The sequence below is a fragment of the Pseudomonas sp. B40(2017) genome, from assembly GCF_002112855.1.
Taxonomy (GTDB): domain Bacteria; phylum Pseudomonadota; class Gammaproteobacteria; order Pseudomonadales; family Pseudomonadaceae; genus Aquipseudomonas; species Aquipseudomonas pharyngis.
Window position 1 is genome coordinate 112,452 of record NZ_NEIT01000010.1, and the last position, 57,671, is coordinate 170,122.

At 62.0% G+C, this 57,671-nt stretch carries 42 protein-coding genes (2 of these 42 cut by a window edge); 23 read left to right on the forward strand and 19 right to left on the reverse strand.

What is annotated here, in order from left to right; all coding sequences use genetic code 11:
• The 3 genes from xylG to CAF76_RS26175 form a co-directional block, all read left to right on the forward strand.
• Positions 1–110, forward strand: the 3' portion of a protein-coding gene (gene xylG / locus CAF76_RS26165; RefSeq protein WP_085649128.1) for a D-xylose ABC transporter ATP-binding protein. 1,447 nt of this gene lie to the left of the window's left edge; only the last 110 of its 1,557 coding nucleotides appear in the window; its start codon lies beyond the left edge, outside the window; the stop codon is at positions 108–110.
• The gene (locus tag CAF76_RS26170) at positions 111–1,247 is read left to right on the forward strand and encodes a sugar ABC transporter permease (RefSeq protein WP_085649129.1); all 1,137 of its coding nucleotides are present in this window, start codon (positions 111–113) and stop codon (positions 1,245–1,247) included.
• A gap of 109 nt (positions 1,248–1,356) precedes the next feature.
• Entirely contained in the window at positions 1,357–2,346 is a 990-nt protein-coding gene (locus CAF76_RS26175; RefSeq protein ID WP_085649130.1) for a zinc-dependent alcohol dehydrogenase family protein, read from the forward strand.
• Between the two features lie 88 nt (positions 2,347–2,434).
• Here CAF76_RS26175 and ycaC read toward each other — a convergent pair whose 3' ends face one another.
• Positions 2,435–3,067: an isochorismate family cysteine hydrolase YcaC gene (gene ycaC, locus CAF76_RS26180; protein ID WP_007958138.1), complete on the reverse strand. Its 633-nt coding sequence runs from the start codon at positions 3,065–3,067 to the stop codon at positions 2,435–2,437.
• A 219-nt stretch (positions 3,068–3,286) separates the two neighbouring features.
• Here ycaC and CAF76_RS26185 point away from each other — a divergent pair, with 219 nt between their 5' ends.
• From CAF76_RS26185 to CAF76_RS26200, 4 genes are all read left to right on the forward strand, one after another.
• Positions 3,287–4,888, forward strand: a complete 1,602-nt coding sequence (locus CAF76_RS26185) for a sensor domain-containing diguanylate cyclase (protein ID WP_085649131.1) — start codon at positions 3,287–3,289, stop codon at positions 4,886–4,888.
• Positions 4,889–5,365: 477 nt separating this feature from the next.
• Positions 5,366–5,872: a peptide-methionine (S)-S-oxide reductase MsrA gene (msrA, locus tag CAF76_RS26190; protein WP_011333723.1), complete on the forward strand. Its 507-nt coding sequence runs from the start codon at positions 5,366–5,368 to the stop codon at positions 5,870–5,872.
• 148 nt (positions 5,873–6,020) lie between these two features.
• Positions 6,021–6,455, forward strand: a complete 435-nt coding sequence (locus CAF76_RS26195) for a DUF6130 family protein (RefSeq protein ID WP_085649132.1) — start codon at positions 6,021–6,023, stop codon at positions 6,453–6,455.
• A gap of 25 nt (positions 6,456–6,480) precedes the next feature.
• Entirely contained in the window at positions 6,481–7,053 is a 573-nt protein-coding gene (locus tag CAF76_RS26200) for a DUF4157 domain-containing protein (RefSeq protein ID WP_371857941.1), read from the forward strand.
• A 59-nt stretch (positions 7,054–7,112) separates the two neighbouring features.
• Here CAF76_RS26200 and gabP read toward each other — a convergent pair whose 3' ends face one another.
• Together gabP and CAF76_RS26210 are read right to left on the reverse strand one after the other, a co-directional pair.
• A complete protein-coding gene (gene gabP, locus CAF76_RS26205) occupies positions 7,113–8,519 on the reverse strand; it encodes a GABA permease (RefSeq protein WP_085649133.1) in 1,407 nt (468 codons plus the stop codon).
• 297 nt (positions 8,520–8,816) lie between these two features.
• The gene (locus tag CAF76_RS26210) at positions 8,817–9,464 is read right to left on the reverse strand and encodes a hydrolase (protein WP_085649134.1); all 648 of its coding nucleotides are present in this window, start codon (positions 9,462–9,464) and stop codon (positions 8,817–8,819) included.
• A 178-nt stretch (positions 9,465–9,642) separates the two neighbouring features.
• Between CAF76_RS26210 and CAF76_RS26215 the strand changes: the two genes are divergently transcribed.
• Both CAF76_RS26215 and alaE read left to right on the forward strand, forming a co-directional pair.
• Positions 9,643–10,566 (forward strand): LysR family transcriptional regulator, encoded by a 924-nt coding sequence (locus CAF76_RS26215; protein ID WP_064595712.1) that lies wholly within the window; start codon positions 9,643–9,645, stop codon positions 10,564–10,566.
• Between the two features lie 20 nt (positions 10,567–10,586).
• Positions 10,587–11,048: an L-alanine exporter AlaE gene (alaE, locus tag CAF76_RS26220; protein ID WP_085649135.1), complete on the forward strand. Its 462-nt coding sequence runs from the start codon at positions 10,587–10,589 to the stop codon at positions 11,046–11,048.
• 13 nt (positions 11,049–11,061) lie between these two features.
• Here the strand turns inward: alaE and CAF76_RS26225 are convergent, their stop codons facing one another.
• Positions 11,062–12,276, reverse strand: coding sequence for an aldose 1-epimerase family protein (locus CAF76_RS26225; protein ID WP_085649136.1), 1,215 nt, complete (start codon positions 12,274–12,276; stop codon positions 11,062–11,064).
• A gap of 571 nt (positions 12,277–12,847) precedes the next feature.
• On the opposite strand from CAF76_RS26225, the gene CAF76_RS26235 reads away from it, so the two are divergent.
• Positions 12,848–13,231, forward strand: coding sequence for a DUF6124 family protein (locus CAF76_RS26235; RefSeq protein WP_085649138.1), 384 nt, complete (start codon positions 12,848–12,850; stop codon positions 13,229–13,231).
• A gap of 212 nt (positions 13,232–13,443) precedes the next feature.
• Positions 13,444–13,875 (forward strand): hypothetical protein, encoded by a 432-nt coding sequence (locus CAF76_RS28615; RefSeq protein WP_143491855.1) that lies wholly within the window; start codon positions 13,444–13,446, stop codon positions 13,873–13,875.
• A gap of 40 nt (positions 13,876–13,915) precedes the next feature.
• Here CAF76_RS28615 and CAF76_RS26245 read toward each other — a convergent pair whose 3' ends face one another.
• The 6 genes from CAF76_RS26245 to CAF76_RS26270 form a co-directional block, all read right to left on the reverse strand.
• The gene (locus tag CAF76_RS26245) at positions 13,916–14,452 is read right to left on the reverse strand and encodes a hypothetical protein (protein ID WP_256579667.1); all 537 of its coding nucleotides are present in this window, start codon (positions 14,450–14,452) and stop codon (positions 13,916–13,918) included.
• Positions 14,449–14,973, reverse strand: a complete 525-nt coding sequence (locus CAF76_RS26250) for a hypothetical protein (RefSeq protein ID WP_085649140.1) — start codon at positions 14,971–14,973, stop codon at positions 14,449–14,451. The genes CAF76_RS26245 and CAF76_RS26250 overlap by 4 nt, the downstream gene beginning before the upstream one ends.
• Positions 14,974–14,988: 15 nt before the next feature.
• A complete protein-coding gene (locus CAF76_RS26255; protein ID WP_085649141.1) occupies positions 14,989–15,396 on the reverse strand; it encodes a hypothetical protein in 408 nt (135 codons plus the stop codon).
• A 113-nt stretch (positions 15,397–15,509) separates the two neighbouring features.
• Positions 15,510–16,343 carry a suppressor of fused domain protein gene (locus CAF76_RS26260; RefSeq protein ID WP_085649142.1) on the reverse strand — a complete coding sequence of 278 codons (834 nt, stop codon included), beginning with the start codon at positions 16,341–16,343 and terminating at the stop codon, positions 15,510–15,512.
• Between the two features lie 86 nt (positions 16,344–16,429).
• Entirely contained in the window at positions 16,430–17,590 is a 1,161-nt protein-coding gene (gene solA, locus CAF76_RS26265; RefSeq protein ID WP_178076200.1) for an N-methyl-L-tryptophan oxidase, read from the reverse strand.
• Between the two features lie 280 nt (positions 17,591–17,870).
• Entirely contained in the window at positions 17,871–18,794 is a 924-nt protein-coding gene (locus CAF76_RS26270; protein WP_085649143.1) for a LysR family transcriptional regulator, read from the reverse strand.
• Positions 18,795–18,899: 105 nt separating this feature from the next.
• On the opposite strand from CAF76_RS26270, the gene CAF76_RS26275 reads away from it, so the two are divergent.
• From CAF76_RS26275 to CAF76_RS26290, 4 genes are all read left to right on the forward strand, one after another.
• Positions 18,900–20,867, forward strand: a complete 1,968-nt coding sequence (locus tag CAF76_RS26275) for an alkyl/aryl-sulfatase (protein ID WP_085649144.1) — start codon at positions 18,900–18,902, stop codon at positions 20,865–20,867.
• 152 nt (positions 20,868–21,019) lie between these two features.
• Positions 21,020–21,658: a response regulator transcription factor gene (locus CAF76_RS26280; RefSeq protein WP_085649187.1), complete on the forward strand. Its 639-nt coding sequence runs from the start codon at positions 21,020–21,022 to the stop codon at positions 21,656–21,658.
• A 225-nt stretch (positions 21,659–21,883) separates the two neighbouring features.
• Positions 21,884–22,138, forward strand: a complete 255-nt coding sequence (locus tag CAF76_RS26285) for a transmembrane sensor/regulator PpyR (RefSeq protein ID WP_085649145.1) — start codon at positions 21,884–21,886, stop codon at positions 22,136–22,138.
• A gap of 82 nt (positions 22,139–22,220) precedes the next feature.
• Entirely contained in the window at positions 22,221–22,697 is a 477-nt protein-coding gene (locus CAF76_RS26290) for a phage infection protein (RefSeq protein ID WP_256579668.1), read from the forward strand.
• Positions 22,698–22,713: 16 nt separating this feature from the next.
• Here CAF76_RS26290 and CAF76_RS26295 read toward each other — a convergent pair whose 3' ends face one another.
• Positions 22,714–24,282 (reverse strand): winged helix-turn-helix domain-containing protein, encoded by a 1,569-nt coding sequence (locus CAF76_RS26295; RefSeq protein ID WP_085649147.1) that lies wholly within the window; start codon positions 24,280–24,282, stop codon positions 22,714–22,716.
• A 251-nt stretch (positions 24,283–24,533) separates the two neighbouring features.
• Here CAF76_RS26295 and CAF76_RS26300 point away from each other — a divergent pair, with 251 nt between their 5' ends.
• From CAF76_RS26300 to CAF76_RS26320, 5 genes are all read left to right on the forward strand, one after another.
• Entirely contained in the window at positions 24,534–25,289 is a 756-nt protein-coding gene (locus tag CAF76_RS26300; protein ID WP_085649148.1) for an SDR family oxidoreductase, read from the forward strand.
• Positions 25,290–25,321: 32 nt separating this feature from the next.
• A complete protein-coding gene (locus tag CAF76_RS26305; protein ID WP_085649149.1) occupies positions 25,322–25,735 on the forward strand; it encodes a cupin domain-containing protein in 414 nt (137 codons plus the stop codon).
• A 166-nt stretch (positions 25,736–25,901) separates the two neighbouring features.
• Positions 25,902–26,417: a GNAT family N-acetyltransferase gene (locus tag CAF76_RS26310; RefSeq protein ID WP_085649150.1), complete on the forward strand. Its 516-nt coding sequence runs from the start codon at positions 25,902–25,904 to the stop codon at positions 26,415–26,417.
• Between the two features lie 37 nt (positions 26,418–26,454).
• Positions 26,455–27,495 (forward strand): GSCFA domain-containing protein, encoded by a 1,041-nt coding sequence (locus CAF76_RS26315; RefSeq protein WP_085649151.1) that lies wholly within the window; start codon positions 26,455–26,457, stop codon positions 27,493–27,495.
• Complete coding sequence (locus tag CAF76_RS26320) at positions 27,464–28,153, forward strand: hypothetical protein (RefSeq protein WP_178076201.1); 690 nt, start codon at positions 27,464–27,466, stop codon at positions 28,151–28,153. Before CAF76_RS26315 ends, CAF76_RS26320 begins: the two co-directional genes overlap by 32 nt.
• 40 nt (positions 28,154–28,193) lie before the next feature.
• Here CAF76_RS26320 and CAF76_RS26325 read toward each other — a convergent pair whose 3' ends face one another.
• Genes CAF76_RS26325 through CAF76_RS26350 form a run of 6 tightly spaced genes read right to left on the reverse strand, consistent with a single transcriptional unit; the run spans position 28,194 to position 52,174 of the window.
• Positions 28,194–29,063: a TauD/TfdA family dioxygenase gene (locus tag CAF76_RS26325; RefSeq protein ID WP_085649152.1), complete on the reverse strand. Its 870-nt coding sequence runs from the start codon at positions 29,061–29,063 to the stop codon at positions 28,194–28,196.
• Between the two features lie 16 nt (positions 29,064–29,079).
• A complete protein-coding gene (locus CAF76_RS26330; protein WP_085649153.1) occupies positions 29,080–29,286 on the reverse strand; it encodes an MbtH family NRPS accessory protein in 207 nt (68 codons plus the stop codon).
• Entirely contained in the window at positions 29,279–29,968 is a 690-nt protein-coding gene (locus CAF76_RS26335; protein WP_085649154.1) for a hypothetical protein, read from the reverse strand. The genes CAF76_RS26330 and CAF76_RS26335 overlap by 8 nt, the downstream gene beginning before the upstream one ends.
• On the reverse strand, positions 29,965–39,063 hold the full coding sequence (locus CAF76_RS26340; RefSeq protein ID WP_085649155.1) for a non-ribosomal peptide synthetase: 9,099 nt from the start codon (positions 39,061–39,063) through the stop codon (positions 29,965–29,967). The genes CAF76_RS26335 and CAF76_RS26340 overlap by 4 nt, the downstream gene beginning before the upstream one ends.
• Positions 39,060–43,172 carry a non-ribosomal peptide synthetase gene (locus tag CAF76_RS26345; protein ID WP_085649156.1) on the reverse strand — a complete coding sequence of 1,371 codons (4,113 nt, stop codon included), beginning with the start codon at positions 43,170–43,172 and terminating at the stop codon, positions 39,060–39,062. Before CAF76_RS26345 ends, CAF76_RS26340 begins: the two co-directional genes overlap by 4 nt.
• The gene (locus CAF76_RS26350; RefSeq protein ID WP_085649157.1) at positions 43,169–52,174 is read right to left on the reverse strand and encodes a non-ribosomal peptide synthetase; all 9,006 of its coding nucleotides are present in this window, start codon (positions 52,172–52,174) and stop codon (positions 43,169–43,171) included. The genes CAF76_RS26345 and CAF76_RS26350 overlap by 4 nt, the downstream gene beginning before the upstream one ends.
• Positions 52,175–52,986: 812 nt before the next feature.
• Here CAF76_RS26350 and CAF76_RS26355 point away from each other — a divergent pair.
• The 3 genes from CAF76_RS26355 (at position 52,987) to CAF76_RS26365 (ending at position 55,418) form a co-directional block, all read left to right on the forward strand.
• Complete coding sequence (locus CAF76_RS26355) at positions 52,987–53,391, forward strand: hypothetical protein (protein WP_064595653.1); 405 nt, start codon at positions 52,987–52,989, stop codon at positions 53,389–53,391.
• Positions 53,392–53,431: 40 nt separating this feature from the next.
• A complete protein-coding gene (locus CAF76_RS26360; protein ID WP_085610216.1) occupies positions 53,432–53,848 on the forward strand; it encodes an organic hydroperoxide resistance protein in 417 nt (138 codons plus the stop codon).
• 136 nt (positions 53,849–53,984) lie between these two features.
• Positions 53,985–55,418, forward strand: a complete 1,434-nt coding sequence (locus CAF76_RS26365) for a catalase (protein ID WP_085649158.1) — start codon at positions 53,985–53,987, stop codon at positions 55,416–55,418.
• A 57-nt stretch (positions 55,419–55,475) separates the two neighbouring features.
• Here the strand turns inward: CAF76_RS26365 and CAF76_RS26370 are convergent, their stop codons facing one another.
• Entirely contained in the window at positions 55,476–56,894 is a 1,419-nt protein-coding gene (locus CAF76_RS26370; protein ID WP_085649159.1) for an aldehyde dehydrogenase family protein, read from the reverse strand.
• Positions 56,895–56,959: 65 nt separating this feature from the next.
• Positions 56,960–57,671: the 3' portion of a creatininase family protein gene (locus tag CAF76_RS26375; RefSeq protein WP_064595644.1), read on the reverse strand. It continues 38 nt past the right edge of the window; the window shows 712 of its 750 coding nt (coding positions 39–750); its start codon lies beyond the right edge, outside the window; it ends in the stop codon at positions 56,960–56,962.

Genomic DNA, 57,671 nt, shown 5'->3' on the forward strand with positions numbered 1-57,671 from the left:
GCCGGTTGCAGGGCGATTTCATCAACCATGAACTCACCCAGGAACAGGTGCTCGCCGCCGCACTCAGCCAGCCTGACAGCCATAACAATAAAGATCGGAAATCCGCGTAAATGAATCAGGTCAAACAACTTTTCACCCGCTACAAGATGCTCGCACTGGTGTTTGCCGTGGCGTTGATCTGGCTGTTCTTCAGCTGGCAGACCGAGGGCGGATTCCTGACACCACGCAACCTCTCCAACTTGCTGCGCCAGATGTCGATTACCGGGATTCTCGCTTGCGGCATGGTGCTGGTGATCATCAGCGGCGAGATCGATCTGTCGGTCGGCTCATTGCTGGGCCTGCTCGGTGGCGTGGCAGCCATTCTCGATGTTGTCTATCACATACCGCTGCTGGCGAATCTCAGTCTTGTGGTGGTGTGCGGATTGCTGATCGGCCTCGCCAACGGCTACATGGCGGCCTACCTGCGTATTCCGTCGTTCATCGTGGGGCTGGGGGGCATGCTGGCTTTTCGGGGGATTTTGCTGGGAATAACCGGCGGCACGACCATTGCGCCGGTGTCGCCGGAACTCGTCTACATCGGCCAGGGTTATCTGCCACATGCGGTTGGCGCAGGTCTGGGCATCCTGCTGTTCGCACTGACGTTGTTCCTGACCTGGAAACAACGGCGCAATCGCGCCCTTCACGGTCTGGCAGCGCATTCATTGGTGCGCGACGTGGCACGCGTGTTGCTGATCGGCGCGGTGCTGGCCGGTTTCGTCCAGACCCTCAACAGCTATGACGGCATTCCCGTGCCGGTCCTGCTTTTGCTGATCCTGCTGGGCGGCTTCAGTTACGTGACCAGCCAGACCGTGTTTGGCCGACGCGTGTATTCGGTGGGCAGCAACATGGAAGCGACGCGCCTGTCCGGTATCAATGTGCAGGCCGTGAAGCTGTGGATCTTCGGGATCATGGGCGTGATGTGCGCCCTCGCCGGCGTGGTCAATACCGCACGTCTGGCCGCCGGCTCACCCTCGGCCGGCAGCATGGGCGAACTCGACGCCATCGCCGCCTGCTTCATCGGCGGCACCTCGATGCGCGGCGGTTCCGGCACAGTCTACGGCGCCCTCCTCGGCGCCCTGGTCATCACCAGCCTGGACAACGGCATGTCCATGCTCGACGTCGACAGCTACTGGCAGATGATCGTCAAGGGCAGCATTCTGGTGTTGGCTGTCTGGGTGGATGTGAGTACGCGGACTGGGCGGCGTTGACAGGCTGCTGCCGTCACAGGCCTTTATCCGGAGCGGGCCAAAGCCTAAATTGGCGTCCATGGCACCGGATCAAGTCGGTGCAATTTCATGGATAACCGAGGAAGTACAGATGGCACGCATTGTCAGGATTCATGAATACGGTGACGCGAGCGTCCTGAAACTGGAAAACGTCGACGTCCCGGCGCCCGCTGCGGACGAAGTGCAGATCGAGGTCAAAGCCTTTGGCCTGAATCGCGCCGAAGTGATGTTCCGCAACCACGCTTATCTGCAGGAAGCGGAGTTCCCCAGCCGTCTCGGCTACGAAGCCGCGGGTGTGGTGGTCGCGGTTGGCGCCAACGTCAGTGAATTCAACATCGGTGATGCCGTCAGCCTGATTCCGCCGCTGGACATCGCGCGCTGGGGTACTTACGGCGAACTGGCCAACGTGCCCGCCCACCTCACCGTCAAACACCCGCAGAACCTGTCGTTTGAACAAGCGGCGGCGTCCTGGATGCAATACGTCACCGCGTGGGGTGCGCTGGTCGAACAGGCCAAATTGCAAAAGGACGATTTCGTGATCGTCACCGCCGCCTCCAGCAGCGTCGGCCTGGCAGCCTTCCAGATCGCGAAAATGGTCGGCGCCACCTCGATTGCCGTCACCCGCACCCGCGCCAAGAAACAGGCTTTGCTCGACGCCGGCGCCGCGCACGTGATCGTCAGCGATGAAGAAGACATGGTTGCAGCCGTCATGGCGCTGACCGACGGCAAAGGCGCGCGGGTGGTGTTCGATCCGGTGGGCGGCCCGTCGTTCGAACCGCTGACCCAAAGCATGGCGCGCGGCGGCATCCTGCTGGAGTACGGCGCATTGAGCCCTGAGCCGACGCCGTTCCCGCTGTTCACCGTGTTGGGAAAATGCCTGACCCTCAAGGGTTACCTCTACTCGGAGGTCGTCTCCGATCCGGCCACCCTGGCACGCGCCAAGACTTTCATCGGCGACGGGCTGGCGTCAGGTGCGCTGCAACCGGTCATTGCCAGGACATTCGCCCTGGATGACATTCAGGAAGCGCATCGCTTTCTTGAGGCCAATCAACAGGTCGGGAAGATTGTCGTCACGGTTTGAGGTGACGAGTCCCCTGCTCTTCTGTTTGCGGTAGAAACGACGAAAGCCTGCTTTGAAAAAAGCAGGCTTTCGTCTATCCGGCATTCGGTTATTTCTGATGCGCCGTCAGTGCGGCATAGCCGTTCATCAAGTTGCGGTAGTTCGGAATGCGCTGGGACAGCAGGTTCCCCAGGCCTTCGATGTCGTTGCGCCAGTCGCGGTGCAGTTCGCAGGCCACCGAGAACCAGTTCATCATCTGCGCGCCGGCCTGGGTCATGCGATTCCATGCGGCTTGTTGCACGGTGGTGTTGAAGGTGCCGGAGGCGTCGGTCACCACGAACACGTCAAACCCTTCCGCCAGCGCCGACAGGGTCGGGAACGCTACGCACACATCGGTCACGACACCGGCAATGATGATCTGCTTGCGGCCGGTGGCCTTGATCGCCTTGACGAAGTCTTCGTTGTCCCAGGCGTTGATCTGGCCTGGACGGGCGATGTATGGCGCGTCCGGGAACATTTCCTTGAGTTCCGGCACCAGCGGGCCGTTCGGGCCTTGTTCAAAACTGGTGGTGAGGATGGTCGGCAATTCGAAGAATTTGGCCAGATCGGCCAGCGCCAGCACGTTGTTCTTGAACTCGTTTGGCGAGAAGTCCTGAACCAGAGAAATCAGGCCGGTCTGGTGGTCAACCAGCAGTACTACGGCGTCGTCTTTATTCAGGCGGTTGTAGGTTGGAGTGCTCATGTGTGAATCCCTTTTTAGTTGTGGAAGTGCGTTTGCGTTCAAGATGGGCACAGATTACTGACTCGCCTGAAAGCGATAAATCGTCTGAAAAGCGTTTCACCGTCAACTCAAAACGGACAATTCGCTCAAACTGCCGAGCAGATCACACAGCCAGCCCGACCTTCCCCCCGATCCTTGTCATACTGTTCACTCGCTCACAACGACACCCAGGGAATGTTGATGCCCGGACGCAACACGCAAGCGCCCACCCCAGATGAAACACCGCGCGCGCCTCGCCAAGGCGTGAAGGCCGGCTCGACCTTTCGCCTGACCGTCAGTTTCATGCTGATGGTGGTCGTGGCTTTTTTGACCGTCGAGAGCTGGAGGACGTGGCGCGATTACCGTTCGGTGTTTGCTTCCGCACGCGATTCGGTGACCAACCTCGCCCGCGCCACGGCGCAACACGCCGAGGACACCATCCGCCAGGTCGATGTGCTGACCGCCGGGCTGGCCGAGCGGGTTGAAGGCGATGGGCTGCAGAACCTGGATGTGGCACGGATTCACAAGCTGCTCATCCAGCAGTCGAAAATCATGCCGCAGCTGCATGGCCTGTTCATCTACGGCCCGGACGGCCAGTGGATCGTGACCGACAAGGAGGTCACGCCCGAAACCGCCAACAACGCCGACCGCGATTATTTCCAGTACCACCGCACCCATGAAGACCGGCATGTGCGCATTGGTCAGGTGGTGGAAAGCCGTTCCACCCACGACCTGATCATTCCGATCTCGCGGCGTTTGAACAACCCCGACGGCTCGTTCGCCGGCGTGTTGCTGGGGACAGTCAAGGTCAGCTATTTCGTCGACTACTACGGTGACTTCCGCATCGATGACAAAGGCGCGCTGGTGCTGGCGATGCGCGACGGCACGATCCTCGTGCGCCGGCCGTTCATAGCTTCCGTAGTCGGCAAAAGCCTGGCGAACAGCGAGATCTTCAAGACCTACCTGCCCAACGCCAACCAGGGCATTGTCCAGATCAGGGCGGTGGTCGACGACACCGAGCGCCTTTATGGCTATCGCGCGCTGACCACCTACCCGCTGGTGGTCGAAGCCGGTTTGTCCCGTGACTCCATCATCGCGCCGTGGCGCCAGGACCTGCTGAAAAACGGCTTCGTGCTGGTGTTCCTGATTCTGGTCCTGGCCTGTTTCGGGCTCATCGTTCTGAGCCAGTTGCGTCAGCGGATGGCGATGGAACGGGAGATTCGCTCGGCGCACAAAACGATGCGCGACATGGCGCTGACTGACAGCCTCACAGGCCTCGGCAACCGTCGGCGGCTGGACGCGGCGCTGACGGACGAGATTCGCCTGGCCCGGCGTCAGGGTTCGCCGCTGTCGTTGATCATGCTCGATGTCGACTACTTCAAGCGCTACAACGACCAGTACGGTCACGCTGCCGGCGACGACTGCCTGATCGCGGTCGGCGACGGCATCCGCAAAGCGCTCAAGCGGCCCTCGGACCTGGCCGTGCGCTACGGCGGCGAAGAGTTCACCGTGCTGTTGCCCAACACCGACAACGCCGGGGCGATTCAGGTGGCCGAAGATATTCTGCAGACCATTCGTTCGCTGGAGCTTGAACATGCCGGGCATCCGCTGGGGTATGTCACCGCGAGTGCGGGGATCACCACGCGCTATCCGGTTGACGATGCGGTGACCCCGGCCACTTTGCTCAAGTCGGCGGACACTTGCCTCTATCAGGCCAAGCAACAGGGCCGGAACCGCTGGTGTTCGGCGCAGGCATCCCGGCAAATACCGCCGATTGCGGCCATGCCGCGTACCGATCGCTGAGAGCAACTACCACCCGCCAATTCCAGCGTCCTTCAAGTACATAAGCAGCGTCCTACATCAGCCGTCCCTCACGCCTGATTACGTGGGCGCCCTCGCCTTCGATACCGTCTGCTGCCTGCTCCGGACAGAACACAGACGATGCGAAGAAAAGGCGTCTTTCCACTGGACCACCCATAAGATCGACTCAAGCAACCAGGCACGAGAGGTGTCCATGAAACACAAGAAGCCAAAAGCTCAACCAGCGCTTGCTTCCAGACTTCGTGCCGAAGAGCCCGGTTTGCCCATCAGGGTTTCCGCTAGTCAGCGGCATTTTTTGAAAGTAGCCGCAACGTGTGGCAAAGAAATGGAGCCTGATGGTTGGCTCGCCGGTTGCGGGAAGACACCGTAACGATTTATTTACCGGCTCAACCTTGGAATCGGCCCACACTCCCTCATATCAAGGAACATCTGCGACCCATTCGAGAGGAAGGACATGCCATGACCACTCAAACCGAAACTGCGATTCTCGCCGGCGGCTGCTTCTGGGGCATGCAGGATCTGTTGCGCCGCTACCCCGGCGTGCTGCAGACGCGGGTCGGTTACACCGGCGGCGATGTGCCGAACGCCACTTACCGCAATCATGGCAACCACGCCGAGGCCATCGAAATCGTCTTCGACCCCGCCGTGATCAGCTATCGGCAGATCCTTGAGTTTTTCTTTCAGATCCACGACCCGAGCACACCCAACCGTCAGGGCAACGACCTCGGTCCGAGCTATCGTTCGGCGATCTATTACCTGAACGAGCAGCAACGCGATATCGCCGAAGACACTGCGGCCGATGTCGACGCGTCAGGCCTGTGGCCAGGCCGGGTGGTCACCGAAATCGAACCGGCGGGGCCGTTCTGGGAAGCGGAACCGGAGCATCAGGATTACCTCGAGCGCATTCCGAATGGCTACACCTGCCACTTCATTCGCCCGAACTGGAAGCTGCCGAAACGCGGTTGAGCTCCAGCGGAATCAGTGCGCAGCGCGGTGTTCATCGCGTTGCGCCTGATCCCTTTCCTCGCCGCACTGTGAGTGCAACGCAGACAAATCATAGACATCTACCCAGCTTGATCTAGCCTTGAAGGACATCACGCGGGAGTAGAACACCATGCCCCTCGTTCCCCGAAACCTGCTCGTCCTGCTGACTCTCGTCTGCATGGCAGCGCAGGCTCAGGACGCAGATCCGCTTCAGCCGCCGGCCATCCTTCCCCTGCCATCCGAATCGGCGCCGCAACTCATCGCCTACCCGCCGCTCCCCGAGCCGCTCGCGCGCGGTGTTGTCATCATCCAGTATCGAACCGAACACGCCCGGATCATGCCGGTATTTGGCAAAGCGGCAGCGGATGTGTCACCTCGACTCGGTCACCTGCATGTCACGGTCGACGACTGGAAAGGCACGTGGGCGCACACCAGTGAAGATCCGATCATCCTGGTGGGGCTGACACCGGGCAAACACAAGGTTCTGCTTGAAGTGGCGGACCCGACTCACCGGATTCTCACCCGTGCGACAGTGGATTTTGTCGTTCCCGAGAAAACGCCCTGAAGAGGCCATACATCGAATAGCGCCCATGCCATCCACGCTCATCAGCCTCGTCACCTGGCTTGCCCTTGTAACGCCTGCCCAGGCTGACACCTGCCCTGCCGGCGAAAAACAAGTGTGTCTCGACAGCTGCATTTGCCTGCCGGACCCGGGGCGTCTGTCTGAAGACCTGTTCCTGATCGCGGCACCCGCTCTGGCGATGGGATTGACTCAGGCCCGCGCCGAAGCCGCCAGCACCGACATCAAACCGATTCCCCCGCACATCCGGGAGCAACTGTTGCGCTGGTATGACCCCGGCGTCCTCGATACCGTGCATTACAAGGTCACCAACGACGGCCAATACAACGCCGCAACGGCCATCCTGCAGAACCCGGATGTCGGAGCGGTTACGCTGATCGACATCATTCTGTTCCGCGACGCTGAGACAGCAGAGCAGAACGTGGCGCTCTGGGCGCACGAACTGAAGCACGTGCAGCAGTTTCAGGAATGGGGAGTCGACGGGTTTGCGCAGCGCTACACGCAGGATTTCAACGCGGTCGAGGCACCGGCCTACGCGATACAGGGCGAAGTCAGACGTTGGCTGCGAGCCGAAGCCCGGTGATCGGACATCCCCAGCGTCCATGCCGGGGATAATCCCATCGTTCAAGCACCAGAAAAAACCTAGGCCTTGCCCGCCGCTACCGCTGCCCTCACCTGCCCATGCTGCCGCGTGGTCACCAGCCCGATAAAGGAAATTGCCAGCGCCAGGCCGATGGTCGACGTCACTTCCAGACGATGCTCGGGCGTCACCATCATCACCGCCAGCGCGGCGCAGATGAACGCGATCACCAGCCACGTCAGCCATGGAAACAGCCACATGCGAAACGTCAGCTCGACGTTCTGCCGACGCAGCATCCGGCGCATGCGCAATTGCGAAACCGCGATCACCAGATACACCAGCAACGCAATCGCGCCGGAGCTGGCGAGCAGAAACTGGAACAGCCCAGCGGGCATGAAATAGCTGAACAGCGTCACCCCGGCACCGATCACGGTGCTGGCAATCACCGCCGCTCTCGGCACACCCGCTGCGGAGGTCACCTTCAGCGGTTGCGGGGCATCGCCGCGACGCCCCAGCGAGAACAGCATCCGCGAGGAAATGTAGATCGAGGAATTCATGCAACTGGCCACTGCGATCAGCACGACCACATCGACCAGGAATTTGGCGTGGGGAATGTTCATCAGCTCCAGCGCGCGCTGGTAAGAACCGACGGACGCCAGCAGCGGATCGTTCCAGGGCACGACGGAAATCACCACGAAAATCGACAGCAGATAAAACACGCCGATGCGCCAGATCACCGAGCGCGTGGCCTTGGCGATGTTCTGCGCCGGGTTGCTCGATTCGGCGGCCGCGATAGTCACCGCTTCCGTCCCGATAAAACTGAACATGATGGTGATGAAGGCCCCGACCACCGCCGACAAACCATTGGGCGCAAACCCGCCGTGTTCCTTCATCAACCGGCTTAAACCGCTGGCCTCACGCTCCGGAATCCAGCCCATCAAGACCGCAAAACCCAGACCGATGAACCCGATGATCGCCACCACCTTGGCCATCGCGAACCAGAACTCGAACTCACCGTACTTGGACACGCTGAACAGGTTGGTCACCACCAGCAAAATGATCGACAACAACGCGAACAACCACGCATCGACCTGGGGAAACCACTGATTCAACACATGCCCGGCGGCCAGCGCTTCGATCGGAATCACCAGCACCCAGAACCACCAATACAACCAACCAATGGTGAACCCCGCCCAACGGCCGATGGCCTGATCGGCATAGGTGGAAAACGATCCCGTGTCCGGATGGGCCACGGCCATTTCACCGAGCATGCGCATGACCAGCACGACCAGCAGACCGGAGAAAAGATAAGCGAGCAAGACGGCCGGGCCGGCGGCGGCAATGGCGTGGCCGGAGCCGACAAACAGCCCCGCACCGATGATGCCGGCAATGGAAAGCATGGTGACATGACGCGGCTTGAAGCCCTGCGCCAACTGACCGTTCGAGTCCTTCGAGTTCAAGCTATTCATTGTTTTTGTTGTTCTCTGGTGATCGACGTTTGGGCGTACTGACGACGTGTCAGGCGATCATCATTTCTTCCTCTTGCCCTGCTCCAGAGCGGCGCACCTCAAGCGCTGCAGCGTTACAAATCGGTCGGACGACGACGCAGGGCGATGAAATGATGCGTCACCTTACGTGCCCGGCGTTGATCGCAAATAGCCTGGGAGCGGCATGGACGAGTCTGATTTCGACATGAGTCGACCTCGCGCAAAAAACAAAGGCAGCACCCGCTTTCGCGAGGTGCCACCTTCATCAATTGCCGCTCATCAGGCCTTGTTGCCTGCCTCTTCCAGAGCCTTTTCAGCATTAAACCCGTCGAAGTTCTCGAACACGCCCATAAAGCCCGGCACGGTCACTGCTCGCGCCCAGTCGCGCTGCAGTTCGCAGTACATCTGCACGCGGCTGATGAGCTTTGCGCCCGCCTGCTCCATTCTGCGCAACGCCGCCTCGTGTGCGGCGAGCGATGTGCCGCCAACCGCATCGACCGGCACATACACTTCATAACCTTCCTGAATGGCGTCGAGCACCGGGAAAGTCAGACAGGCTTCGGTCCAGAGTGCAGTCATGATGAGTTTCTTGCGTCCAAGCGCCTTGACCGCCTGTTTGAATTCCGTGTCCTCCCAACTGTTGATCGAGGTGCGGTCATAGGTCGGCAGGTGACCGAGCACCTGTCGCAGCTCCTGAATCGGCGGCTTGTTGCGGCCGGTCGCGACATTGACAGTCGAGTGGATGATCGGAAGGTCGTAGTTGACCGCCGCCCTGGCGACGCTGGTGATGTTGAAGACGAGTTCGTCACGCGGCATCGAGCGGATCGAGGAAACCTGAACAGGCTGATAATCGATGATGATCAACGCCGAGTTTTCCGGGGTCAGCAACTGATCGGTCTGGGCGTTGCGGAGCGTTTCGCTTGCCATGGGCAAATCCTTTTTATGGGTGACGCACGTTGGTGAAAGGGCCGAAGCCCGTGCGGAAAATCAATTCCAGGTAAGGCGAAAAGCCTGAGGTGCCTGGAAAATCCATTGTGCTGTTCCCATGTTCGAGGCAGTAGTAGCATCACGCGATGTGCTGTGTCGCACAAAGGGGAACGCAAGCATGGATATCGAAGAACTACAGACCTTCGTGGAAGTGGCTGACGCCGAGGGCATTTCGCAGGCTGCACTGCGTCTTGGCGTATCGAAGTCGATCGTCAGTCGCCGCCTGGCCCGCCTTGAAACCGAACTGGGTGTGCAACTGCTGGCACGCTCAACGCGCGGATCGGCACTCACGGAGGCCGGTGCGATATTCCGGGACTACGCCGCCAGGGTCTGCACCGAGATCAACGTCGCCAAGGAAACCATCCTGCCCGCCGGCGCCCTTCGCGGCCGACTGCGCGTGGCCGTCCCGCTGTCGTTTGGCCCGACTCACTTCGCGCCGGTGCTGGCGGAAATGGCGCGCCGTCACCCTCAGTTGCATATGCAGACTTGCTACAGTGATCGCTTCGTTGACCTCATCACCGAGGGCTACGATTGCGCCATTCGAGTGGGTTATCTGAAGGACTCCAATCTGATCGCAAGGCGTATTGGCCCGGTCTTCACCAAGCTCGTCGCGAGCGCGGACTACATCAAGGCCCACGGCGCCCCTGAGAAGCCGGACGACCTGGTCAACCATCAGGCGCTCATGCAGGGCACCGAAGCCTGGCAATTCATGGACGGCGACAAGACCATCACGGTTCGTCCACAAGGACGCTTCAAGGCCGACAACGGCACCGCCCTCGTCGCCGCTGCCATCGCAGGCCTCGGCGTCGCCTACCTGCCCGACTGCCTCACCCACGAGCACTTGGCATCGGGCGCACTGATGCAGATCATGACAAACCATCCCCCACCCCAGGCCGGCGCCTACATTCTCCGCCCGCCGGGTCCGCATCCTGCCCGGAAAATACGCGTGCTCACCGAGCTGCTGATCGAGTTCTTCGGCGAATCTCCGCACCTGGCGGTGCAGCCGCTGTCACATCAGGAGGATGCGCTGACGCCTACCTGAACCCACACAGGAGATGTGATTTGCTGCAACGCCCGCCACAGTCAATGCGTCGAACTGCGTTTCTCGCAGACACAACGGCGCTGATCCTGTTTTTCACAACCACCGGCATCATCAATGAACGATTCATTGCCGGCATGACGTGGGATCAGGTTCTTCATGCGCGCCTTGTGGGCGCCGTATTGATGGTGCCAGTCGCAAGGCCTTACGGCCTGTGGCGGGACTGGGTGATGAAGCGCGCCGGTCAGCGCCGGGTTTCCAGGTTGCTGTGGGACAGCTTCGCCCTCGTCAGTTTCCAGGTCCCCCTCTATGCAGCGATCATTGCCTCCAGTGGGGCATCGGGAGGTGAGTTGATTCGCGGAACGCTCGGTGCGGCATTGATGATGCTGGCGCTGGGGCGACCCTACGGCGCATTTCTCAACAGGGTGCGCAAGGTATTCGGCTTGCCTCCGGGTGGCGACAAGCCGATGTCGCTGAACAGCTGAGCGACCGCCGCTTTCACCCCTTGGTCAGATCAACCAACGGTGTCTGCCGCACCTCGGTCTCCCGCCCGCCCTGAATGTCGCTCACCTGCTTCAAGGCCTTGTCCACGGCCGCCTTATCCGCCAACAAGCTGTAGCTGATGCGGAAGTTTTTGTGTTCCTTCGGCCCGATTGTCGGTACCAGGTTCAGTGGACGCTGATAACGGCGGTTGTAGGAAAAACTCGTCCCCGGCTCCAGCCCGGTGACATAACCCTGGCCTTGGGTATCGGTGTTCTTCCACAGGGAAAACACCGGCAAAGTCTGCGTATTGAAGCCAACCGAAACGCCAAGGCTGCCGGCCTTGTTATGCAACACAGTCAACGTATCGCCCTTGACATCGGCATACGGCACGACGTTGTAAACCGTTTCGTCGTAGTCCTTGGTCGGTGCGCGATAGGTTTGCCATTCAGCCAAATCGCCCTTGGCCTTGTCGTTGAACGGCGACACCTGTTTCACCGGCGCGGCGAAACGAGCGCCCTGCTCCAGGAACGGGGTGCTGAAATTGCTGTGGTACAGCGCCTGATATTCCTTCGGATAGTCGCCGTTGTTGGTCAGGGTGTCGTTAAGGGCGAACACTACGCTGCCGGGTTCGGTGACCAGTTCGGTGGCGACCGAGAAGTCGACTTTCTTGAACGCCTGCTCTTTCAGCTCACCGCGTAGGGTGATGGCGTACGGTGGCGTTTCATCGATGTGCAGGGTGACTTTGTTCGCCGGAATGTTGGCGGCCCGACCGTGCAGGGTCAGCAGTTCGCCGTTGTCGACGCCGGGGTGGCCGACCCACTCGTATCCGCAGCGGGTCACCAGCTCATTGAAGCCCTCCAGCCAGCCCAGGCCACCGCGGCCATTGAGTTCGATGAAGGACGGATTGACCACCTCCTTGACCGGCGAATCCCAACCCATGCGCACATCGCCGACCGAGGCCTGCAAGACGTTCATTCCCCGCGTCGGCACCACCGAGAGTTTCATCGTGCCGTTATCGATGTCGACAATGCTGACGCCCTCCTGCCGACCACCATGCAAGGTGCGCAGGCTGACGCTGAAGGGTTTGTCGGTTTTCACGCCGAGTTGCTGGCTGGTGATCTGCCAGTTCTGAGCGGCTTTGTCGGTGTCGAGCAGAACGTAATCCCAGGCCATGGCATGGGAGGCAGCGGACAGTGCGCTGAGGGCAACAACGAGTTTGAGCGGGGTCATGGGAGCAGCCTTTCTTGGAGTTGTGCGGTTTTTATAAACCTGCTGAAACGTTTCATCAAGCTTAAAAAGTGATGCGCGCTGGTAGGTGCCGAGAAAGAATGGGTACGGACTGGAAAATTGAAATCGATGTGATTGCGTTATCCCGCAGACTGGAATCCGCTTTTATTCAGGAGCGGCATGGGGTCTGATTTCGACATGGCGAGGGCGGCGCGTTTAAGCGTTTTCCGAATGGTGTTTAGAAACGCCCGGCATTACTTCCCCACGGCTACAGCGTCTTGCGTCATTGCCTACGACTACGCCAGAATCCGCCGGCTTGTGCGTCTGGGGTGCGGGTTTTATCGTTTCCGGGTCACTGAAAAACAGTGATCGGGTTTGGTAGCCCGCAGCGCTGACGCATCGCGTCACCTCATTCAGTTGCATTCATGCGACTGGATTTATGGTGGCCATGCTCAGGGCTTCTTCGGAAGCGCCGGTTCCAGTGCTCCGGTCTACCAACCTGCGTATGGTCGCCACCCCTCGTTTGGTAGCGAGAGTGGATGACTCCCCTTTAATAAGTGCTGGAGATTCATCTATGTTCAAACCAACACCGAACCCTCCCGAAACCGATCCGGTTTCTCCTTACAAATTTCCTGATTCCCGAACCCTTAACGAAGCCGCAGAACGCGCGCTCGATCATTACCTCACCCCGCAGCAACGGATCATGGGCAGCCATCACAAACACGACCCCATGTACCTGGCCAACCCGGCGTACGACACCGAATCCCTCCTGGCCAACGCCAGCGAATCATTGGGGTCCGCCAGCGAAATGCTCAATAACTTTGCGGCGACTCTGGAGCCTGCCCATCGCAAGACTGCTATCGGAATTGCGCAGTTGGTGATGTTGAGTGAGTTGGCAGTGAATCAGGCGTTGGATCATGTTGAGGTTAAGACCTGGAAACCAACCCGTCCGTCATGACGGCTTGAGAAAACGATGTCAGCCGAAGCTGCCACAGTAAATGGCAGCTATCGGTCATGAACGTATGTTCGCCGGCGGGTGCTTTCCGTCGTACAGATCTACCCCAGAAATCAGAAATAACTCTATTCCTCACAAAACAGATGTTGAAATTACGGTCTACGCTCGACACATGGGTAAATCAGGGGGCGCCGAAAGTGACAGGGAAAGCAGAAGTGACTCTTTACATCACAGAGAAAAGCTTTAACCGGCAAATGCTATTGCTTTCTAAACTTTCTAATAAAATGCGACTTGAACTAGTAATTTGGCTTTACCCAGAATCGAACGCCGATAGCATAATTGGCTTCTACGCCGATTCACCCACCACAGCCAATGCTTTGCCGGTCACAACTTATCCAAACAAAATTGCCAGCAGATGCAGTCAGCGAATTCGAATGACCGATGACTTAATTAAAACCATCACCCTTAATGAAAGCCATTTTATTAGCGAGTGCGACAGCCTGTGCATTTACCACCCCGAAAAGTTTGAGTGGGACGCAAGCATTATATTGCACGAAGGGATTATTTTGATTAAGGACAGTTCTCTGCTCGTGGGCATGGAAGCTCTTGATTTCAAGGTTTCACCGCATGCGCCATCTTGGTGGTGAACCGGTTCGACTTAATCCGCTTTCGGCCCTTGATTGCCGCTCATGATATCGTGTCCCAATAAAAATGGATGTACTCATCTTTATACTCCGCGAACAGTGAAACAGTGAACTCCGTCTTCATTGAATACATCAACAACGCTCCAATGAAACCGTTCGGCTCATGCAGCGGTTGTTTGAGGGGAGCGATCAAATCCCGTGCCTGATCCGCGACCATCTGATTGAAAACAGTTTCCGAAATTTCCTCAAACTTGGCGTCAGAAACGTAGCCCAGGAAGTAGCTTTCTCTTTCTGGATGCCAATCTACACATTCGGCATGGAGCCAGAATTTCAATCCGTTCTCGCCTTGTTGTTTGGGCGCGCGGGCTATGCGAATCGTCTCTTGAGAGTAGGGGCATTGAAAGGCGAATGCTGGATAGGTGACGTAATAGAGACCGCGGCAACCATCGCGCGCGCTCCAGTAAGTCACTTCTTTCCCGGAGAGGTGATCAAAATCGCTTCTGTTAAACATGGAAAAACCTAATAAAAAAATGGGGACGCATCTATTTTCGCCCACGCTGCCATTGAACAAAATGCTCATTCCAGCGAGGTCACCAAGCAGGTTTCGATGCCCTCCAACCTCTTGGGCCATTCGTTAATCAGAACGACTGCATCGTCACCTTGATTCAGGTATATCAGGTAGTCGCCTGTCTCGAAGGCAACTTGAAAGCCGACAAGCCAAACCTCTCCGCCCGCCACTTTATCGACAACACCTTGAACCGCTGTAATGATTTTGCCTTCGAGGAAGAGAGCAGACCTGTTGCGAAGCAGATTTTCCCTACGCCACGAGCACAAGCTCGCGGCATCAAGTGTGAAGGGAGTGGGAGGTTCCAGATCGGACTCATCAGCTCCAACACTTTCCCCATCGCTCAGCAGGTACATCGCAACTTTCTGATGTTCGCCACACCGCCAGAGCAACGACCCTACGTCAGACAGGCATTTTTCCTCGTTGAAGTAGTATTGGTCATGCAATAACTCAGCAAGTCGCTGCCCCTGCAGCAGCTGCGCATTTCTCAAGTCATTCGCCATCCTCTCTCGGGAGGCGGCATAGCGGTTAAGCACTGGGCAGTTCCCTATTTATTCGCAATCCAGGCTCTCGGAATCGCCTGACGTCGCCGACAAGATCGCCTGATATCCACCCTCTTCCGGAACATATGAAACGAACTGATTACCCGCACCCTTTTGCATCCAAAGACGCCCACAGTTCGTGCATTCATAAACATCTAACGTCCGGTGGATGTGGAGGCTCGATAATCGGCTTACCAATTCGTCAGCCACGTTGCCCCAAGGTGCAAACTTACCGAATGCGTCTGCGATCACGGCCTTGTCTCCCGATTCGGCAGCAGTCATCAGAGGCTTGAGTTCGTGGTTTACCTCTTCCCAGAATGCATCCTCTACTTCGTCGCGAAGCAGGCTCGCCTTATAGGGCAAGCTGTCAGTCTGATCGACAATCACGTGCCCACATCTGCAACCCAATTTGCTCATTTGCGGCTCAAACCTTTGAGGTTGCCCTCGTCATTAAAAGGCGGACAAGTCTTTGGCGAACATCTCGATTTGGGCAGGCGTGACCAGCAAGGGAACCTGAGAACACTGCAGCGTCAAACAACACTCTCACGCTGCAAACTGCTCACATGCCCGACACCCGCAGCCTTCAATCGGACCACCAGGTCATCGCGTGCTGCTCGCCCGCCAGCACGAATGTACTCAAGCTCCGACGCGGTAATCAGTACCACCGGAACCAATCTCACCGGGGATAAGGGCATGTCATCCAGCCGGGTAGGGAAATCCGGTTCCGGGGCGCCCAGCAAGACACCGGTCGAGTCGTCTTCGGTCACGAAGTGTTTGGGGAATTGATCACACATGTGGTTCGAGAGGCTGAACCCGGGAATTTCAATGGACATCGCACCGTATTTGTCGAGTCCGCGAGTGTAGCCTCCAGCGTCCGCAACCGTTTTGGCAACGTGCTCCACCAGCTCGAATGCCCAGCTGCGCTGGAAAGGATCGACGTCACCCACCGGGCCACGGGCGTGTTCGGGTATATCGGCGGTTTCTACGAACAACTCCATCTCGAATCCATTGCCCGTTTCTTCCGCGTCATCGAACGGGTCTGACAGACCTTCCGTGGCGATGATGATTGTGTCGTTACGGCGAACTACCCGGTAGGCCTGACGGGTCGATGGCCAGTAAGGGCCGCCGGAAAAACTCGGACTGATCATGTAGGCAAGGACATCGCACTCGACTGTGCCAACTGATGCCCAATAACGATCCAGACACGCTGCGCTGGCCTCTCGGGCAGCCAGATTTGCCGCTTCAGCCTCGGTCATGCTGTCGTAGATATCCGGCTCTTGGACTTCAAGGGGTTGCGGTGTTGGCTCGACTTCTTCGGTTTTAGGACGTTTCAATGAAACGAGAAGCTTCTTGAAGAAATTCATGTGCGTTCCTTGCGGGGTTTCGGTTCGCTCTCCATGAAAGGGGCGAATCTGTTTTCGTGAAATGGATCTGTTTTTGAATGTTGGCACTATGCCTCAAACCGCCCCACCGAAAACAACGAAAGATCCAGCTCACTCTCCCCCCGCAAACACCACTGCGCAAACGCCTCCCCCAGCGCCGCCGAGTGTTTGAACCCGTGCCCGGAGCACGCCGACACCACCAACGTGTGCTGCAACCGTGGATGCTCATCAATGATGAAATGCCGATCCGGCGTAACGGTGTAGGCGCAAACCGCTGACTTCACTACCCGATCCGTCAGCCCGGCAATCCGCCCCTTCACCTGCTGTTCGTACATCTCGCGTTCTTCCTCGGCCGAGACTGTGCGATCCAGAGTCTCAGGCGTGAATGCGCTGTGATATTGCGCCGTAGCCACTTTCAAACTGCCCTCCCCCGGCAGCGCGGGAAAGCCATAGAAATCATCGTCCGGGCCGTGAGTGAAGATGAACGTGGGTGAGTGGCCGACCAGTTCCGCGTCAGGCTCGGTTTCGAACCAGAACAGTTTCTGTCGATAGACGCTGAGCAGTCTGTCGAACGGCGCGCCGAGCAAGCCGCCCGCCCAGTTGCCGGCGGTGACCACCAGTTTGTCCGCCCGCAAGGTGCGCTGGTCGGTGGTGACGGTGACGCCCTGTTCGTCCGAGCTGATGTGGGTCACGGTCTCGCCCTTGTACAGCGTGGCGCCGTGTTGTTCGGCCAATCTGAGTTGCACGTCGATGCAGCGCTCCGGCCGTACAAAACCGCCTTCGGGTTCGAAGTAACCAATGGCGTCGTCGCGCACCTGGGCAAACTGCGGAAAGCGTTGGCGGATCTGGCCGGCGTCGAAGACTTCGTGTTCGATGCCGTAGGTCTGTGCCAGGGCGATGGTGCGCAGGGTGAAGTCGGTTTCGTCGGCGGGATCGAAGTCGGGGCTGGAGGTCAGCACCAGCAGGCCGGACTGTTCGAACAGCGACTCGCCCGACAGCGCTTCCAGTTCGCGCCAGATGCGGTGGGAGTTGCGCACGATGGGCACGTATTGCGCGCCCTCGCCCACGGACAGTCGGGTGATGCGGGTGTCGCCATGGCTGGAGCCGAACGTGTGCGGCGGATGGTGGCGGTCGATGCCGACCACGTTGACCCCGGCTTTCGCCAGTTGATACACCGTGGCCGCGCCCATGGCGCCGAGGCCGATGACCAGTGCTTCGCATCGTTCCATGATTGATTTCCGCTCAGACAAAAGAGCCACAGTGAAGCGGATCAGGCGATGGAAAACAATCCGCTGAAGGCCGCGCTCAGGCAAAAATGCGGGAGCCGGGCTAATTCAATCAGGCTGTCTGTCGGTACTAACTGTAATCAAACGAAATTTGAGGTTGCGAACCCGGGGAATGTCCTTTTGACCAGCCACTGATTGTCCTTTCGTTCATGCATCGACAGCCCCTCGCAAGGGGCTGCACGACGTTAACGAAGCAGGAAAATCGTGGCTGTAGGACGCGTCTCTAAAAACGTGGAGATTGTTCGACGTGAATGGATTGCATCTCGGCAACGACCGCCTCAATCACACACAAAGCCGTCGGCGACAAGCTTCGGCCCTGCAAACTCACCACCCCGATTTCAGAATGAAATCCCGGCCTGTCGACAACATGAAGCTCAATCAAACGCCCCACCCGAATGTCTTCAGCCACGGCGCCATGGATGACGCCGAGGATAGTGTCGGTTGAACCAGCGACGGTTTTGAGCAACGCCACATCATCACACTCCAGCACGATGGGCAGCGCCTGGCGGGTGGAGATGCCAAGGGTTCGGGCGGTCTCGAGTTTCACCACTTCCGGCAGGCGCGTCGTGGCGATGCCGTAGCCTTCCAGTTCGCCCATCGACACCTGGCGTCCGGCCAGCGGGTGCTCCGGTCGTACGAAAAAGCCTGCCGAGACCTGGCCCAGCGAACGGATCAGCAGATCGGATTCCGCCGTGAAGTTGCGGATGTCGGCAACAAAGAATTCGATCGCTTCAGCGCGCAGCCGCGCTTCGAGAATCTGCCAGTTGTTCACCTCGACACGCAGGGTGACTGCCGGGTGATCCAGGCGCAGTCGCGGCACTACTTGATGCATCAACATGGCCGCCGGGAACGGGCCGACGCCAAACGCCAGGCTGCCCAGTTGGCGATCGCTGTAGAGCGCCATGTCCCGCTCCAGCGATCGGGCATCGAACAGCAACCGCCGCGCCCGCTCGATCAGAAACTCCCCCGCCGGCGTCGGGCGGACGTCGCCGGTGTCGCGATCGAACAGGCGCTGTCCGGTTTCGCTCTCCAGCGCCTGAATACTGCGGCTCAGGGCCGGCTGGCTGAGGTGCACGCGCTCGGCCGCGCGGCCGAAATGGCGTTCATCGGCCAGCGCGAGAAGGTGTGACAGTCGTTTGAGGTCCATTCGCCCGATGCTAGCGACGCATTATCCGGATGTAAACAATGCATTGGATACATCGTCGCCCTGCCCCTAGGCTGGAGCGCATTCGACCCTCGGAGAACAACAAGAATGAAACCGACCCTCTACACGATCCTCGCCCTGACGCTGGTGTCCCTCGCCGGCTGCGACAACAAGCCCGGCGTCGCAGCCGGCGACGCCACGCCCGCCACGGCCGCGCTGATTCAGGCGTCGATCAAGGGCCTGGATCTCAGCGACAACCGGGACATGGAAGATGCCCAACGCGGTTTCATCGCCCGCCCCACCGGCAAGATCCTTGGCGCCGACGGCAATGTCCTGATCGATTTCGACGCGTACCGTTTCGTCGAAGGCCAAGCGCCGGCCACTGTCAACCCGAGCCTGTGGCGGCACGCGATGCTCAACGCACAGATCGGCCTATTCAAGGTTCGCGATGGGATTTACCAGTTGCGCGGTTTCGACATCGCCAACATGACACTGATCGACGGGCAAACCGGCTGGATCGTGGTCGACCCGCTGACCTCCCGGGAGTCCGCCACCGCAGCGCTGGCATTTGCCCGCGAGCATCTGGGCAACAAGCCTGTCACCGCGATCATTTTCACCCACGACCATGCCGACCATTTCGGCGGTGTGCTGGGCATCACCTCGAGCAGCGAAGTGGCCCAGCGCAATATTCCCATCGTCGCGCCCGCCGGGTTCATGGAGGAAGCCACCAGCGAAAACATCCTGGCGGGCCCGGCGATGGCGCGGCGTTCGATGTATCAGTTCGGCAAGAACCTGACGCCGGGCGCTACCGGCATCGTCGACACCGGACTGGGCAAAAACGTTGCTTACGGCAGCATGGGCATCCTGCCGCCGACGCAGATCATCGACCAGCCGATCCAGCCGCTGGTGCTCGACGGCGTCAGCTTTGTGTTCCACAACATGCCCGGCGCGGAAGCCCCGGCCGAGCTGACTTTTTCGATCCCCGCGCTCAAGGCATACGGCGGTGCGGAGCTGCTGACGCAGACCATGCACAACCTGCTGCCGATCCGTGGCGCCAAGGTCCGGGATGCGCTGCGCTGGTCCGACTACATGCAAATCGCCCTCGACGAGCTGGGCGACACCGAGGTCTATTTCGGTCAGCACAACTGGCCGATCTGGGGCAACGAGCGGATCCGCGAATTCATCACCAAACACCGCGACGTCTACAAATACCTGCACGACCAGACCGTGCGCCTGATGAATGCCGGTTACACCCCCAACGAGATCGCCGACAAGATCCAGCTGCCGGACTCGCTGGCCTCGTACTTCGGCACTCGCGGCTATTACGGCGACCTGCGCCACAACGTCAAGGCGATCTACCAGATGTACCTGGGCGCCTACGATGGCAACCCCGCGCACTTGAATCCGCTGGTGCCCAAGGAATCGGCAAAGCGCTACGTCGAATTGATGGGGGGGAACGCCAAGGTGGTCGAAGCTGCTCGCGTGGCCTATGACAAAGGCGAATACCGCTGGGTCGCCGAGCTGCTGGATCAGGCCGTGCTCGTCAAACCCGACGACACGGCCGCCAAGGATCTGCTGGCCCGCGCGTACGAACAGATGGGCTATCAGGCGGAATCCGCAACCTGGCGCAACAGCTACCTGACCGCTGCCATGGAACTGCGCAACGGCCCGCCGGCCAAGGGCGTCAAACGCTCCGACCTGATCGAGCTGATGAAGCAGACGCCCACCGAACGCTTCCTCGAAGCCATGGCCGCGAGCCTCGACGGACCGGCGGCGGATGGCAAGAACTGGACGTTCAATCTGGTGTTGACCGATACCGACGAATCGTTCGTGCTGTGGATCGAGAACGCCGTGCTGCACTATCGAAAAGGCCAGACGGCAGCGAATGCCAACGCAACGCTGAATGTCACCAAGGACCTGTTCGTCCAACTGCTGGGCGGCGCTGCCGGACTGAAGGAAGCGTTCACCTCCGATGATCTGAAGGTGGATGGCAGCAAGGTCGATCTGGTGAGATTTCTGGGGCTGTTGGAAAAGGCGCCGGGGAATTTTGCGATAGTCGCGCGGGCAGGAAACTGATCCGCCGAGGCCATCGATCACCGGAACAGCGGTCGATGGCCTCTGGACGCTTACCCAAGCAAAATCCAATGAAAACCGGAGGCTCGGGCAAAGCTTTCCATCGGATTGTTCAGCATCCTGCGCAACCCGATCGCCGCGAAGCCATCCAGCGTATGGACGTAGAACCTGCACCCGAGCGAAACCCCGAATCCATCGTTTTCATCATTGATGATGACGCTCCTCTGCGTGAGGCGCTTGGCAGCCTGTTACGTTCCATCGGCCTGCGGGTCGAGCTGTTCGGATCGGTCGCCGACTTCATGCAATACCAGCGACCTGACCTGCCCAGTTGCCTGGTGCTGGATGTGCGATTGCAAGGCACCAGCGGGCTGGTCTTTCAGCAGGCGCTCGCCGACGCCAACATCCATTTGCCAATCATTTTCATGACCGGGTACGGCGACATCGCCATGACCGTTCGCGCCATGAAAGCCGGTGCCGTCGATTTCCTGGAAAAACCGTTTCGCGAGCAGGCCATGATCGACGCCGTGGTCGCTGCGCATACGCGGGACAGGTCACGCCGCGAGTGCGAACGCCGCCAAAATGAATTGCGCACACGCCATGAGACACTCACGGTCAGAGAGCAAGCGGTGATGGCGCTGGCCGTCTCGGGTTTGATAAACAAGCAGATCGCCAGTGCCATCGGCCTGAGCGAGATCACCGTGAAAATTCATCGCAGCCAGGCCATGCGAAAGATGCGCGCGCAGTCGTTCGCCGATCTGGTTCGAATGGCCGAAAGTCTGGGCATTAACCATTAGATGTATCGCCCTTATGCGGCGCGCATAGAGTTGCTTATATACGTTGGTATGACTTCTCCATACGCTGGCAGGATAAAACCAAACTTATGCAACATGGTTGATCCCTACCGCCAACAGTAAAATCCCTCCATCAAATGCGACGGTCGGCAAAGTTATTGACTTCGTGGTTTCCTCGCGCGCCGACACTTGTCGATCCACTCATTGACTCAGGGATGACTGATCAACATGTATGACTTTTTTGAAGACTCGTACCGCGTGCTGAAGTTGTCCCACTTATTGCTGATCGGTGGCCTGGTCATGTTGATCGTGGGGATTTTCCTGGCTTATGTGTTTGACGCTCACTTGAACTTGCCCACGCTGGTCGGCGCGCACGGGATGACGATCCTCGGGCCGACCGCGATCAAGCTGGGCTACGTCATGCGCTTGATTGCGTACAACCGTATTCGCCTGGCAGCACAGGAACATGAAGTTTCCCATTAGAAGTATTCGATTGAATTCAAACCTGTCTGGTTGCAACCGGAAGTTCATTAACGAAGTCCCACTACGACTCAGGATGATCACGATGAAAACTATTGGATTGGTATTACCCGTCGCCATTGTTTCAGCCACCTGGATAGTTGCCACTCATGCATTCGGCGCAAGTTGCCTGCCCGATATGCCGGTTGCCAACAGACAGGAAACCAGTGCTCCGGATTCAGAAACTTCATCAGTGCAACAGCACCGAGCCAGAAAGGCGCCGACCCAGATTGCCGAAGGGGGTTCGGATCGGCTGATGGAGCGTCGTGTGGCCGAAGGCGGATCCGATCGCCTGATCGAACGCCGCGTGGCCGAAGGCGGCTCAGATCGCCTGATCGAACGCCGCGTAGCCGAAGGCGGCTCTGATCGCCTGCTCGAACGCCGCGTGGCCGAAGGCGGATCCGATCGCCTGATCGAACGCCGCGTGGCCGAAGGAGGCTCAGATCGCCTGATCGAACGCCGGGTAGCCAGCAATCAGTACGATGCCGCGATGAACATGCAAATGCATTTTTCGATGGATTGATTGGCCGGCTGAGCCCTTACTCCGGCAACCCCGCCAACCGCAAACCTTCGGCAAACCGGGCAACGTCTTCAGGTCGTTGAATGGGCAACCACGCGCGCAGGCTGGACACCCGCAATGTCGGGTCCAGCCGGCGCACCCGTTCCATGGCCTGCCCGGCTTTGTCGGTTCGCCCGCTGAGCGCGTGGCTGGCGGCGATCAGAGCCGCCGCTACTAGGAGACTGGGCAGATTTCCCTGCGCTTTCTCGGCCCAGGAAACCGAACATTCGAAGCGACCGGCGAAGAAGTGCGCCAGCGCCATCCCGACCTGCATGCGGAACATTTCCGGATCCAGCGGGCTCAGTCGCACGGCATGTTCAAGGTTGGCAATGGCGACTTCGGTTTCGCCACCCAAGGCGCGCAGGATGCCACCCAGATACCAGGCCGGCGCCAGATTGGGGTTGAGCAATCGAGCCCGATCAAGCAAAGCGATGCCGCAGTCGACATCCCCGGTCAGATGGGCCAGCGCATGACCGCAGCGGGTCAGCGCCACGGCGTCGTCACGCCCCAGCTCCACGCCCATGCGCGCCAGCCGCGCACCTTCGGCGATTTCCGGGGGCCGGTCGGTCATCCAGCCGTTGAGCTTGCGCCAGAAATGGCACCACGCGGCCATGCCGTATGCCGAGGCAAATTCCGGATCCAGTTCGATTGCCCGGTAGAACAGCGCCAGCGATTGCTCGATCGCCTCACGGGTGCCGATGTGCAGCTTGGCCGTGCCCCGCAGGTAGTAATCGTAGGCATCGAGGCTGTCAGTGGGCTTGCGTTTGGCCCGCTCGATTTCCGCGCGTTCGAGCTGCGGCGCGATGGCGCCCACAACGCTCTCGGCCACTTGATCCTGGAGTTCGAAAATATCGTCGAGCAGGCCTTCGAAGCGCTCGGCCCACAGATGCGTGCCGCTGCACGCATCAATCAACTGGCCGGTGATGCGGATCCTGTTGCCGCACTTGCGCACGCTGCCTTCCAGCACGTAACGCACGCCCAGTTCCTGCCCGACGCCCCGCGCGTCGACCGCCCTGCCCTTGTAGGTGAAGCTGGAGTTGCGGGCGATGACGAACAGCCAACGCAGGCGCGACAGCGCGGTGATGATGTCTTCGACGATGCCGTCGGCGAAGTAGTCCTGCGCGGGGTCGCCGCTGAGATTCTGAAACGGCAGGACGGTGATCGACGGCTTTTCCGGCAGGACAAGTGTCGTGGCCACTTCGGGTATCGCAGGCGCTTCGGGCGCATCGACGGGGCTGTCGCTCGAGGTGATTTCGCCGACGAAGCGATAGCCCTTGCGCGGCACCGTGCGCACCAGGCGCTGCTGCTCGCCGGTGTCGCCGATGGCCTTGCGCACAGCGTTGATGTGGCTGGTGATGGTCGATTCGGAAACGATCCGGCCACTCCACACGGCGCTCAACAATTCGTCCTTGCTCACCACCCGCTCGCGGTTGCTGACCAGCAGCAACAGCAGATCGAAGACCTGCGGCCCGACAGTCACAACCTCCCCGCGCCAGGTCAGTTCCCGGCGCTGCTGGTCGAGCACATAGTCTTCAAACACGAATGGCACGGTGGCTGTTCTCTGGTCTGGCGCCCCCGACTCCGTGTCCGAGCGGGCGATTGTCGTGCGCCCAATGATACGGCAGACCCTGGGCCGTCGCACCGGTCTGGGCATTGGTCTACGCATCTGCCGACGGATTGGCCTGTCTGGACAAAAAACCAAGGCAAATCCAAGGTCACCACAAGGATTTGCCCGAGCGCTGCAAGCATGCTCATCCCACATCGACAGCAACGGTTGCGGTCGGCATGTGGAGAGATGTCATGAAGATAGTCGTTATCGGAGGCACCGGCCTCATCGGATCGAAACTTGTGAACAATCTGCGCGAACGCGGACACGATGCCCGCGCCGCCTCGCCTAACACCGGCGTCAACAGCATTACCCGCGAAGGCCTGGCCGAAGCAATGGACGGTGCCCAGGTAGTGGTCGACGTGTCCAACGCGCCGTCGTGGGAAGACCAGGCCGTACTCGACTTCTTCGAAACCTCCACCCGCAACCTGCTTGCCGCCGAAGCCGCCGCCGGGGTTCGCCATCACGTGGCGCTGTCGATTGTCGGCAGTGAGCGCCTGCCCGCCAACGGTTACTTCCGCGCCAAGGTCGCGCAGGAGAATCTGATCAAGGCGTCCGGTATTCCGTACAGTCTGTTACGGGCCACGCAGTTCTTCGAATTTGTCGGCGGCATTGCCCAGTCCGCCACCGTCGGCGAGGAAGTGCGCCTGTCGCCGGCGCTGATCCAGCCCATGGCTTCTGACGACGTCGCTGCTGCGCTGACGGATGTGGCACTGGCAGCGCCGATCAACGGCACACAGGAAATTGCCGGCCCCGAAGCCATGCCGCTCGACGAGTTGGTCCGGCGTTTTTTCCGCGCCACCCACGACACCCGCAAAGTGATCCCGGACGTCCACGCCCGCTACTTCGGCGACGTGCTCGACGACCAGTCGCTCACCCCCGGTAGCAGCAACCCGCGCCTGGGCTCGACGCGCTTTGAAGACTGGCTGGCGCAATCGATCCAGCGCTAAAACACCCCCATCCGCTTAGAAGGACTCTCGTCATGTTCAGCCGAATCCTGCTGGCCGCCATGTTTGCGGCCCTGTCGATATCATCTGCCTCGGCCGCCGAGCCGCAAGGGGGCAAGGTCACCGTGGTGTTCGACCGTGCCCTGCCCAACGTTCCGGGCAAATCCATGAAGGGCGTGCTGGTGGAATACGCACCCGGTGGTTCTTCGCCGGCGCACTTTCATCCGAAGTCCGCGTTCATCTACGCCACGGTGCTTGAGGGCGCCGTACGCAGCAAGGTCGGCGACGGGCCGGAGAAGGTCTACAAGGCCGGGGAAAACTTCGTCGAACAACCGGGCGACTTCCACGCGGTGAGCGCCAATGCCAGCACCACCGAACCGTCACGTCTGCTGGCGGTGTTCGTGCTCGACAGCAGCGAGACCGACCTGGTCAAACCGGTCAAGCCGTAACCGATCCATTCGCCAATCCACCTCCGGCAGCGTGGCTGCCGGAGAGCACCGCTAAGGGGCGCGTTCAAGGTCGGCGTTGCAAAACATGCCCGATCAAAACATTGATCTTTCGCCCCACACCCAGTAAAAAACCGTCTTCCCTTTCCGCCCTTGCAAGGAGCAGCGGATGCTCGACCTCACCACGCAACGCCTCGACCTGCGCACGATGGTCGAATCCGACTGGCCACTGTTCCTCAGGCTGCATTCCGAGCCGCAGACCATGCAGTACGTGTTCGGTGAAATTGCCGAAGAACAGGTGCGCAAAGGCTTCGAGCATCGGCTTCCGGCCTGGGGGCCGCAGTCGGATCACTGGTTGTGTCTGGTGGTGACCGACAGGGCCAGCGGGCAGGAACTGGGCGTGACCGGATTCCGCATCCTGTCGCCGGGGCATGCCGAGGTGGGTTGCCTGCTGTTGCCCGAGCATCAGGGCAAAGGCTTTGGCACCGAGTCGCGGCAGGCGATCATCGACTACGCCGCCGCCATCGGCCTGGACTCATTGGAGTCGACCGTGACCGACGGTAATATCGCGTCCTGCAAGGTTTTGGAGAAATGCGGTTTTGTATTCGAGCGCCGCGTGCCGCAGGCCTATCAGATTGGAGATCGGTGGTTTGACGACCTGATCTACCGCTATCAAATCAGTTGACCCCGTTTTATCAGCGACCGCCAAGGAGGCCCTCGTCGTGAATCCTTATCAATGCCTGCCACCCCGCGCTTTCTGGCGCACCGCCGTGGCTGACAAGCCCGCGCTGAACATCGATCAACTGTGGACGCCACAGTTCGAGATCGGCAACAAGGACGCCATCGTCACCGCTGGCTCCTGTTTCGCCCAGCACATCGGCCGGGCGCTGGGCGAACGCGGCATGAACTGGCTGGATGCGGAACCGGCTCCGGCCGAACTGCCCGCAGCCGAATGGAAGGCCCACAACTATGGGGTGTTCTCGTTCCGCACCGGCAATCTGTACACCCCGGCGATGCTGTGCCAATGGCTCGAATGGGCCTTGGGCGTGAGCCTGCCGCCCGACGAAACCTGGGCCCATGACGGGCGATTCTTCGACCCATTCCGCCCCGCCGTGGAACCCGACGGCTTTGCCAGCGAGGACGCGCTGTTCGCCTCGCGCGAAGCCACCCTCGACGCCATCCGCAGCGCCCTGCGCCGCGCCAAAGTGTTCGTGTTTACCCTCGGCCTGACCGAAGCCTGGCAAAACCGCCAGACCGGTCTGGTGTATCCCGTGTGCCCCGGCACCGTGCGCGGCACTTTCGATCCGCTGCTGCACCGTTTCTGCAATTTCGGCTTCATGGACACCTATGGCGACATGGTTCGGGCGCTGGAGTTGATGCGTTCGATCAACCCACAGCTGCGTGTTCTGCTCACCGTGTCACCGGTGCCCCTGACGGCGACCGCCACGGGCGAGCATGTGCTGAGCGCCACCACCTATTCCAAATCGGTCCTGCGCGCCGTCGCCGGGCAGCTGTGCGAAGACCTGCACGACGTCGACTATTTCCCCTCCTACGAAATCATCACCGGCACACCGTTCAAGGGCGCGTTCTACCAGCCCAACCAGCGCGAGGTCACGCCGGAAGGCGTGGCGTTTGTCATGCAGCAGTTTTTCGCCGGGCTCGATGCCGTTCAACCGCTGCAGACGCCGGCCAGCGTTGCCTCCACCTGCGTATCCAGCGAGGAGCTTGTCTGTGAAGACGCCGTGCTCGATTACTACGCCTAGGTTTCTGCTGCTGGGCGACTCCCATGCCGGGGTCATCGGCAAAGCCGCGCAGGCCCGTGAGTTGCCGTTCAGCGGCGGCCCGCTGGGCACCGGCCGGGATTTCGCGGTGGATTTTTTCAGCCTGACCCGCCATGACGTGGTGTTTCGGGACGCCGAGATGGAACGTCTGTATCGCCAGGCCCTGGCGCCTTTCGAAGTGCCGCAACTGGCGAAGGTCGGGGTGCCGCTGGTGAGCACCCTCGGCCTGAGCCTGCACTACCTCGCCACCGCGCCGAACTGGACCTGCTACCAGACACCGGACGGCGAATTCGACGAAGGTTTTCTCGCAGGTCCCCTGTTCGAATCCATCGTCGACACCTTGTCCCGGCCTGCGCTGGCGTTCTATGAGCAAGCACGGGCGATGAACCTCAAGGTGTTCGCCGTGCTGCCGCCGCAGCGGGTGCCAGAGCTGTCCGATCCGCGTGTGTTCATGGCCGCGCAGGCGCTACTGATCGAGCGCCTGCAAGGGCTCGGCATCGAGCTGATCGATGTGCGCGCGGCAGCGAATGATGAGCTGGGTTTTCAGCTTCCGGCGTACTGCGAAGTGGATGACCCGCTGCACGGGAATCTGGCGTTTGGCGAGTTGATCGTCGAGCAGCTGCTCAAACAAGGTCTGTAAATGAGCGGTGGGAACGGCGCCCGCTCCCACCTTTTTAGACTCAAGCCTTGGGCTGCGTCCCCAGAATCGTCACCCGCTCGCCATACCGCGAGTGCGGGAAATAATCCCAGACCGCATGGTGCTGGGTGCAGCGGTTATCCCAGAACACCAGGCTGTTCGGCGCCCAGCGCACGCGACAGCTGAGGACCGGCTCACGGGCCACCAGATCAAACAACATGTTCAACAGCACCTGACTTTCACCGCCGGACAACTGGACGATGTGCGAGGTGAACCCGGAATTGACGAACAGTGTTTTACGCCCGGTTTCCGGGTGGCGAACCACCACCGGGTGCTCGGTTTTCGGCAGATTGGCCGGCGCCTCATAGCCCTTCCACGGAATCGCGCCGTCGTGGATCGCCGTCAGTTCGCCGAGAAACTGCTGCATCGTCGGCGACAGCATTTCCAGCGCCAGGTGCATGTTGGCGAACAACGTGTCGCCGCCGGTGCCGATGGCCGGGGTTTCCTTGACGTACAGCATCGAGCCCATGGACGGCGCCAGGTCGGCGGTGCCGTCGGTGTGCCAGGTTTCGCCGGCCACGTAGCGCGATTGCGCATTGGCGCGGATCACCACCAGCTCCGAGTCATCGCCGTCGATGTCTTCCACCGGCAGCGCCCGCAGCTCACCGAACAGCCGGCCAAACGCCTTGTGTTCGTCCACCGTCAGGTGCTGATCGCGGAACACCACCACGTGATTCTCCAGAAAGGCCCGGCGGATTTCCGCGAGCTGCTCGTCGCTCAGCGGCTGCGAAAGATCGACGCCGCCGATCTCGGCGCCGATGATCGGCGTGATCCGCTCGACCGTGATGTGCTGATACGGCGCACGCCGTTCGGCGGCGATGCGCTCGATTGCCTTGAGTGCCAACTGATCCATGTTCCCTTACCTTTTTTTATTGGAACGACACCGATGACTGCTCACGCAGCGAGCGCGGGCGCATGTCGATCCAGTGTTCGTTGATGTAATCCAGACAGATTTGGCGTTCGCCGCGCATCCCCGCCTCGCTCCAGCCGCTGGCCATCGGCTTGCCCGCCGGCCACAGGGAATACTGGCCCTGAGCGTTGATCACCACATCGAATTGCAGTTGTGCGTCATTCATGTCGTTCTCCTGTTGAACGGGATTGCAGCGTGGCCAGGCTTCGCTCGAGCCCGGCGGCGAGATGGTTGAGTGCGGCATGTCGCTGTTCGTCGCTCGAAGCACAGGCCCCGACGTAAACCCGCACGGACGCCCCGCAGACCTGAGCGCAGGTGTCTGCATCGTCGTCCGCGAAAGCCCGGGCCGACACCTCGGCATTGGCGCTGGCATGAGCCTGGGCAAACGCGGTGGCGGCGGCCTCGGTATTGAGTTGCGCGTAGTACTCGGCGAACGCCTCGGCATCGCCGAAGTGCTCGGCAATCATGGCGCGGTTGGCCGGTGCGAGGCCGTAGGTCATTGCACTGGCGTGGGCCTTGGCGTACGCCGCGTCGTAGGCGTAGGCCTTGCTATACAGCGCCAGCAACACCGGTTTGAGCGCGGCCCGCCATTCGCCCTGACGCCCGAGCACGCCCAGCGCCGCCCGCTGATGCAGGCTTTGCAACGCGAGCAGCGCCTGTCGATGTTCCGGCAAGGCTTCGCCGAGCATCGGCAGAACCACGTCGGCCTGCCAGAGATGAAACAGCCGCAACGGCACGGGACCCTCGCCATTGTCTATCCGCTTGCGCAGGTCGTCGGCCTGTCCGGTTTCGCACAGCACTTGCACTAAATTCAGCAGCCATCGCGGCTTCGAGATCGGTTCATTCATGGCGCCGGCTCATCCGTACCGATCACCTCGGCCAGCAACCGCGCCCAGCGGCCCGCCACAATGCCGTAGTGATCGGTGTCCAGGGTTTGCCAGCTGCGCAACTGCGGCAGCAAGGCCTGCCAGTTGCGTTGCAGGTCATCCGGATTCCAGGCATTGCCCAGCCCGTAAGGATTGGCGTGCCCGGCGATGAACAACCGCACCGCTGTGGTCGCCAGCTCTGGCGGTCGGAAGACGACCATGCTGGCCATGTTATTGCGGCAGCACACGGTCAGCCGTTGCAGATACGCCTGACGTTCTTCGGCCATGCCCTGCCCTTCGACCTCCGGCCAGCGCTGGGCGAACTCGCTCTGGAACACCTGCTCGATGGTCTGCTCATCAATGCCGGCCAGTTCCGCACCGGCATCCGGCGCGGGCGGGTCGATCAGGTACAACAACGGTTGCCTGAAGCCCTCAGCCTGGGCCTGATGACACAGCGCTTGCGCCACCCATGCTCCGAAGGACCACCCTGCAAGGCGCCAAGTGCTGCCGTGCGGAAGATGCTCCTTGATCGCCGCCAGATACCAGCGTGCACGTTCCTCCACGCTGATGTTCGGCAACTGCGGCAGGCGCAGCGCCGGGTCGGCGATCACGCACACGCCCAGTTCCGCCGGCAGCGCCGAGACCAGTTCCCGATAGGCTTGAACATCGCCACCCACCGGGTGGATCAGGTACAGCCAATTACGGCCGTCACCGGCATGCCATTGATCGATCCGCACCGCGTCGTGCCAGCCGTGCGGTGCAGCAGGGGGCGCCTCTTCAACCGTGGCGGTCGAGACCAGCCCCAGCACCTCGTTCAGGCTGACCTTGTGGCTGAATTGCGACAGCTGGAATACCTCACCCGTGGCCGCTTGCAGCTCGTCGATCAGGTCGAGCAGCGTCAGCGAGTCCGCGCCCAGGTCGTACAGCGAATCGTCATCTTCCAGCTCGGCCACACCGAGCCACTTGCACAGGCACTCACGCAGGCGCGCCGACAAATCCACGCCCTTCGGTGCCTCGACCACTGCGGCCACAGCACCATGGCGAACCGGATAAAACCGCCACGCCGTGTCGATGCCGGTGGTGGAGATCAGCAACTGAGGCAACTGCGTCGCCATCGCCAGATCGAACACTCGGCAACCCTCTTCGGCTGACAGTCCGACCGTCAGATGCTCCAGATGCGCGGCGTCTCCACCGTTGCTGGTGGTGGCCATGCCGATGTCGCGCCAGATGTCCCAGTTGATCCCCAGTCGCAAGCAAGTGTCGGCGGGGTTCGGGCGATAGTGGGTGAAGCCGTCGAGTACCCCGCTGGACGCCGCGTAATCCAGATGCCCCGCGCCGCCGAACAGTGCCGACATCGACGAGCAGTACAGGACAAAACCCGGTGTCAGGTGCTCGATCAACGCCTCGACCGCCAGCATGCCGCGAGTCTTGGCGGCCATGGCCTCTGCCATTTGCCGGGCATCACGGTGGCGAATCAGACTGCCCGCACCGACGCCTGCCGCATGAATCACACCGTTCAGGCGACCGTAACGAACGGCCAGTTGATCGAGGATCTGTGGCCAGCGCGGCAGGTCGGCGATGTCCGCTTTGATGCAGTCGATCCGCGATGCGTACGCCGCCAGTGACTCAGGCAATTGCCCTTGGCGCGAGATCAGCACCACACGGCGCGCGGGTGCCTTTAGCAAGTGTTCGCACAAGGTCCGGCCGATGCCGCCGCTGCCGCCCAGCACCAGAAACGTGCCGTCTTCCGGCAGAAGCCCTGATGTCGTTGCTGGGCCGGTCAATGGCTGAGGCATCAAGCGTGGCTGCCACAGGTAACCATCGCGCACCGCCATTCGCCGAGGCAATGAAACCGGATCGCCAAGCAGCGCTGCCAACTCGCCGGCCTGAGTTTCGAGGCGCGGCGAAGGCCAGTCCAGCCAGTGACAACGCACCGGGTATTCCTGAGGCACCACTTCAGTGATGCCGGCCAGCGCTGCCAGTTCGGGCCGTCGCACCTCGCCGTCCACCGGGCATGCCTGCCATGACATCAACCACAACCGCAGCCGTGTCGTGCGCGGTGTTTGCCCCCAGGCCTGCATCAGCGCACTGACCGTGTCCAGACAGGCCCACTGCGCCAGATCCAGCGATTGCTCGTTGACCGCGCCCGACACCGCCAGCGGCAAGGCATGCAGCCAGTCGAGTTCGCCGAGTTCAGGTTCTGCGACCTCGGCGAGCAAGCGGTTCAGGGCTTCGATGTCCAGCGGATCAAGTTCGAAACGGTCCGCGCTCAGGCGCTTGAAGCCATTGCCGGTGCGCACGTGAATGACGCGTCGGTACACAGTGTTCAGGCTCGCCAGCAACGTCGATTCCGGCGTTTCATGGCTGCACAGAATCAGCACCTCACGGGATTCCGCCGTCGCTGTCGCGCTCAATCGCCGGGTGCGCACCCACTGTCGCTGGTGGAACCAGTCCGCCAGCGGTTGCCGCTCAAGGGCTGGCGCAGCAGGTTGGTTAGCCACGGGAGTCTGGAAACGATACGGCTGAAGATCGAACGATGACGGCGGCAAATCCCAGGGCGGCGGTGCCGAGCGCTGCGGCCACTGGATATTCGCGCCTTCGTACCAGGCGTCCAGCAGCTCCTGCGGCGATTGATCACGGGCGATCACCTGCGCGCTTGAGAGCGTGACTTCCTTGATCGCTGTCGGCTGCAATGGAATGGCCTCACCCGTCCCACAAACCATTGCGAAGCGCCAGCGCAACTGCCGGCGACCTGACTGCAAGTGCCGCAGCAATGCAGTCTGCTGTTCCGGGTTCGCGTGCAGGTATTCGCGAATCGCCGCGATATCGCGCAGCAACTCCGCCCGGCTATGGGCCGAGATCATCAGCAGCGGCAATGTTTCCTCGACCCCTTCCTGCGAAACTGGCGCAGCACCGACGATGACATGCGCATTGGTCCCGCCAATCCCGAAACTGCTGACACCGGCCAGTCGCCGCCGCCCCTCCGGCCATGGCCGGGACGTGGTCGGCACGTAGAACGGTGAATGTTCCAGATCGATCTGCGGGTTGATCCGGCCAAAACCGAGGTTCGGCGGCAACACGCCATGGAACACCGCGAGGCTGGCGCGAATCAGCCCGACTACCCCCGCCGCCGCGCCCAGATGACCGATCTGGCTTTTCACCGAGGCCAGCGCGCAATGGCCGGCCGGCGCATCGCCGAAAGCCTTGGTCAACGCCGCGACTTCGATCGGATCGCCGAGCAAGGTGCCGGTGCCGTGGGCCTCGATGTAGCCGATGTCGGCACCGGTCAATCCGGCCCGGTTCAAGGCATCGCGGATGACCGCGCTCTGCCCCGCCACCGACGGCGCGGTGTAACTCATCTTGGCCCGGCCATCGTTGTTCAGCGCCGAGCCTTCGACCAACGCATAGATCCGGTCACCATCGGCCCGCGCCCTGGCCAGCGGCTTGAGCACCACCACCCCGTAGCCACTGGCGCCAAGGGTGCCGCTGGCGTCATCGCTGAATGGACGGCACAGACCGTCGGCGGAAAAGATGTGCTGCGAGCGATGCCGATAGCCCTCGGTCAGGGTCGGGTCGATCAGCACCCCGGCCGCAAGCATCACGTCACTGTCGCCCTGACGCAGCATCGAACTGGCCAAGTGCACGGCGATGAGCGAACTGCCGCAAGCGGCCTGCACGCTCAGGGCCGGGCCGTTGAGGTCCAGGTGATACGCGGCTTTGGTCGCCAGAAAATCCTTGTCGTGGTGCAGCGCCAGCTGGAAGCCGTCCGGCAAATCGTCGTCGGCGGTTTCGCGCAGCATTTGCTGGAAGTACGTGGTTTCGCCGCAACTGGCGATCAGACCGATGCGCGGACCGTCCGCCGAAGGGACGATGGCCGCGTGTTGCAGGGCCTGTACGCAGGCCATCAGCAGATGCCGCTGTTGCGGGTCCATCAACCGTGCTTCCTGGCGGCTGATGCCGAAGTACTCGGGATCGAAATCGAGCATGCCCGCCAGTTGGCTGCGGGCACCGACCAGGCCTTCTTCGGCAGCAAAGTGCTCGATGCCCAGCTCATTGCCTTGCACCATCGCCCAGAACTCCGACAGGTTCTGTGCCCCGGCCACATTGACCGCCATGCCGATGATCGCCATCGGCTGGTGACCTGCATCGGTTTGCCGTACCTGCTGCGCCGCTGCCGCCGGCGCCTTCGACAGGTGCGCCGCCAGACGCCGCACCGTGACGTGTTCGAACAGATCGGCCATCGTCACCTTGTGCGGCAGTTCTTCGGCGTAACGGCCATGCAAACGCATGAGGCCGAGGCTGGTGGCGCCGGCCTCGAAGAAGGTCTGCTCCGGTTCGATATCCCGGCCGATCACGGCCTGGAACAACTCACTCAGTTGCCGTTCCAGTGCGCTCAGTTGAACAACCGGTTGTGGCGTGCTGCGCCGCTCCAGCGCCTCGCCCAGGTTCGGCAAAGCCTTGCGGTCGATCTTGCCGCTGGGGGTGCGTGGCCAGAGGTTGATCCGTCGGTATTCATCGATCCGCACATGGGCCGGCAGCCACCGCGCAACCTGATGATCCAGCGATTGCGACTTTGCAGGTTGGCCATCGAGTTGCAGCCAGGCGATCAGCCGTGGCGGATCGGCCTGAACCGCGACCACCGCGTTGACCACTTCCGGCATCTGCATCAGTGCCGCCTCGATCTGCCCCAGCTCCAGACGATGGCCGCTGAGTTTGATCTGCTGATCGTCACGCCCCAGGTAATGCAGGCAGCCTTGGGCATCGGCCCACGCCAGATCGCCGGTGCGGTAGTACAAACAGTCGTCTGCCACCTCGACAAACCGCGCGGCGTTCAGGGCAGGATCGGCCAGATAACAGCGGGCAACCATCGGCCCGGCCACCAGCAGATAGCCGCGAGAGCCGTTGGGCACCGGGCGGTCGTGTTCATCCACCAGCAGCAACCGCGCATTGCCGACGGCATGACCGATCGGCGCGCGCAACGGCCAGTCCCGCGCCACGGGCGGCAGGCGCAAGGCGCTGACCACGTGGGTTTCGGTCGGGCCATAGTGGTTGAATAGCGAGGCGTGCGGCATGCCGTCGAACCAGTTGCGCAGCGCATCGGTGCAGAGCAATTGCTCGCCGGCCGTGATCACCTCGCGCAACGCCGACGGGTAAATGCCCCGGGCCACCGCGGTTTGCGCCAGATGCTGCAAGGCCACGTACGGCAGGAACAGGCGCTCGATCCGCGCCTCGACCATGTAATCCAGCAACGCCTCGGCGTCCTGACGCCAGCGCGGCGTGATCAGGTGATAACAACCGCCGCCGCACAGGGTGCTGAAAATCTCCTGGAACGATACGTCGAACGACAGCATCGAGAACTGCAGGGTCACCGCTTTCGCCGGCAACTGCCCTTCGGTGCGCTGCCATTGCAGCAGGTTGCACAGGGTGCGTTCCGACACCTGCACGCCTTTCGGTGTGCCGGTCGATCCGGAGGTGAACAGCGTGTACAGCGGCCGTTCGCCGGCGTGGCGTGGACGTTCGAACGTTCCGGCATCGGCGCGCAGATCAACCCGATGGGTGGCGAATCGTCCGGCGTTCAGGTCATCCAGTGCAGCCTTGGTCGCGTCGCTGAACAGCACGCAATGCGGCTGCGCCTGCTCCAGCACCTGACGCTGGATCGCCACCGGGTAAGCAGGGTCCAGCGGCACGGCGGTCAGGTTGAGTTTGGCCAGGGCCAGCAAGGCGACAATGTGCTCCACCGAAGCATCGAGGAACAGCACGACATGCAACGGCGCGTTCCCGGCCGGCAACGGATGGCGCTCGATCAGGTTTGCCGCCAGAGCATCGGCCAGCGCATTCAGCTCGCTGTAGCTGAGGCGGTGCTGGCCTTGAACCAGCGCGACCGCCTCCGGCGTGCAAAGCACTTGATGCTCGAACCCGTCCGCCAATGTGTTGAACGGCAGCGCGATCTGCGGACCTTCGCTGGCCGGTGGCAGGCTGCTTCGATACGGACCGAGCAAATCGTTGAGATTGGCCGCCGGGTTTTCCAGCAACAGATCCAGACCCCGGCGGAACAGCGCGTTCAACGCCCGCATCTGTTCAGCATCGAAATAGCTGCACTGATATTCCCACCAGCATTCCAGCTGCGACCCGCTCCCAACCATCAACAACGTCAACGGGCACTTGGCATGTAACTGCTCGTTGAATGCCAGCGTGGCGCGCAGGTTTGAGTCGGCCAGTGCGGCGTAGTCAGTGTTTTCCAGCACGAACATGAAGTCGAACAACGAGGGGCTCGACGACAGCCGCAGGTCTTCCACCAGATCCGCCAGCGCCACGTCCTGCAATGCCAGCACCTCGCGCACGGTGGCGGTCTGCTTGCGCAACTGCTCGCCCAGCGTGGATGCGTGTTCAACGGTGGTCGGGATCAGCACGGTGTTGGCAAACATGCCGACCGTGTCTTCGAACTCCGCCAGTGGCCGGTTGGACACCGGGCTGGCGATCCGTGGCCTCTCGCACCCGGTCAGGGCGTACAGGCTCCAGGCGAAGACGCTGAACAGCACTTCGAAACGGGTCAGCCGTTGTTGGGTGCAAAAGCGCTCAAGAGCCGCACTGCGCGCTGTGCCCAAGGGTTCGCGGTGCAACCGGGCGTCGGGGCTGAGTTCGCGCATTGGCATCAATGCAGGCGATGGTTCTTCCTGACGGCGATGCAACTCGGCGAGGGCGCGGCGCTGGTCGCGATAATGCGGATCGACGCTCCACTGGCGCTGCCACTGGCCAAACTCCAGCGTCGTCAATCGGGCGGCCGGTTGCAGGCTGTCGCGGCCTTGCAGGGCATCGGTGTAAAGCTGCGCCAGATCGTCGAACAACAGGTTCACCGACCAGCCATCGACGATGATGTGATGCAGGTTCAGCAACAGCCGGCAGCTGCCATCGGCGAACGGCAGCAACCAGGCTTGAAACAGATTCGGGGTGGTCAGGTCGAACGGCGCGGCGAACACCAGCTCGGCGAAGGCCTGCCAGTTGTTCTCGGTGAAATGCCCGACCGCGAAGGTGCGACAGGTCGACCCCTGCTCGGCGATTACCTGATCCAGTCCATCGGCACCCGCCGCGAATGCCGTACGCAATCCCGGATGACGCTGCACCAAACGCCCCAAAGCCTCGGCCAGTGCCGCAACTTCGACACCTGCCGCCAGATGCAGAATCAGCGGCACGCTGTAGGCGGTCGAGGTCGGCGAGCGTTGTTGCAACAGCCACAGCCGGCGCTGTTCGGCGGTCGCCGGCAGGCGTTTGGCGCTGCTGATCGGAGGCGCGGGTGGGTAGATCGACTCGCCGTTCGTTTCACCGCTCAGTTGTGCGGCCAATGACGAGAAAGGCTCGTTGAGCAACGTATCGATGGCGATCTCGCGCTGCCAGTGGACACGGATCGCCGAACGCAGGCGCAGGGCCTTGAGCGAATCGCCGCCACTGCCCAGCCAGTCGTCCTGCGCGCTCAGAGCCGGTTGGCCGAGCAGCGAGCGGGCTTCGTTCAGTAGCCAGCTCAACGCAGGCGAAACAGCGCCATCGTCAACGGCATCCATCGCTGGATGCCACGGACTCAACCCTTGGGCCAGCAAGCCATCACGATCGATCTTGCCATTGGCCGTCAGCGGCAGGCGCTCCAGCAGGAACAGCTGATGCGGCCGCATATACGGCGCCAGTTGTGCCCGCAGATGGTTTTCGAATTCCTGATAGTCCAGATCCCCGCGAGGCACGATGAACGCCAGCAACTGATGGTCTTCTGCCGCCTGCCGCCGGGTGCAGACGTACACCTGCGCCACGCCCGGATACTCCAGCATCCGTTGCTCCACCTCCCCCGGCTCGATCCGGAAGCCACGAATCTTCACCTGCCGGTCGACCCGCCCCAGGTACTCGATCAAGCCTTCGGCATTGCGTCGCACCAGATCACCGGTGCGGTAATGCACCTGCGCGCCACCGTCGAGGAAGAGCAAACGGACGAACTGGCGAGCAGTTTCTTCGCGCCGGTTGCGGTAGCCACGGGCGACACCGCTGCCACTCAAATACAGCTCGCCGACCTCGCCCGCCGGCACCGGGCGTTGCTGCTCATCCAGCACCTGCACGCCGGTATCCGGCAACGGTCGGCCAATGGGCGCCGAGTCACCGGCAAAATCGCGGCTGATCGGCCAGCACAGGGCAAACGTGGTGCATTCGGTGGGGCCGTAGGCGTTGAAGATCCGGCAGCGGCTCTCAGGATTGGCCCGATACCAGCCGCGCACGGCGGCAGCGCTGATCTGCTCACCGCCAATCAGCACCTGACGCACGCTGGAAAAGCACGACGGCCACTCGGCAATCAACGTGTTGAACAGCGACACGGTCATGAACAGGTTGTCGACCTGCGTGCGCTCCAGCACCTCGGCCAGTCGACGCGCATCCAGCACGTCCTCGTCGGCGATCATCACGCAGCAGCCGCCGTTGAGCAGCGGCGCCCACAGTTCGAAACTGCACGCATCGAACGCAGGGTTGGACAGGCAGGCAAACCGGTCCGTCGGGCGAATCTCGATATAGCCGTCGGTGTGCGCCAGACGCAGCAGGCCGCGCTCGCCCACCTCGACTGCTTTTGGCGTGCCGGTGGTGCCCGAGGTGTAGAACAGGAACATCACCTCGGCGAAGTCTTCGGCCAGTGTTTGCGGCGGAGCGTCCGGCTGATCGAGCAAGGCCTCGACACTGGTTTGCCACAGTGACGGCGACCACAGCGGCTCTTCATCCAGGGTAATCAGGCCGACACACGCCGCATCCGCCAGCATCAGTTCCCGGCGTTTGCGTGGGCTGGCGCGATCCAGCGGCACCACCACCGCGCCGACTTTCAGGGCGCCGATAATCGTTGCCAGCCACTGCCAGCAGCGCGGCATGCACAACGCCAGCGACTGACCGGGTTCGACACCACACGCCAGCAATCCTCGGGCGATGCGTTCGCTGGCACTGGCCAGTTCGGCGTAAGTCAGCGTGAGCGACTGATCGATCACCGCCGTAGCTTGCGGATTACCCGCCACTTGCTCGGCAAAACGCGCGAGCAATGGCCTGTCATTGGACGCACTCATCATCTCGCCTCCTGCGCGTCGAAGCGTTGCAGCTCCCGACGGATGATTTGCGAGACCCGGTGGATTTCCGCGCTTTCAAGCATGTCCCAGTGCCCGCCGCTGACCAGTTTCGCCAGATAGCCGCTGCCCGCGCGGCGACGCCAGAAGCCACGCAGTTCATGCAACTGATGGCGGCTGAAATCTTCCCGCGCCTGGATCAGCACCACGCGACCGGCGCGCGGCGCGCATTCATAGGCAGCCATGGCCAGGCGGTTGTGGTTGTAGATGTTGAAGTAGCGTTCGACCTGGGCGTCTTCGATGCCGGGGTACATGCCGTTGAAACGCACCAGTTTGTCGCGGAACTCGGCCATGTCCACGGTGCCGATCTGCTCGCGGAAACCCGGATCGTCGCTGCCCTGGGTGTCGAGCAGCACCACCGTCACCTGACAATGCCCCGCGGCAGTCAACCGCCGCGCCATTTCATAGGCCACCAGGCCGCCGAACGACAGTCCGGTGAGGATCAGCGGTTGCTCCGTCAGCGGTTCGATCTGGCGCAAGTAAGCCTCGGCCATCGCCTCGACCGTCGGCTCGGTGCTCTCCCCCGGATTCAGCCCCGGCGATTGCACGCCGTAGACCCCGGTTTCATCCGGCAGCACCTTGGCCAGCGACAGGTAACAGAACGCCGTACCGCCCGCCGGGTGAATGCACACCACGTTGTGCTGGCCGCTGCCGAGACGGAATTCGATCAGGTTGCTCTGGGCCAGCGCCGGGTTGGCCCCGACCCGCAGCCACCCGCCCAGCGCCTCGATGGTCGGGTAGCTGAGCACCACGCGCACCGGCACTTCGACCGCGAACTGCTGGCTGATTTCATGAGCCATCTTGATCGCGGCGATCGAGGTGCCGCCGACGTTGAAGAAGTTGTCACGAATGCCGATCTGCGGCGCCAGCAACAGGCTTTTCCAGATCTGGTACAGCGCCAGTTCGATGTGATCGCGCGGGCTGCTCAGGTTGACCTGGCGGTTGGTCATCTCTTCATCCGCCAATGCTGTCAGCGCGGCACGGTCGACTTTGCCGTTGGCGGTCAGCGGCAAGGCGTCGAGCCACAGGTAGCTGCCGGGGATTACGGCTCTGGGCAGGGTTGTCGCCAAATGGGCGTGCACTGCGGCTTCGTCCACGGTCTCGGCCACTACGCAACAGGCCACCAGCCGCTGATCCTGCGCTACTTCGCCGACCATTAACACCACGGCGCTGCGGATACCGGGAAACGCTTCGAGCCGGGCCTCGATCTCGCCCAGTTCCAGGCGCACACCGCGCAACTTGACCTGAAAGTCGTTGCGACCCAGAAATTCCAGCTGACCGTCCGGGCGATAACGCGCCAGATCGCCGCTGCGATAGAGCCGATCACCTGACACGAACGGGTTGTCGATAAAGCGCTCGGCACTGAGCTGCGCCAATCCCAGATAACCCCGAGCGACGCCAACGCCACCAATGTGCAGATGCCCGGTCACGCCCACCGGCACCGGCTGGTCGCGGTCATCGAGTACGTAAAAACGGTTGTTGGCAATCGGCCGACCGATCGGCAGTTGCCGGGTCGGCACCTCGGCGCCGGGCTCCAGGGTCCAGATGCTGTTGATCACCGTGGTTTCGGTCGGACCGTAGACGTTGTGCAGCCGCGCATGGGGCAGTCGCTCCTGAAAGCGCCGGGCCAGGGCTGGCGGCAGCTCACCGCCGCCGCTGAACACATGGGTCAGCGACGCACACTGACTGACCTCGTCGACTTCCAGAAACAGCTGCAACATCGCCGGCACGAACACCAGCGCCGTGACCTTCCGTTCGCGCACCTCGCGCGCCAGATAGGCTGGTTCGTAATGCCCGCCGGGTCGCGCAATAACCAATCGCCCGCCGGTTGCCAACGGCCAGAAGGTCTCCCAGGCCGAAGCATCGAAACCGAACGGGATCTTGTGCAGCATCGCCCCTGCTTCGCCGCAGACCTGCAAACACCACAGCAGCAGATTGCTCAAGCCACGGTGGGCGACCATCGCGCCCTTGGGCAACCCGGTGGTGCCGGAGGTGTAGATCACGTAGGCGAGATGGTCCGGGGTGACGCCGACATGGCGCGGATCAAGATTGTCCGCCGCCAACGACGCCCAGCTCGCGGCATCTTGTTCGAGGTCGAGGATCGGCGCTTCCCAGGTCGAGCCTTGCACGGCTTGGCGCAAAATCCCGTGCGCCGAGCCGAGGGTCAGCAGCACCGCGGGCGTGCTGTCGCCGAGCATATGACTCAGGCGCCCCAGCGGATAATCCGGATCCAGCGGCACGTAAGCGCCGCCGGCCTTGAGCACCGCCAGCAGCGCCACCGGTAATTCCAGCGAACGCTCAATGCACACCGCCACGCGCACGTCCGGGCCAACGCCCAAGGTGCGCAAGTGCCGCGCCAGCCGATTGGCCTGGGCATTGAGCTCGGCGTAGCTCAGGGATTCGTCCTCGAAGACCACTGCGCAGGCCTGAGGGTTGCTCGCGGCCTGCGCTTCAACCAGTTGATGCACGCAGGGCGCCGTTTGCGTCAGCGGCGCGGTGCGGTTGAAATCGACCAGCACCTGCTGACGCTCAGCCTCATTCATCAATGGCAAGGCATTGATCGGTTGCTTGGCATCAGCGGCGATCTGTTCGAGCAGATGGCGGTAGTGTCCGCTCAGGCGTTCGATAGTCGCGACGTCGTAAAGGTCGGTGTTGTATTCCACCAGCAGGTCCAGCCGCCCATCCCGCTCGACCCATTCGAATGCCAGATCGAACTTGGCCGTGGCACTGCTGGTGCCGTACGGCGCCAGTTCCAGGCCAGGCATCTGCAATGCGTTGCCCGGGGTGTTCTGCAGCACCAGCATCACCTGGAACAACGGCGAATGACCGGGATCGCGCGGCGGGTTGACAGCCTCGACCACGCGGTCGAACGGCACATCCTGATGAGCGTGGACGTCGAGCATTTGCCCACGCACGTCGCGCAGCAGCTCGGCGAAGGTCTGCTGTGGATTCAGGCGCTGACGCAGCACCAGGGTGTTGACGAAATGGCCGATCAGCGGCTCGACTTCCGGGCGATTGCGGTTGGCGAACGGCGTGCCGATGCACAGATCCTGCTGACCGCTGTGGCGCCACAGCAGAACCGCCAAAGCGCCCAGCAGCACGTTGAACAGCGTGCCCTGGGTCTGCCGGGCCAGCGCCGTGAGTTCGCGCAAGGTGGCGCCATCGACCGAGGAACTGAAAGTGGCGCCGACATAACGCTGCACCAGCGGTCGTGGCCGGTCGGCGGGCAAGGTCGACAACAGCGGCGCGTCGTCCAGGGTGCGCCGCCAGTAATCGAGCTGAGCGTCCAGCGCCGCACCACCCACCCGCTGTTGCTGCCAACAGGCGTAGTCAGCGTATTGCACCGACAACGGCGCAAGCGTCGGGGTTTCGCCACGCAGATAATTGCCGTACAGCGTGGCGACCTCATGCAGGATCACGCCCATCGACCAGCCGTCGGCGATGATGTGATGCACGCTGTAAAGCCACAGGTATTCATCGTCGGCCACGCGCAGCAACGACGCCCGCAGCAGCGGCCCGCTGCCAAGATCGAATGGCGCCCGGGCATCCTGCTCGACGGCGAATCGCACTTGCTGCTCGCGCTCGTCGGCAGGCAATTGGCGCAGATCCGTCACCGACAACGACAGCGGCATCGACGGGTGCACCACCTGACGCGGTTCGCCGTCGACGCTGCGAAACGTCGTGCGCAGGATTTCGTGGCGGGCCACCAGTTCGTTCAGTGCACGCTCCAGCTGCGCCACGTCCAACTGCCCCCTGAGCGTCACTGCCGTCGGCACGTTGTAGAACGGGTTGCCGGGTTCCAGTTGATCGAGAAACCACAATTGCCGCTGCGAGAAGGACAACGGCCAGGACGTGTGCGTGCCGGATCGGCGGGGAATCGCCGCGTCATCGTGCCCGCCGAGCAAGGCGATCAGTTCCTGTTTGTGACGTTTAAGCGCCAGGGTCAGTTCTTCGGTGAGAAACCCGCGCGGCGCCTTGCAGCGCAGCCTGTCACCGTCCACTTCGAGCACCACACCATGGCGAGCGAACAACGCCAGCAATTGATCGGCATTCATACTTCGAACTCCTCCATGTCTTCATCGTCCAGGCTGGCGGTCGCAGGCTCGCTGGCAAACACCTCGACTGGCGCGCGGTGTTGTTCATCGGCCGTGCGCAGGCCGCCGATCATCGAGTAGATCAATTCATGGCTCGGCCCGAGATCGAACAGCGTCGTCAGTTGCTGCTCCTCGACCGAGCCGATACCGCAAAAGCCCAGACCGTGCTCGACGGCAGTCATGCTCAGCAACTGGGCCATGGCGCCGCTTTCGATGTGGCAGAAGTCGCGGCTGCGCTCGCCATACAGCGGGCGAATCGCCGCCATGTCGGCGATGAAAAACAGCGAGAACGCGGCGTTCTCGTACACCGGGCGGTTGACGAAATAGTCGTAGGTGTCCGGGTCGAGCAATCCGCTCTGGAGCGCCAGCAGACGATGCTGGCGGGGATCGTAGTAATACGCGCCGCCGGGCACGCCGAGCACGCGATCCGCTTTGATGTAGAGGTAGGCCTGAATCGGGTACAGCCCGCCCGCCGACGGGAACTGGTATTTCACTTCGCCATCGAGTTGCCCCTGGGCCAGCGCTGCCAGTACGTGCGCGAAGGCCTGGGTGGCGATCGGTTGCCGATCGTATTGACGCACCGATCGGTAATCGCTCAAACGTCGGGCGAAGGCCGGGTCTTGCGGCAGGTCCAGCGCCAGCGCCGGCAGGGTCTGAGCGAAGTCGCGGCGTCCGCGCTGTTCGGCCTTGAACTGCGCCCGCTGCTGGGGATCTTCGATGATTTCCTGCACGGGCTCCGGGGCCTGCTGCACGTTGCCGAGCAGATCCTGCCGCGCCCGGTTCTGGCGGTACATGCCAAGCAGATGCAGCAGCGTCGGTTGGGCCAGCAATTGCGCCACGTGCGGGCGGAACTGCAAGGCGCCGGACAAGGCGTTGCTGATCCGGACGATATCGATCGACGTTGCGCCGAGGTTCAGCAGGTTGGCGTTGGCGGCAATGGAATCGCGCTTGAGCACGTCCTGCACGATCTCCACCAGCCGCTGTTCCTGCGGGCCCTCGACTTCGAGCGCCGGTCCTTGTTCCTCGATCTGCTCCGGTTCCGGCAGGCGTTTCTTGTCGACCTTGCCGTTGGACGACAACGGCCACGCTTCAACAAAGGTGAACGACGGCGGAATCATGTAGGCCGGCAGTTTGTCGCTCAGGTACGCGCTGAAATCGCTGGCCTGCAACGCCGGATCGGCCTTGAGCACGTAGCCCGCCAGACGTTTCTCGCCCAGCGTGCTGCCAAGAATCCGCACCACCGCGCTCTGCACGCCGGGATGGCGATTGAGCGCGGCTTCGATCTCGCCCAGCTCGATGCGATAGCCCTGGACCTTGACCTGATTGTCTTCGCGACCGAGGAATTCGATGTTGCCGTCCGGCAGCAAGCGTCCCAGGTCGCCCGTGCGATACAGCCGCTCGCCGGTCAGTGGATGATCGAAGAAACTGCCGGCGCTGAGTTTTTCATCGCGCCAGTAACCTTTCGCCAGACCGATACCGCCGATGTACAGCTGACCCGCGACCCAGGTCGGGCGCACTTGCAGCGCTTCATCCAGCACGTAGAAACGCTGATGATCGAGGGCCTTGCCGTAGGGAATGCTGCGCCACGCCGGGTCGACGTGCTTCACCGGATAATAGATCGACCAGATCGATGCCTCGGTGGCGCCGCCCAAGCTGATCAACTGCAACTCCGGCTGCAAAGCCCAGGCCCGCTCGGGCAGTGTCAATGGAATCCAGTCACCGGACAGCATCGCAACCCGCAGGCTGGCGGGCAACGTGCCGCCCTCGCCCTCCACGTACTCGACCAGCATACCGAGCAGCGCCGGCACCGAGTTCCACAGGCTGACCTGATGACGCTTGATCAATTCGAGCCAGTGCGCCGGATCGAGTGACAGTTGCGGTTCGAGGATGACCACCGCCGCACCCACCGCCAACGTGCCGAAGAAGTCGTAGACCGACAGGTCGAAACTCAGCGACGAGATCGCCAATACGCGGTCGTTCGGGCCGACAGCAAAGCGCCGATTGATGTCGAGCAAAGTGTTGACCGCACCGCGATGGTCGATCACCACGCCTTTCGGCTGGCCGGTGGAGCCCGAGGTGTAGATCACGTAAGCGAGGTCGCTTTCGCTCACCTGCACCGGTTGCAGCAGTCCATCGTTTGAAACTTCATCGGTCACGGCAATGGTCGTGACTTGCGCCGGCCATTCGATCTTGTCGAGCAGCGCCGGTTGGGTCAGGGCCAGACTCGCCTCGGCCCGCTCCAGAATATGCCGCAGCCGTTCCGCCGGTTGCGTCGGCTCGATCGGCAGGTAAGCGCCGCCGGCATACAGAATCGCCAGGGTCGCGACCACTTGCTCCCAACCGCGCTCCATCACCACGGCGACCAAGCGGTTCGGTAGCACACCCTGCGCTTGCAGTCGGGCGCCGAGTTGTCGGGCCTCAAAACGAAGCTGGGCGTACGTCAGTTGCCGCGTACCGATCACCGCCAGGGCATCCGGTGTGGCGAGGGCCTGACGTTCGAACAATTCGTGCATCAATGGCAGCGTTTGCTGATTGTCGACCGGTGCCGGCAAGCGTGCCTGCGGCAGCAGTTGCGGCGTGTTTGCGCCCCAGGCTGCCGGCTCGCAGAGGCTGTCGAGCAGGGTGTTATAGGCGACGAACATCTGCTCGATCATGCCTTGCGGGAACAGTTCGTCGATGCTGTCCCAGTTGAACAGCAGGCGCCCTTCCAGTTCCAGCAACGTGTGGTCGAGCCACACTTGCGGGGTCTGGGTGATGCTGTGCATGTGCCGGGCGTTCAACGCGTCGGCGAGGTTGAATTCGGCCAGTTCCGGCGCCGCTTCCGACAGCGTGCTGTTGAACACGATCGGCATCGCCGTCTGCTGCACGCCCCGGGCCTGGGACAATTCGCGCAGTACCCGCACACCGCTGACCACCGAATGGTCGATGTCGCGCCACAGTTGCGCCTGCACCGCGCGGGCCTTGTCGGTGAAACTCTGCGAACCGTCGATGCCGACTTCCAGCAGCACCAGCGAGGTGAAGTCGCCGATGATTTCATCGACATCCGGGTGCAACGGCATGCGGTTAAACAGCGGCAGGCTCAGGGTGAAACGTGGGGTGCGGCTCCACAGCGCCAGCACTTCGCTGAACGCGGTCAGCAGCATCACCGACGGCGTCACCGTAAACTGTTTCGCCACAGCTTTGAGCTGCGTCCACTGCGCCGCCGACATGTCGCGGTCGCGGCGGGTGAAGTGCGGGTTGGCGATGCTTTCGGGCTGGCGTACCAGCGGCAGGTCCGGCGCGGGGGCCAGCGTGGTCACCCGCTCACGCCAGTAGCCCAGCGCCTGCTCGTAGCGGCGGCCATTACGCAGTTGCTGTTCAGCCAGCACATAGTCGCGGAAGGTCAGGCCCGGCTCCGCCAGCTCGAGCGCGGGATCGAGGTAGAACGCCATCAGTTCGCGGGCGAGAATCTGCGTGCTCGCGGCGTCGACGATCAGCGCATCGAGGCTGATGTGCAGATGAGTGATGCCGTCATCGAGTAGCGACAGGCTGAACTCGAACAGCGGCCAGCGACTGGCGTCCAGCACCTGATGGGACTGGCGTTCGCGGGTCGCTTCCAGCGTGCGCTGCGCCACATCGGCGGGCAACCCGCGCAGGTCGCTGCGCGACATATGGTAGGTCGGCACCTGCGCCAGCACCTGTTGCGTGCCGTCGCTGAGGAACACCACGCGCAGCATGTCGTGGCGCAGGATCATGCGGTTCAAGGCTTGTTCGAAACGCTCGGCGTCGAAGTCGGGAATGCGCAGTTCTTCGTAACCGTGGGCACTGACGCCACCGAGGCTGACCGTGGCCTCGCGACCGAACCAGTAGGCTTGCTGGATATCGGTCAGGGGGAATGGTTCATGTCGATTAGCGCGATCCGTTTCGATCTGGAGGAATGCCGGTTCAACGCTTTGCTCTTCACGCGACACCTGCGCCGCCAGATCCAGCAACACCGGGGTCTGGAACAGACTGCTCAGGGACAGTTGCGCGCCCATGCGCTGGTTGATCGCATAGATCATCCGCGTCGCCAGCAGCGAGTGGCCGCCGAGGTCGAAGAAGTTGTCGTGAATACCAACCCGTTCGCACTTGAGCACTTCGGCCCAGATCTCGGCCATTTGCCGTTCGGTGTCATTGCGCGGCGCCTCGTAGGTCGCCCCGGCGCTGCGTTCCGGTGCCGGCAGCGCCTGGCGGTCGAGCTTGCCGTTGCGGGTCAGCGGCAGTTGCGACAGGCGAACCCAGGCACTCGGGATCATGTGTTCGGGCAACTGGCGTTGCAGTTCGGCACGCAGGCATTCAGGGGTCGCGGTGCCGACCACATAGGCCACCAGACGCTTGTCCCCAGCCACGTCTTCGCGCAGCAACACGGCGGCTTCCTGCACACCGGGTTGTTGATGCAACAGGCTGTCGATCTCGCCGAGTTCGATGCGGAAGCCGCGCAGTTTGACCTGTTGGTCGATGCGCCCCAGGTACTGCACGTTGCCGTCGGCCTGGAATTTCGCGAGGTCGCCGCTGCGGTACATCCGCGCGCCCGGCTCGGCACTGAACGGGTCCGGCAGGAAGCGTTCGGCGGTCAGGTCCGGACGGTTCAGATAGCCACGGGCCAGGCAGGCGCCGGCGATGTACAACTCACCCGCCACGCCGACCGGCACCGGATTCAGATATTCGTCCAACACGTACAGCCGCGCATTGGCGATGGGACGGCCGATGGGCGGCGCGTCCGGCCAGGATTCGGCCTCGTTGCAATCGAGGCTGAATTGGCTGACCACATGGGTTTCGGTCGGCCCGTACTGGTTGTGCAACTGCGCGCCACCGAGCCCAAGGACAAAACCACGCAGCTCGTCATTGATTTGCAGGGCTTCACCGGCGGTGATGATTTCGCAACCACCGGCCGGCATCGGTGCACCCGCCTCGGTCAGGCCGGCGAGTTGCTGCAACACGGCGAACGGCAGGAACGCCCGCTGCACGCCTTCGGCCACCAGGGTCGGGCGCAGCGCGGCCAGGTCCTTGCGGCTGTCTTCGGTCATCAGCAGCAGGCTGCCGCCCTGGCAGAGCGTGCTGCAGATTTCCTGGAAGGAGACGTCGAAGTTCAGCGAGGCGAATTGCAGGACGCGCTGCGGTGCTGCGGCTTGATCGAGTTGCCAGGTAATCAGGTTGTCCAGCGCGCGACGGTTGTGGGCCACGCCTTTCGGGCGTCCGGTGGAGCCGGAGGTGTAGAGCACGTAGCCAAGGTGTTCCGGGCTCACCGTGACCTGCGGATCATCCGTCGGGTGTTGTGCCCATTGCGCTGCGTCAGTGTCCAGGCAGCAGATTTTCGCCTCGTTGGCCGGCAGCCCGGTCATCAGGTTCGATTGCGTCAGCAGCAAGGTCGGCGCCGCATCGCTGAACATGAACGCCAAACGTTCGCTCGGGTAAGCCGGGTCGAACGGCACGTACGCCGCGCCAGCCTTGAGGATCGCCAGCAGGCCGATGACCATTTGTGGCGAGCGTTCCAGGCACAGGCCGACGCGATGCTCGGGGCCGACGCCTTGTTCGATCAGGTAATGCGCGAGGCGATTGGCGGCACGGTTCAGCTCGCTGTAGCTCAGTTGCTCACGGTCGGCGAGCAGCGCCACGGCGTGGGGCGTTTGCCGGGCAAGGGTTTCAAAACGCGCCACGCAACCGGGCAGTGACGCGGTATCCCGCGCGGTGCGGTTCCAGTCATGAACGATTTGCTGGTGCTGCTCGGCGTTCAGCAGCTTGATCGCGGCCAGCGACTGCTCGCTGTCCTCGACCATCTGCGTCAGCACCCGGCGCAGGTACTCGCCGAACTGCTCGACGGTGCCGCGCTCGAACAGCCCCGAGGCATATTCCAGACCGCCGACGATCTGCCCGTCACGCTCACTGAGCGCCAGTTGCAGATCGAACTTGGCCACGTGGTGGCTGCTCTCGACCGGCGTAATGTCGAGCCCGGTCAGCAGCAGGTCGGAATCCTGATCCTGCTCCCAGGCAAACAGCACCTGGAACAATGGACTGTGGGCCAGACTGCGCGGCGGGTTGAGCAATTCCACCACTTGCTCGAACGGCAGGTCCTGATGTTCCTGAGCCTCCAGCGCCACTCGCCGTGCCTGTTGCAGCCATTGCGCCACCGACGGCGTCCCGGACTGAGTCATGCGCAGCGCGAGGGTGTTGACGAAGAAACCGATCAGCCCTTCCAGTTCCTGCTGCGGGCGGTTGGCCGATGGCACGCCGATCACCACGTCGCTTTGCCCGGAAAGACGCGACAGCAGCAGTGAAAAACCGGCCAGCAGAGTCATGAACAACGTGGTGCCTTGCTGCATGCCCAGGGCTTTCAGGCGTGCGGTCAGGGCGGCGTCGAAGACCAGCGGGACAAAACCACCGAGGTAATCCTGCACGGGCGGGCGCTTGTGATCGGTCGGCAACTCCAGCAGCACCGGCGCGCCGCTGAGGGTTTCGCGCCAGTAACGGCTTTGCTGTTCCAGCACGTCGCCGGACAGCCATTGCTTTTGCCACACCGCGTAATCCACGTACTGCACCGGCAAGGGCGGCAGCGGATCGTCGCGATCCTGCAACGCCGCTGCGTACAGCTGACCGAGCTCGCGGGTGAGCACACTCATCGACCAGCCGTCAGAAATGATGTGATGCTGGGTCAGCAGCAAGACATGGTCATCCGCCGCCAGCCGCAGCAGGCTGACCCGCATCAGCGGGCCCCGGCTCAGGTCGAAGGGTCTGGCGCCTTCCTCGTCGATCAAGCGGCTCAGGCGTTCTTGCGCATCGTGCCCCTGCACGTCAGTCACCGTCAGCCGGACACTGTGCGCAGGCGGCGAAACCCATTGCCGCCCTTCCCCTTCAACGGCAATGAACGTCGTGCGTAGCGCCGCATGGCGCGCCACCAGTTGATTGAAGCTGCGTTCCAGTGCCGGCACGTCCAGCGAACCGCGCAAACGCAGGTTCAACGGCATGTGATAGGCAGCGTTGCCACCCTCCATTTGTGCCAGAAACCACAGGCGCTGCTGAGCAGACGACAACGTTTGCGCGCCCGCGCGTTCAAGGGCCGTGATGGCCGGACGAGCCGCCGCCTGACTGGCTTGCAGCCGTTCGGCGAACGCCGCCAGAACCGGTGCGGCAAACAGCGCCGAGGGCGCCACTTCCAGCCCCAGCGCATGACGAACCTGCGCCAGCACGCGCATCACCAGCAGCGAGTGACCGCCGAGGGCGAAGAACTGATCCTCACGCCCTACCCGCTCCACGCCGAGCACGTCGGCCCAGATCGCGGCGAGTGCGGTTTCCAGCGAGCCTTGGGGTGGCTGGTATTCCTGCTGATCGAACGCCTCGACGTCCGGCGCTGGCAGATTTGGGCGATCGACCTTGCCGTTGGCGGTCAGCGGCAGTGTATCGAGACGCACGAAAGCGGTCGGCACCATGTAGTCCGGCAGGCTGATTTGCAGTTGTTCGCGCAGTGAGCGCGGGCTCAGCGTTGAGTCTGGTTTTTCGCAGTAGTAGGCGACCAATCGCGGTTCACCGGGACTGTCCTGGCGCAGCAACACCACGCTTTCTCGCACACCCGGAATGTCCGCCAACCGGGTTTCGATTTCCCCCAGTTCCAGACGCAGGCCGCGCAATTTGGCCTGGGAATCGTTGCGGCCAAGGAATTCCAGTTGGCCGTCGGCCCGGTAACGCGCCAGATCGCCGGTGCGATACAGACGCTCGCCCGCCACGAACGGGCTGTCGATGAAACGCTCGGCGGTCAGTTTTGGCAGATTCAGATAACCGCGCGCCACGCCGACGCCACCGATGTACAGCTCGCCCGCGACACCCTCGGCAACCGGTGCGCCGTCAACGTCGAGCAGGTAAATCCGGGTGTTGGGCAGTGCCCGGCCGATGGGCAGCACTGGGTCGATCTGGCTGTTTTCGGTGAGCTCGAAACAGGTGCTGTCGATGCTCGCTTCGGTCACGCCGTAGGCCTGGACAATCTGCACGCGATCACCGCAAAGCCTGCGCAATTGCCGCGCGCTGTGGGCGGTCCAGATGTCGGAGCCGCAGACCACGGTGCGCAGGAACGACAGGTCGTGGCCGGTCTCTTCGACCCACGCCAACAGTGGATTGAGCAGCGCCGGGACGAAGTCGGCAAAGCCGATGCGCGCGTCATGCATCAGGCGATACAGGGCCGGCGGGTCCATCAGGGTGTCCCGTGGGCAGAGCACCAGCGTGCCGCCAAAACCCAGCGCACGGATCAGGTCGGCGCTGAACACGTCGAAGGAAAAACCGGCCATTTGCAGGTGGTTGATCGGCTCGCCCAACTCATAGAGTTGCGCCCAGTCAGCGCTCACGGCGACCAGCCCGCGATGCTCGACCATCACGCCTTTCGGGGTGCCGGTGGAGCCGGAGGTGTAGATCACGTAAGCCAGGTGACGGGGTGTCAGGCCAATCGCCTGAGGGTCGGGGTTGTCAGCCGGGAGCGAAGCCCAATCACTGGCGTCGGCCAGATCCAGCAGCGTCGGGGTGGTCGCCGACTGTTGGAGCGCCGCCCGCAAAACACCGCGCGCCTGGCCGTGGGTCAGTACCACCGGCGGTGCGCTGTCGGCCAGCATGTGCGCCAGCCGAGCCTGCGGGTATGCCGGGTCCAGCGGCACATAGGCGCCGCCGGCCTTGAGCACCGCGAGTACGCCGACCAGCATTTCCAGCGAACGCTCCAGACACAGCCCGACCCGCACGTCCGGCCCGACCCCGAGTTTGCGCAGCTGATGGGCCAACCGATTGGCGCGGGTGTTCAGTTCACGATAACTGAGCGCCTCCTGCTGCCAGCGTGCGGCGATGGCCTCGGGGTTGCGCAGCACCTGCGCCTCAAACATGCCGTGCACGCACAGGTCTGCATCGAACGGTTTCAAGGAGCAAACGTCGGGCTGCGCGGAATTCGTCCCACGCAAGGAAGTGTTATCGAGCATCGGAGGCTACCGTCCATGACTACTTTATTTTTGTGATCAGGCCGGGACAGAAATGCCCCGCCAGTCAGGCCCCGGCATCAGATGCCGGCACGGTCATTCGAATTCAGGAGGATGGCGCGGCGCGCGCGTGCAGACTCGCGTTGAACGCGGGCATACGCAGAAATTCGGGGGGAGACAGGCTGGAGAAAAACGCCGCCGCGCGGTCGGCGCAGGCAACTGGAAAGTGGGCCGGATCATTGGCGACAGACGTCGCCCCGTTCATCGCATCGACGATTGCAAACCGCGTGACCAATTGAAACCTCGACTTCCATTTGAGGGTCAACGACGAGGAACAACCTGCGCGGGGATGACAGCGCCAGGGTGGTCCCGATCGGCTGCGACTGCCGGGTCTGTAGACACACGGCAATCTTCTGGCGCCGGGTTTGTGACCCGAAGCGCCGGCGGATAATAACCACGTTTTTTGTTAGGGAGGCAAACAAAATGTAGGAAATTTGCTAAATAAATATCGGACGTTTCCTACATGGTTGTGACGATGGCAAAGGGACAGGGATGTCAAAAATGCTCGTACACCGTACCGCCGTTTCCTGCAGGCCACGGGCATCGAAAACCGCTGCAGCGTCTTGAGTGGCCAGCGAAAAAGTCACCGCGCGACCTACCTCGACAGCCGGGCGCTAACAAGCGCTAACAACGCATAACTGGCAGTCATTCGGCTGTGAAGGCAGGCTTGAACCTCACCGCTGAACGCCGGCCCACCTGCAAATCTTTTCGGCAGCCGCGCTCAGTCGAACGATGGTTTTGCGAGGGATTCGACCATGGCTGAAGGTTATCGCCACACTTGCCTGTGCGAGTCAGACCGGCTCGGCAACGACGAATTGTATGCCTTGGTCGCGGGCGCCGTCCGGCATGGCCGGGGTGAGGCGCAACAGCTGTTCGCGACGGTGACACCGTTGCTTATCGCCTTCTACGAAGGTCAGGTGCAGGCCGGGCGGATCCGTCGCGAAGACACCGGCAGCCTCGTTCAGCAAGCCTTCAGGGCGCTCTATCAGGAACAGGCCGCCCATGACCCGAGCTTTCCGTTTCGCGCCTGGCTGATCGAAATCGCCCGCTCGACCCTGCTCGACAATCTTGGCCATCGCGGCGCTGATGCCGTGGCCACGGCCGACGCGCTGGCGGGTGCATCTGCACGGGAATGTCATGAACCCACGCGGGCCACATGAACCGCCCTCCACGCTGTGAAATGCTTTTCAGGGAATGCCCATGATCGATATCGAAAAAACCCTCTACTCCGCGCATACCTGCACCACAGGCGGCCGCGAGGGCACAGGACGCAGTGACGATGGCCGACTGGATCTCAAGCTGTCGCCCCCGGGTGCGCCCGGCTCCGGAACCAACCCCGAGCAATTGTTCGCCGTGTGCTGGTCAGCCTGTTTCCTCGGCTCACTGCGCCACGCCTGCAATGCGCGCAAGATCGTTTTTCCGGCCATGGCCGGGGTGGATGCTCAAATCGACCTGGTCCACGGCGAGCACGGGTTCTTCCTGCAAGCGAAACTGGCGGTGTCACTGCCGGAGATCGAACCGCAAGTGGCGCAACAACTGATCGACGCGGCACACCAGAACTGCCCCTACTCCAAGGCCACGCGCAACAACATCAAGGTCAGCATCACCCTCGCCTGATCTGTCCCCCGCCGACACCAGAACGCACCGTCTTCCAACCACACCTTCGTACTATCCGGCGACACCATGGTGCAATAGATCGCGCCCGGGGCTTTTGATGTGATGGCGGGAAACCGACAAAAGCCAGGAGTTGCGCATGAACAAGCTGACGACTGCCGCGGGCGCGCCCGTGGTTGATAACAACAACGTACAGACCGCCGGCCCCAGAGGCCCGATGCTGTTGCAGGACGTATGGTTGCTGGAAAAACTGGCGCACTTCGATCGGGAAGTCATCCCCGAGCGGCGCATGCACGCCAAGGGTTCCGGTGCGTTCGGCACCTTCACCGTCACCCACGACATCAGCCGCTTCACCAAGGCCAGACTGTTTTCCAGCGTGGGCAAGACCACCGATGTGTTCGTCCGTTTCTCGACCGTGGCCGGTGAGCGTGGCGCGGCGGATGCCGAGCGCGATATCCGTGGATTCGCCATCAAGTTCTACACCGAGCAAGGCAACTGGGACCTGGTGGGCAACAACACGCCGGTGTTCTTTCTGCGCGACCCGTTGAAATTCCCCGACCTCAACCATGCGGTCAAACGCGACCCGCGCACCAATATGCGCAGCGCGCGCAACAACTGGGATTTCTGGACGTTACTGCCGGAAGCGCTGCATCAGGTCACGATTGTCATGAGCGATCGTGGCCTGCCGCGCACCTACCGTCACATGCACGGTTTCGGCAGCCACACCTTCAGTTTCATCAGCCCGGCGAACGAACGTTTCTGGGTGAAGTTCACCTGGAAAACCCAACAAGGCATCGAGAACCTGACCGATCAAAAAGCCGCAACACTGATCGGCGATGACCGCGAAAGCGCCCAGCGCGACCTGTACAACGCCATCGAGGAAGGCCACTTCCCGCAATGGAAGCTCTACGTACAAGTGATGCCGGAGCTGGACGCCGAGACCTACCCGATCAATCCGTTCGACCTGACCAAAGTCTGGCCTCACGCGGATTACCCGCTGATCGAAGTCGGCGTGCTCGAACTCAACCGCAACCCGGACAACTACTTCGCCGACGTCGAACAGGCGGCCTTCAACCCGGCCAACGTGGTGCCCGGCATCAGCTTCTCACCGGACAAAATGCTCCAGGCCCGGCTGTTCTCCTATGGCGATGCCCAGCGCTATCGCGTCGGCGTCAACCATCATCAGATCCCGGTGAACGCGCCGCGCTGCCCGGTCAACAGCTATCACCGTGACGGCCAGATGCGCACCGATGCGAACGCGGGCAGCACAATCGGCTACGAGCCCAACAGCTATGGCCAGTGGGCCGAGCAACCGGATTTCAGCGAACCGCCGCTGGCCCTGAAAGGCAGCGCCGGGCACTGGAACCACCGCGAGGACGACGACTACTTCTCGCAACCAGGCGCGCTGTTCCGGGCCATGTCGCCCGCCCAGCAACAGGTTTTGTTCGAGAACACCGCGCGCTCGATCCATGGCGCCAGCGCTCAGACCCGGCAACGCCACATCGATAACTGCACCCAGGCCGATCCGGCGTACGGTGCGGGTGTTGCGCAGGCCATCGAAGCGCTGGGCTGATCCGCAATGACTTGAGCCGGGCAAGCAGGAGTGATCCTGATTGCCCTGCTGCCGTGGTCAGTCCTCGACGATGCTTTTCGCCTCAAGAAACGCTTCCAGCCCCGACACCCCGAATTCCCTGCCGATCCCCGACTGCTTGACCCCGCCAAACGGTGCCAGCAGCTCCGGTGCGATCCGGTTGATCAACACCGAACCGGCCTCCAGGCGCGCAGCGATGCGTCGGCCCCGTTCCGCCTCGCGGGTGAACACATACGCCTGCAAACCGTAGACGCTGGCATTGGCCAGGCGGATGGCGTCTTCCTCGTCGTCGTAGGCGATGATCGACAGCACCGGGCCGAAGATCTCTTCCCGGGCAATGTCCATGTCATTGCTGACGTCGGCAAACACCGTGGGCTTGACGAAATAGCCCTGGCTCAGCCCGGCAGGCCGGCCCTCCCCGCCGACGATCAATCGCGCGCCCTGCTCCAGCCCGCGCCGGATAAAACCCTGCACGCGATCAAACTGCGCCTGGTTGACCAACGGACCGATGGCCGTCGCCGGATCATGGGGATTACCGACCACTATGGCGTCGACCAAGGCTCTTACCCGCTCGATCACCTGCGGCAGGAACGCACGCGGCACCAACAGCCGTGTGCCGGCGACGCAGGCCTGGCCGTTGTTCATGAAGGCAGCATTCAGGGCCATGGGGATGGCCGTTTCGAGATCCGCGTCGTCGAGCACGATGGATGCCGACTTGCCGGTGAGCGAAAGGCTCACCCGCTTCATGGTCTCGATGCCCGCGCGGGCAATGAGTTTTCCGGTGGCGGTGGAACCGGTGAACGAAATCTTCGCGATGTCCGGGCTGGTGCTGATCTCGTCGCCCACATCGCTCCCACGGCCCAGGACAATATTGATCACCCCGTTTGGCAGTTCCGCACGGTGCAAGGCGAGCGCGAGCACCTGGGTCTGCAACGGGCTGAGTTCGCTCGGCTTGATGACCGAGGCGCAGCCGCCGGCAATCGCCGCCGCCAGTTTGCTGCACACCGTACCGGCGGTGCTGTTCCAGGGCGCGAACAATGCCGATACCCCAACCGGTTCCATCACGACGCTTGCACGGCCCACAGGCCGCACCAGCTCGTAGTTTTCGAGAATCTGCGCCGCGTTGACGAAGGATTGCGAGGCGTACTGGCTGACCCATTGCGCACGTGCCAACGGTGCGCCGTATTCCTCGATGGCGGTGTCGCGTATCTCCTCGGTGCTCTCCAGCACCGCCGCCTGCAGGCGCTTGAGCATGTCGATGCGCTCGGCTTTCGTGGTGTGGCCCATCGTGACTTGCGCACGCTGGGCGGCGGCGATGGCTTGCCTGGCATCGTCGCGATTGGCCAGGGTGACCGTTCCGATGACGGACTCCGTCGCCGGGTTGATGCATTCGATCGTTTCGCGGCCCTGAACGGGCACGAACGCACCATCGATGTAGCTGTGCTTGATAGTCCACATGGCGATTTTCCCAAGGGTTGAAACAGCAACGCCCGGAACATCCGGGCGTTGGTCAGGGCGACGGTTCAGTCGGGTAATGACTCGCGGCTGAAGGCCTGCACCTCCTGCACCAGACCACGAGCGGCCATTTCCACCAGTTGCCGGCCTTTTTCCGGCGAAGCCTGGGCCGGGTCCGAGCCCATGCGGCCGTCCGGATGACGGGCACGGAAATCCGCCGCTTCCCGGATCGGCCCCCAATTGGCGATTTGCGGCGAGTAGTCGGCCGACTTGATGGAATCGGGGTAGGCCCATTGGGTCACGGCGATTTCCGAAGGGGTCGCGTGAATGCCGTGGCCGGTCGGGAACTGCTCGCGCGCCAGCTCGTTGACCCCTTCCAGGTCCCACCAGTTGCACAGCTTCAGGGCGAACCCGGCTTTGCGTCGGGCAAAACTCGCTTCGGCGTACAGCTCCGAAAACGCCGCTTCGATTGACGCGATGTTGCCGCCGTGGCCATTGAGGAAAAAGATCTTTTCAAAGCCATGGGCGGCCAGCGAACGGGTCCAGTCGGCGATGGCGGCGATGAACGTCGAGGGCCTGAGCGAGATGGTGCCGGGGAAGCCGAGGTGATGTTGCGCCATGCCGATGTTGAAGGTCGGGGCAATCAGGATATCGGCGTTTTTCTGCGCTTCATGGGCGATGATTTCCGGGCACATCCAGTCGGTGCCCAGCAGGCCGGTCGGCCCGTGCTGTTCGTTGGAACCGATCGGGATGACGATGGTGCGGCTGCGTTCGAGGAAT

Coding starts and splice junctions, on each gene's coding strand:
- CAF76_RS26210 (WP_085649134.1), bottom strand. CDS start 9,464: ATGGCAAGCGAAACGCTCCGCAACGCCCAGACCGATCAGTTGCTGACC.
- CAF76_RS26300 (WP_085649148.1), top strand. CDS start 24,534: ATGAAGATAGTCGTTATCGGAGGCACCGGCCTCATCGGATCGAAACTT.
- msrA (WP_011333723.1), top strand. CDS start 5,366: ATGACCACTCAAACCGAAACTGCGATTCTCGCCGGCGGCTGCTTCTGG.
- CAF76_RS26195 (WP_085649132.1), top strand. CDS start 6,021: ATGCCCCTCGTTCCCCGAAACCTGCTCGTCCTGCTGACTCTCGTCTGC.
- CAF76_RS26365 (WP_085649158.1), top strand. CDS start 53,985: ATGAACAAGCTGACGACTGCCGCGGGCGCGCCCGTGGTTGATAACAAC.
- CAF76_RS26340 (WP_085649155.1), bottom strand. CDS start 39,063: ATGATGAGTGCGTCCAATGACAGGCCATTGCTCGCGCGTTTTGCCGAG.
- CAF76_RS26270 (WP_085649143.1), bottom strand. CDS start 18,794: ATGGACCTCAAACGACTGTCACACCTTCTCGCGCTGGCCGATGAACGC.
- CAF76_RS26280 (WP_085649187.1), top strand. CDS start 21,020: ATGGACGTAGAACCTGCACCCGAGCGAAACCCCGAATCCATCGTTTTC.
- CAF76_RS26170 (WP_085649129.1), top strand. CDS start 111: ATGAATCAGGTCAAACAACTTTTCACCCGCTACAAGATGCTCGCACTG.
- CAF76_RS26310 (WP_085649150.1), top strand. CDS start 25,902: ATGCTCGACCTCACCACGCAACGCCTCGACCTGCGCACGATGGTCGAA.
- gabP (WP_085649133.1), bottom strand. CDS start 8,519: ATGAATAGCTTGAACTCGAAGGACTCGAACGGTCAGTTGGCGCAGGGC.
- CAF76_RS26325 (WP_085649152.1), bottom strand. CDS start 29,063: ATGGATCAGTTGGCACTCAAGGCAATCGAGCGCATCGCCGCCGAACGG.
- CAF76_RS26275 (WP_085649144.1), top strand. CDS start 18,900: ATGAAACCGACCCTCTACACGATCCTCGCCCTGACGCTGGTGTCCCTC.
- CAF76_RS26285 (WP_085649145.1), top strand. CDS start 21,884: ATGTATGACTTTTTTGAAGACTCGTACCGCGTGCTGAAGTTGTCCCAC.
- CAF76_RS26200 (WP_371857941.1), top strand. CDS start 6,481: ATGCCATCCACGCTCATCAGCCTCGTCACCTGGCTTGCCCTTGTAACG.
- CAF76_RS26185 (WP_085649131.1), top strand. CDS start 3,287: ATGCCCGGACGCAACACGCAAGCGCCCACCCCAGATGAAACACCGCGC.
- CAF76_RS26255 (WP_085649141.1), bottom strand. CDS start 15,396: ATGAGCAAATTGGGTTGCAGATGTGGGCACGTGATTGTCGATCAGACT.
- CAF76_RS26355 (WP_064595653.1), top strand. CDS start 52,987: ATGGCTGAAGGTTATCGCCACACTTGCCTGTGCGAGTCAGACCGGCTC.
- CAF76_RS26175 (WP_085649130.1), top strand. CDS start 1,357: ATGGCACGCATTGTCAGGATTCATGAATACGGTGACGCGAGCGTCCTG.
- CAF76_RS26215 (WP_064595712.1), top strand. CDS start 9,643: ATGGATATCGAAGAACTACAGACCTTCGTGGAAGTGGCTGACGCCGAG.
- CAF76_RS26330 (WP_085649153.1), bottom strand. CDS start 29,286: ATGAATGACGCACAACTGCAATTCGATGTGGTGATCAACGCTCAGGGC.
- CAF76_RS26235 (WP_085649138.1), top strand. CDS start 12,848: ATGTTCAAACCAACACCGAACCCTCCCGAAACCGATCCGGTTTCTCCT.
- CAF76_RS26260 (WP_085649142.1), bottom strand. CDS start 16,343: ATGAATTTCTTCAAGAAGCTTCTCGTTTCATTGAAACGTCCTAAAACC.
- CAF76_RS26370 (WP_085649159.1), bottom strand. CDS start 56,894: ATGTGGACTATCAAGCACAGCTACATCGATGGTGCGTTCGTGCCCGTT.
- CAF76_RS26345 (WP_085649156.1), bottom strand. CDS start 43,172: ATGAATGCCGATCAATTGCTGGCGTTGTTCGCTCGCCATGGTGTGGTG.
- CAF76_RS26350 (WP_085649157.1), bottom strand. CDS start 52,174: ATGCTCGATAACACTTCCTTGCGTGGGACGAATTCCGCGCAGCCCGAC.
- CAF76_RS26305 (WP_085649149.1), top strand. CDS start 25,322: ATGTTCAGCCGAATCCTGCTGGCCGCCATGTTTGCGGCCCTGTCGATA.
- CAF76_RS26335 (WP_085649154.1), bottom strand. CDS start 29,968: ATGAATGAACCGATCTCGAAGCCGCGATGGCTGCTGAATTTAGTGCAA.
- ycaC (WP_007958138.1), bottom strand. CDS start 3,067: ATGAGCACTCCAACCTACAACCGCCTGAATAAAGACGACGCCGTAGTA.
- CAF76_RS26360 (WP_085610216.1), top strand. CDS start 53,432: ATGATCGATATCGAAAAAACCCTCTACTCCGCGCATACCTGCACCACA.
- CAF76_RS26245 (WP_256579667.1), bottom strand. CDS start 14,452: ATGAGCATTTTGTTCAATGGCAGCGTGGGCGAAAATAGATGCGTCCCC.
- CAF76_RS26290 (WP_256579668.1), top strand. CDS start 22,221: ATGAAAACTATTGGATTGGTATTACCCGTCGCCATTGTTTCAGCCACC.
- solA (WP_178076200.1), bottom strand. CDS start 17,590: ATGGAACGATGCGAAGCACTGGTCATCGGCCTCGGCGCCATGGGCGCG.
- CAF76_RS26225 (WP_085649136.1), bottom strand. CDS start 12,276: ATGACCCCGCTCAAACTCGTTGTTGCCCTCAGCGCACTGTCCGCTGCC.